This window comes from Streptomyces sp. NPDC006643 (assembly GCF_042870175.1).
Classification (GTDB): domain Bacteria; phylum Actinomycetota; class Actinomycetes; order Streptomycetales; family Streptomycetaceae; genus Streptomyces.
In genome coordinates this window covers 56,073-113,743 of sequence record NZ_JBIAHA010000021.1, presented here as the reverse complement: position 1 = coordinate 113,743, position 57,671 = coordinate 56,073, and the positions used below count along the sequence as shown (strand labels likewise).

The window sequence follows — 57,671 nt, the reverse complement described above, 5'->3', positions numbered from 1 at the left end:
CCATGTCCAGCCATGAACTTCCGCTCGGTGTGCTTACGTTGGCTTTCGCGGTGATCGCCGCGCTGTCGTGGCTCGCGGGCGGGCGGCGCCGGGGCATCGGGTTCATCGGGCCCGCCGTGCTCACCGCGCAGGCCGCGCTGCATGTGACGTTCACGGCCGCCGGGACGCACGGCGCGATGTCGCCGGCGGGCCACGGTCATACGCCGGCGGGCATGGGGCAGGGCGGGACAACGGGCGCGAGCACCGGCGCGGGTACGGGTGCGGTTCCGGGGCCGGGTGCGGAAGGCACCGTCGGCGCCGTGCTGACGGCCGTCGGCGACACCTCGCCCGGCATGCTCGCCGCCCATCTGCTCGCCGGCGCCGTCTGCGCGCTCTGGCTGGCCCGGGGCGAGGCGGCCTTCTTCCGGCTCGCCGAGACCGTCGCCGCCTTCGCCTTCACCCCGCTCGGGCTGCTGCTCGCCGTGCCCCGGCCCCTCGCCGTACCGCAGCCCGTACGGCCCCGGCACCGCACCCGCGCGCCGCACCGGCCGCGCGGCACCCTGCTGGCCCACGCCGTGTCCCGGCGCGGCCCGCCCGTACACCGCGCGCTCCCGATCCGTACGACGGCCTCCGGGGCCGCCGCCGCCATGGTCTGACCTGGGCGGGGCCCGGGGGTCCACTTCCCCGTGCCACGCCAACTCCTAGGACAGTCATGGCCATTGACGACCCCGTACAGGGCGCCGACTCCCCACGTACCGAGGCAGCACCGAAGAAAGCGGGCGAGAAGAAGCAGGGCGAGAAGAAGAAGGGCGACAAGAAGCCGCCCGTCGCCGCCGACCCCACCAGCACCTGGGGCGCGGTGCGACCGCTCGTCCTGCGGCTGCACTTCTACGCCGGTCTGCTCATCGCCCCGCTCCTGCTGATCGCCGCCACCACGGGGCTGCTCTACTCGCTCTCGTACCAGGCGGAGAAGATCGTCTACCGCCAGGAGCTGCGCTCCCCGGACAGCGACCGTACGGCCATGCTCACCGACCAGGTCGAGGCGGCACGCGCCGAGCACCCCGACGGCAAGGTCACCGCCGTCTGGCCCTCGTCCGACGACGAGGAGTCCACCCGGGTCCTGATGACGATGCCGGACAGCGAGGAGAGCAAGTCGCTGGCCGTGTTCGTCGATCCGCACACCGCCCAGATACGCGGCGAACTCGACAGCTACGGCACCTCCGGCGCCCTCCCGCTGCGCACCTGGCTCTCCGAACTCCACCGCCACCTCCACCTCGGCGAACCCGGCCGTATCTACAGCGAGCTGGCCGCCAGCTGGCTGTGGGTCGTCGCGCTCGGCGGGCTGCTGCTGTGGATCGGCCGCAGAAGGACCTCCAAGCGGGCCCTGCTGCGGCCCGAGTCCGGCGCCACCGGACGCCGCAGAACGCTCTCCCGGCACGGCTCGCTCGGCCTCTGGGCGGCTACCGGGTTCGTGCTGCTGTCCGCGACCGGACTGACCTGGTCGACGTACGCGGGCGCCAACATCGGCGCCGTACAGGACCAGTTGGGCGGCGCCACGCCCGTCGTCTCGGCCACCCTGAAGGGCGGCGACGGCGCCGCGGCCGGTGCCGGGGGCCACGAAGGGCACGAGGGCCACGGCGGCGACAGCGGGCCGGGCGGTGACCACGAGGGCATGGACATCGGCATCGACAACGCCCTGACCGCCGCGCGCCAGGCCGGACTCGACGGACCGGTGGTCGTGAAGCCGCCCGCCGACGGTACGGCGTACGTCGTCGCGCAGCGGGACAACACCTTCCCGGTCCGGCTGGACTCGGTCGCCGTCGACCCCGGCACCGGACTCATCCTCGACGAACTGCGCTTCGGCGACTACCCGTTGCTGGCCCAGCTCACCCGGATCGGCATCGACGCCCACATGGGTCTCACGTTCGGCCTCGTCAACCAGCTGCTGCTCGCCGCCCTCGCCCTCTCGCTGATCCTGATCATCGTGTGGGGCTACCGCATGTGGTGGCAGCGCAGGCCCACCCAGGACCGGAAGCTGGGCGTGGGCAGACCGATGGCACGCGGTACGTGGCGCAAGGTGCCGCTGCCCGTGCTGCTGCCGCTGATCGCGGCGGCGGCGCTGGTCGGCTGGTTCGTCCCGCTGCTCGGTGTCACGCTGGTGGCGTTCCTGGTCCTGGACGTGGTGCTGGGCGCCGTGGCGCGCGCCCGCGCGACGACGTAGCGGCCACCCCGGCAGACGTACGAGGCCCCCGCCGGTCCGCCCGGCGGGGGCCTCACCCGTGTCATGGTCCGGAGGCCGGACCTACGGGACGTACTTGTAACCGACCCGCCGGATCGTCCGGATCGTCTGCCGGTGCTCGGCGCCCAGCTTCCGGCGCAGCCTGGCCACATGCACATCCACGGTCCGGCCGTCGCCCACATGCCCGTAACCCCAGACGGTGGTGACCAACTGGTCGCGGGTGTGCACCCGGTGGGGGTGCGCCACGAGATGCGCGAGCAGCTCGAATTCGAGATACGTCAGATCCAGCGGGCGGCCGTCCACCTCGACGGTCCGCTTGACGGAGTCGATCCGCACCGGTCCCTCGTCGGTACGGGAGTCGGCGTCGGGGGCCGGGTGCTGGTCGGCCGGTACGAGGACGAGGTAGCCGACCATCGGCGGCCGGCCCGGCAGTGTCGGCAGGGTGTGCGCCGGGGCCGGCAGCCAGGTGGAGCCGGGCGGCAGGAAGTCCACCAGCCGGCCGGCCGCGTCGGGCGCCACGAGGGGCACGACCTCGTCACGGTCGACGGCTCGCAGTCGGTGCCGGCCGGAGGCGGTCGCGGTGGCCGTGGTCGATGTCGCGGCGGCGGTGGCCGCGGTGACGGAGGAGAAAGGACGGGAGTTCGCCATGAGGGGTCAGCTCTTTCGCGCGAAGGATGTCGTCGAGTCGACAGGACGGGACGTACGTCATTCGCGACGGCCGAAGGCCTGGGGAGAGGCTTTAGAGGGCCGGCGCGTTCCTCGCGCGGCAACACACCCGGTCGAAGTCGTGGTGCTGCCGGGACGGCCAGAACGGCTCAAGGTCGATGCGACCCGACGCGTCGTGCTGAAGGCTGGCCATGGCCTCATTGAAGCAGATACGGGGCCGTAGCAGCAGTGCCTTTCAAAGGGCGATACGTGAAAAGGATCCCTTGGTGATTTCATGGGCCGTTCATGGGATCGACAACCCGTTCACGAAAGCCCGGCGCCGCCGGTCCGGCCCCGGTACCGCCCCGCCTCGCGGCTCAGCCCAGCCGCTTGCGCCAGTCCAGCTCCGTGACCTCGATCGCCGACCCCGGCGAACCGTCCCACTTCACCGGCAGCCCCGCCGACGACAGGGCCGCCGTGACCTCCCTGCCCACCGCCGCCGTGGTCCCCTCCGAGCCGTCGAACCCTCCGTAGTAGAGCGACAGCCCGGCCCCGGCCGCCGCCGCCTCCGTGCACTGCCGGTGGAAGAAGACGAAGCCCCGCACCTCCCGGGTGTCGCTCTCCGCACGCTCCGCGCCTATCTCGGCCAGCCCGCAGCTCCGGCAGCAGGTGAAATTCTCCCGGGCCACGATGCCCCGCTCGTCCAGCCCGGCGAACACCGCCGTGATCCGCTCCGGGTCGGTCTCGCCCTCCCACCCGGTCTGCTCCTCGACGCGCTCCAGCCACAGCCGGTCCACGATTCCCCGCGCCTGCGCGGCCGAGACCGGTCGCTCGTCCCCGTCCACCAGCCACTCCTCGGCGTCCTCGGCGAGCTGCGCCCGTCCGTCGTAGCCGCGCCTGATCAGCCCCCGGACATACTCCTCGATCTCCTCCCGCGTCTTCTCGTCCAGCTCGGGCACCGGCTCGACCGGCGGCAGCTCCACCCGCTCCCAGTCCACGCCCGCGTCCCAGCCGTCCTCCTGGCGGGCCCACGCCACCATGATCCGGGTCACCGACGCCGCGTCCGGCAGCTCCGTGCCGAACATGGCGCCGGCCGAGCCGTCCCGGTGCTCCAGCGTGTAACTCTCGGCGCTGTCCCGCGCGACCTGGATGAACACGTTCGGCCGGTCGGGGATCCGGTCCACCGTCACGAACTGATCGTCGACACCCCCTATCCGCGCGATCAGCTCACCGAGGCGGTCCGCCGAGATCCGCTCGTATTCCTGCCAGTTCTCCGTCTTCACCCTGATGGCCAGCATGGGCAGCACTCTGGCACAGGCCACCGACAACGCCGACAACGCCGGCAACGCCGGCAACGCCGCCGAAGCCGTGCCCCGTCAGCGCAGCAGCGAGCCGAAGCCCGCCGCGCGCACCCGGCGCACGATCTCCTCGGGCGTGGTGCCCAACCGCTCCGCCGTACGCGGCAGATGCCAGTCGTTGTCGGCGAGACTGTTCAGCAGATGCCCCCGTCTGATCTGCGCCGGGGCCAGCCGGAACGTCTTCAGATACGCGGTGCGCCCCTTGTGGTCGGTGATCAGCTCACCGATGTGCTGCCCGTCGGAATCGACGCGGAACGGCGGCAGGAAGCGGTACATGTCGAACGACGCCATACGGCGCACCCGCTCGAACGAGTACGACGTGCCGAGCAGTTCACGCGCCATGACCGTGTCGTGCGACTCGCTCCACGCCCGCTCCTGCTCCCGCGCGGCGGCCCGCAGCTCCGCGAGGGTCGCGATGTGCCGCCCGTCCCCGAGGCGCGCCTCGAAGTCCGGTACGGGGCCGCCGAAGTAGCCGTACTGGTGGATCAGCTCCCCGTACATGTCCTGGAGCAGCGTCGGGTGCAGAGAGCGGTAGTCGTCGGGGTGCGGCACCACGAACGCCGCGGCGAGCGCGTCCGCGACGTACACCATCACCCCGCACTGGTCGGGATGGATCTCGAAGACCCGCAGCGCGTCGGCCAGTCCGGGCACGTCCAGCCCCAGATAGGCGGCCTCCGAACGCGGCGAGAGCCCCTGCCGCACCGCCTCCCGCGACCACTCCTGCCAGGCGATCGTCGGCCCGCCGAAGTGCAGCGCCAGATAGCCCTCCATGGCCAGGTGCAGCGGCAGGAACCGGCAGCGCGCCACGGCGCCGGCCGGCTGCCCCTTCTTCCCCTTCGACGGGCGGCGCTTGACCATGCGGTGGTGCCGTTCGACGGTCATGGCCGTGGGCCGCGCGGTGTCCAACTGCGTGCCGTACGCCGCCGACTGGGTGGCCGGCCGGTCGGCCGGCCGCTCGCCGGACCAGTCGGCGACGAGCCCGTGCGGGATGTACGACACATAGCTGACGCCCGGCGACACCAGGACCTCGCCGAAGCGGTCGTACACCTCCCGGTGCAGCCGCAGCCCCGGCACCGGCTCCGCACGCACCAGCGGCACGAGCCGGACACCGCCCCACACCTGCGCCGGGCGGGCGGTCAGCCCGGTGAAGTCCAGCCCCGTCATGTCGCCCCGCCCCTGTCGTAGGTACGCAGAAAGCTCTCGATCCGCCGGTCCAGATACGCCTGTAGCTCGGCCAGGCCCGTCCGGCCCTCGGCGAACTGCGCGATCTCCACCAGCGCCGGCAGATCCTCCGCGTCCCGGATCCCCGCCGTCGGCACACCCGCCGCCAGCCGGCGCACGTCGAAGCCGTCCGCGTCGTAGACCGGATTCAGATGCGTGACCGTCGTACGACGCTCCCGGTCCAGCCGCGTACGCCACACCCGCAGCACCTCGCCCGCCAGCCCCGGAGGCGCGTTGTCCCAGCCGTCCGAGACGACGACCAGACGCTCGGGGGCGTACTCCAGCGCGTCGATGACGCGCATGCCCAGCGGCGTGGGTCCGTACGGCCGTACCAGCAGCGGATCCGTACGGCCCGACGTCCACCACGCGCCGTACGCCCCCGGCGCCGCCAGCGCCTCCAGCAGGAAGTGACCGCCGAGCGCGACGGCGAGCGGACGGCGGCGCTTCACGCCGGAGCCCGACGCGGAGTAGCTGTCGTCCAGTACGGCGGCGACGCGCCCCCATGTCCCGGCGTACGGCCCCGCCGCCCGGCGCGCCGCCGAGCGCAGCGCGCCCGTCAGCTCCGCACGCCGGCGCACCCGCTCGTCGACCGTCAGCGCCAGGGTGTACAGCGCGAGCCTGGTCAGCGGCATGACCGAGAGATCCGTCCGCACGGCGGCGCCCGCCACGTCCGCGCCCGCCGCACGCTGCGTACGCAGTCGCTCCAGCCGTGTCATCCGGGGTGCGATCCGCTCCACGAACGCCTCGCGCCGCACGCCGTGCTTGGCCGCGAACCCCTCGGCGACGGTGAAGGGCAGCTCGTAGATCGCGCCCTGCTCGTAGTGCGCGCGACGGTACGCGTCGAGCAACGGATGCTCGTAGCGCGGGCGCACGCCAGGCTCGAAGAGAAAGTCGCCCAACTCGCCCTCGACGGCGGGGTTCTCGTCCGTCGTCCGCAGCGGCAGATGGAGGTGGCGCGCCGCGGTCTTCAGCCCCGCGCGGTACTTCACCGCGTCGTGCCCCAGATCCGGCCGCGCCGCCAGCCAGTCGCGCAGGATCGCGCGGGTACGGCGGTTGCCGACCCTCGCGGCGCGCAGCGCGCGGAACAGCCGGTAGACGCGCTGCGGCGGCAGCAGCGCCAGCCGGGCGGCGATCAGCCGGCCCTCGGTCCGCTTCTGCTCCCCGCCCGCCTCGCCCGCCGTACGCAGCAACTGCTCCACGACCCGGGCCGCGTTGTGGTCGTTGATGTCGAGCGCGAGCGAAGCGGCGTACACGGTGCGGTAGTTGACCCGTACGTACTCATGGAGGAAGTCGAGCGACAGCCGCTGCGAGGACGCCCGGGAGCGGAACTCGCGCTGTCCCGTGGATGTGACGGCGGCGTTGACGAACAGCAGCACGTCCTCGGCCGCGATCAGATCGGCGGCGGTGTGCGTCATGCTTCCCCCTGTCCCCGGACATGCTGAAGCCGGCCGGGGCATGGGGGCGCGAACAGCGAAATTGTCGCTTCAGAGGCAAGTCCCGGAAGTCGCACCGGAGGCCCGCGGCCGGCCCCTGAAACGTAGCACCGGGGGTCCCGTACGGCGCCACCCAATTCCCGGGCCTCCCTGGGCCGGGGCGGGGTGCTGACGGCACACTGATCCATATGAGCCAGCTACGCATCGCACTCCTCGGCACCGGCCCCTGGGCCGAACGCACCCACGCCCCCGCCATCGCGGCCCACCCGGACGTCTCGTTCAGCGGTGTCTGGGGGCGGCGCCCCGAGGCCGCCGCCGCGCTCGCCGCCGCCCACGACACCACGGCGTACGCGGGCGGGGGTGAGGGCGGCGCCGGTGCGGGCGGGCTGGACGGGCTCGACGCGCTGCTCGCCGTGAGCGACGCCGTCGCCTTCGCCCTGCCGCCCGACATCCAGGCGCCGCTCGCCGCCCGCGCGGCGGCGGCCGGCTGCCATCTCCTGATGGACAAACCGGTCGCGACGACCGTGCCGGGCGCGCGCGCCGTGGCGGACGCCGCCGAGCGGGCCGGTGTCGCCTCGCTGGTCTTCTGCACGCTGCGGTTCGCCGCCGGGACGGCGGAGTGGGTCGAGGAACAGGCGGCGCTCGGCGGCTGGTTCACCGCGCGCGCCCACTGGCTCGGCGCGCTGTACGGGGTGGGCAGCGAGAACAGCCCCTACGCGGACTCGCCCTGGCGCCGCGAGAAGGGCGGCCTGTGGGACGTGGGCCCGCACGCGCTCTCCGCGCTGCTGCCCGTACTGGGCGATGTGACAGCCGTGACGGCCGTACGGACCGAGCCCGACCTCACGCATCTGGTGCTCACCCACACGTCGGGCGTGACGAGTTCGGCGGTGCTGAGCCTGAGCGCGCCCGTGAACGGCGCGGGCGCCGGCTTCGAACTGCGGGGCGAGCACGGGACGGTGGTGCTTCCCGAGCAGTGGGGCGACCCGGCGGACACCTTCGGCCTGGCGATCGACGCGCTGCTCACGGCGGCGCGGACGGGCCGGCCGCACGCGTGCGACGTGCGGTTCGGCCTGCGGCTGACGGAGATCCTCGCGGAGGCGGAGGGGCAGCTCGGCCGCCCCTGACCGGGGCGGCCGGGCGGCCCGGGTCAGCCCACGCGCTCGATCCGGGCGTTGCGGATGAGGAACTTGCCCGGCTCACGGACCTGTTCGAACGCCGCGTCGTTGAGCAGCGCGCAGCTGCCCGACGGCGCGGTGACCCGCACGGTGGTCGACTTGTCGTTGTCGAGGTTCGTCACCTTGAGTGTGGTGCCGACGGGGAACTCGTTGCTCGACGCGGCCGGGGCGCCGGCCTCACCGGACAGGGTGACGGTCGATCCGGCGCAGACGACCTCGCCGACCTGGCCTGTGCCGTTGCCCTCACCCGCGCCCGCGCCCGAGCCCTGACCCGAGCCCGCGTCCCCGGCCTCGTTTCCAGCACCGGCGGCAGGCGGCGCCGCCTGGGCCGGGGGCGCGGCGCCGGTGTCACTCGCGCCCACCTCGCACCCGGACGCCGCCTGCTTCCGCCTGATCTCCTCGATCACGTCCTGCCGGTTCTTGATCCGCGCCTCGGACAGGGCGTCCGGAGCGGCCCGCTGGTCGTCGATGAAGCGCTGATTGCCGGCGAGAGCGGTGGTCAGCCCGTCGCACTCCACCGAGGCCTGACTGGTGCCGGTCATCGCCACGGCGGTGCCGCCCACCAACGCGACCGCGCCGACGAGCAGGGCGATCTTCTTCTTCCGGCTGACGGACTTCTTCCGCGACACGTGGGGGCTCCTGTTCCCGGCCGCGGGGGGCGGCCGACTGGGTTCCGTGTGCCGTTACGTACGAGCGCGGAGCCCGTACCGCTCAAGAGCCCCGGCGGCGACTTCCGCACCACGGACCGACCGCCCCCCCGTTTCCCGCTACATCAGCCCGTGGTCCTCAACGGCCCGAAGAACGCCCGCAGTTCGTCCACCACCTGCTCCGGCTCCTCGTGCGCCATGAAGTGCCCGCCGCGCCCCGGCGTGCTCCAGTGCCGCAGATCGGCGCAGAGCCGTTCGGCGAGGCTGCGGGGCAGTCCCGCCAGCGCCGGTTCGCGGCTCAGGGTCACGGCCGCCGGCACATGGATCGTCGGCACCGGCTTGTTGAGCGGGTAGTCGTAGTACTGCCGGAAGGACGAGCCGATGCTGCCCGTCGCCCAGTACAGCGTCGCGATCGTCAGCAGCGTGTCCTTGTCCCAGCGGCTCTCCAGATCGCCGCCGCAGTCGCTCCAGTCCCGGTATTTGTCGATGATCCAGGCGAGAAGCCCGGCGGGGGAGTCCATGAGCGCCGCGGCGATCGTGTCGGGCCTGGTCCACATGATCTCGCTGTAGCCCTGGTCACCGATGTCGTAGGCGCTGAGGGCTTCGAGGTACGCCTGCTCCTCGGGCGTCGCCGGCCGGTCCCCGAAGTCGGACGGGATCACGGCGGAGGTGACGTGGATCCCGGCGACATGGCCGGGGTACAGGGCGCCGAGCCACTGCGTGACCCCGCCCCCGATGTCCCCGCCGAAGGCGCCGTACCTCTCGTATCCGAGGGTGCCGGTCATCAGCTCGTGCCAGATCTCGGCGACGCGTCGGCGGGTGAACGGCCCGTCGGGCAGCGCCGAGTAGAGGAAACCGGGCAGTGACGGGACGACCACGTCGAAGGCGTCGGCCGGATCACCGCCGTACGCGGCCGGATCGGCCAGCCGCTCGGCGGCCTTCAGCATCTCGACGAAGCTGCTCGGCCAGCCGTGCGTCATGATCAGGGGCAGGGGCGCGGGCGCGCCCTCGGCCCGTGTGCCCCGGATGTGCACGAAGTGCACCGGCCGGCCCGCCACTTCGGCGATACGGTGCGGATACGCGTTGAGGGCGGCCTCAGCCCGCCGCCAGTCGAACCCGTCCGCCCAGTGGGCGACCAGCTCACGCAGACGGCCGGGGTCGACCCCCGCCGCCCAGAAGGTGCTGTCGGATGCCGTGGTGAAGAGGGTGCGGTTCAGTCGCTCACGCAGGTCGTGGAGTACGTCGTCGGATACGGAGATCCGGAACTGCTCGGCTGTCATGTCTTCCTTCGCTCAGGAGAATCTGTCCGTGTCCGGACTGCTCCTGGGCGCGCGGCTCAGACGGCCGCGAGGGCCAGGAGGGCCCGGAGAGTTCGGGTGTCGCGCATCGGGCTCACCTCCCTGTGTGACGTGGTCCGCCGGACGATACAGGAGCGGCTCCGGGTGCGCCGCCGAATATCGCGGCGAAGGCCGCGAAGTCGCCCTCAAACACCGTCTGGCCAGGGGCGATTGTCAGTGGGGGGCGGTAGAATTGTAAGTGTTCGTGAGGGTTCCACCACCGTGCCGGGAGGTCGCCGATGGCCGTTGCCACAATCACGACGAAGCTCTTCGACATCACACCGCCAGCCACCCGATCCGTGCAGCGCAAGCCACTTCCCGCGGGACAGCCCCGCGAGTGGTACGAGACCCACAACCGCCGTCTGAAGGCCATGCGCCTCGCCATCGCCCTGCTCGACTCGGGCGTCTACCACCCGGCGAACGCGAACAACCGGCGGATACGTTCGACGGCCGCGTCGATCGGCATCCGTCCGCCGTCGGACACGACGTGCCGCATGGTGCGTGCCCTGATCCGCTACGGCCGCTGACGGGCGCGGCCGAAACAGCACGGAACCTCCGCACGGGGCCGGTGGACGACGCACCGGCCCCGTACGGGGGTTTCCGGCTTCGGCGCTCGGCGGACCCGCGATCCGGCGGATGACCGGCCGGCGGGGGCGGGTGCCCGGCCGCGCCTCGCGTCCGGCATGCTGAGGCCGGTGACCTCTTCTGAAGCCGGGCACATACACATACGGCGGCCGTCGGCGGCCGGATCCGGGCGGCGGAGAGGATGAACGCCGTCCTCTTCGGCTTCCTGCCCATCTGGGTGATCACCGGCCTCGGCTGGGTGGCCGCACGTCAGGACGTCCTCGGCGGGCAGGCCCAGCACGTCCTCGGGCGCTTCGCCTTCACCTTCGCCATGCCGGCCCTGCTGTTCCTGGCGATGGCGGGCGCGGATGTGACCGCCCTGCTGAACGTCGGCGTCCTCGTCTTCGCCCTCAGCCTGATCGCCGTCTTCGCCGCGGGACTGCTGATCAGCCGCTGGGTGTACCGGCGCGGCCAGGCAGAACAGGCCATCGGCGCGATGGCGGCGGGCTACGTCAACTCCGCCAACCTCGGGATCCCCGTCGCCGTACACGTCCTGGGCGACACCTCCTTCGTCATCACCGTCGCCCTCTTCCAGATGCTGTTCATCGCGCCGGTGGTGCTCGTCCTCATCGATCTGGACGTACGGCGCGACAGGCGCGGGCGCGCCGCGCGGATGCTCCAACTGCCCTTCCGCAACCCGATCATCGCGGCCTCGCTCGCCGGAGTGGCCGTGTCGGCGCTCGGCTGGCGCCTCCCCGCCGAGGCGACCGCCCCTCTCCAACTCCTCGGCGACGCCGCCGTCCCCGCCGCCCTCTTCGCGCTGGGCATGTCCCTCAACACCCGCGTCCGGCCGGACTCCTCCGGACGCGCCGAACGCGGTCTGCTCGTCGCCCTGAAGATCGTGGCCCAGCCGCTGCTCGCCTACGCGATCGGCCACTGGCTGTTCGGGCTGACCGGCCACACCCTGTTCGCCGTCGTGGTCTGCGCGGGACTGCCGACGGCGCAGAACGCGTTCATCTTCGCCTCCGAGTACCGACTCGACACCGACCTCGCCAGGGACACCGTCATTCTCTCCACGCTCTGCTCGATGGTGTCGCTGACGCTGATCAGCTGGCTTCTGGTGTGAGCGGTCCTGCCGCGGGTCAGAGCCACCGTGCCGGATCCGTGCCCCACATCGACGGCGGACCGGCCCAATCGCCCGGCCCGCCCTCGTAGTCGACCGGCGACCGGACATACCGCAGCCGGCCGTAAGGCGAGGACGTCTCGGCCGTCCACACCTCGGGATCGGTCTCCCCGCCACCTTCCGTCCCGGGCTCCGGCCGGATGTCACGCGTCAGCCACGACGCGGTCCCCGCGAGCGAGAGCCGCAGATGCCGGCCCGCCCCGTCGCCCCGGCGCTCGGTGAGCGCGCGCAGGATCGCGGCGGCGAGGAGATAACCGGTGCTGTGGTCCAGCGCCTGCGCGGGCAGTACACCGGGCCGGCCGTCCGCTCCCCGCTCGACGAGGGCGATCCCCTTCGCCGCCTGCACCAGGGAGTCGAACCCGCGCCGCTCCCGCCACGGCCCCGTCCAGCCCCAGGCGTCGAGCCGGGCCACGATCAGTCCGGGACGCCGCGCCGACAGGGTGTCCGGATCGAGGCCGTACCGGTCCAGCGAGTCGGCGCGGTAGCCCAGAACGACGACGTCGGCCGAGTCGAGAAGGTCCTCGAACACCGCCAGACCGGCCGGGTCGCCGAGGTCCAGCCGGGTGGAGCGCTTGCCGAAGCCGGTGTCGGCGTGCGCCTTCGGGTCCTCGGGCAGCAGGGGCGGGTCGACGCGCAGCACGTCGGCGCCCAGCAGCCCGAGCGTGCGGGTGGCCACCGGGCCCGCGATGACGCGCGTCAGATCGAGGACCCGCATCCCCTGCGCCGGCGACGACGGGTCGCCCTCCGGCAGGCGACGCCCGGCCGGAGCGCCCGCACCGCCCGCCACCCGCCGGCTCTCGACCAGCGGCCACCTTTCCGGACCGGGTCCGGCCACGGCCACCGCCAGGCCGCCCGCCGCGTACACCGTCTCCTGCACCCACCGGGCGGGCCGTTCCCGCAGCTCCCTTGCCAGCCGTTCACGAAGCGCGTCGTCGTCCCCGTCGTCCGGGACGCCCAGCGCGGACAGCAACCGGGCCCGGTGGTGCGGGTAGTTGGCGTGTGTCCGCACCCAGCCGTCGGCCGTGGGCCAGAACGAGGACAGCGGGGCGAACGGCGACCAGGCCCGTCCGTCGATCCGCAGCTGCCGCTCGCTGACGAACGCCGCCCCGACGGCCGCCTCGTGCACCCGCACCGCCGGTGTCCGGGACCCGGAGCGCCGTGCCGCCAGCTCGGCGGCGGCCAGGGAACACACCCCCACGCTCGCCCGCGCCAACTGCCGTACGGGCAGCCGCGACGGCAGTACGCCGGGAGCGGGTACGTACGTCACCAGCTCCGCCGCTCTCGGGTCGCCCCCGAGGGCGCTCCAGGCGTGCGCGGTCGCCGTGTCGATGTCCTGAGTCACGGACGGCGCTCCCTCCGGTGTGGTCGGTGGCCGATGGCGGAATGTCCATCATGTCTCTCGCGGGGCCGATGTTCGACCACCGGTCCGCGACCTCGGCCGAACGGGCGCAGCCCCCGGTCCGGCCGGAGATCCGATCTATCGAGGTGGCCGATTCGCGCTCCCCGCATCCCTGTTGAGTGCTCTCGGTACCGGGGGGAGAGGTCAAGGGGGACATTTTGTCATGGAGGAAAACTAATCTTTGGATAGTTCAGCGCCGACTCTTGACCCCCCTATACCTCCGATGTTCACTACGCCTGACGACGCCGCCGCCTCGTCGTAGCTCAGTCGTGGCCCACCCGTCACCGCTTCGCTCAGCCAGCGCCCCCGGGCGCCCCGAGAGAGGACCGGCTAGTGCGCACTGTGTTGTCCCGTGCCCTGATCGCGCTCGTCCTGGCGGCCATGTCGCTCGTCGCCGTACCGCAGGCACCACCCGCGCAGGCCCAGACTCAGGCCCCTGCCCCTGCCCAGGCCCCCGCCGCCGCGCCGCTGACCAAGGTCCTGGTCTTCTCCAAGACCGCCGGATTCCGGCACTCGGCGATCCCGGCCGGCATCGCCGCCGTCCAACGGCTCGGCGCCGCGAACGGATTCACCGTCACCGCCACGGAGGACGCCGGGGCGTTCACGGCCGGCAATCTCGCGCAGTACCAGGCGGTGATCTGGCTCTCCACCACCGGAGACGTCCTCAACGCCGCGCAGCAGAGCGCCTTCGAGTCGTACGTCGCGAACGGCGGCGGGTACGTCGGCGTGCACGCCGCCGCCGACACCGAGTACGACTGGCCCTGGTACGGCGGCCTCGTCGGGGCGTACTTCGCCTCCCACCCCGCCACCCAGCAGGGCACCGTCCAGGTCGAGGACCGCGCGTCCCCCTCCACCTCGCATCTGCCGCAGCGCTGGACCCGCACCGACGAGTGGTACGACTACCGCGCCAACCCGCGCTCGGCGGTCAAGGTCCTCGCGAGCCTGGACGAGTCGTCGTACAGCGGCGGCGCCATGGGCGATCATCCGATCACCTGGTGCCAGGACTACCGGGGCGGCCGGTCCTGGTACACCGGCCTCGGTCACACCGAGGAGTCGTACGCCGACCCGGCCTTCACCACCATGCTGCTCGGCGGCATCCAGACGGCGGCGCGCGCCAAGGTCGCCGACTGCCGCCCGGAGACCGGCTACACACCGCTGTTCGACGGCAGCCGGGCCAGCCTCGACAAGTGGCGGCAGGCCGGCGCCGGAAGTTTCAGCCTCGCCGACGGCACGCTCTCCTCGGTCGGCGGCATGGGCCTGCTCTGGTACCCGGTGACACCGTTCGCCGACTACTCGCTCAAGGCCGACTGGATGATGCCCGGCGACGACAACGGCGGCGTCTTCATCGGCTTCCCCGACCCCCAGGGCGACCCGTGGAAGCCGGTCGACCTCGGCCACGAGATCCAGATCGACGCCTCCGACGGCGACCCGACCCGTACCACCGGGAGCGTCTACAGCTTCCGGGCCCCGGACACGGCGGCCCGCGCCGCCGCGCTCAACCCGCCCGGGACCTGGAACAGTTACGAGATCGCCGTGCACGGCAAGCGTGTCGAGATCTGGCTCAACGGCGTGAAGATCAACGACTACACCAGCACCCGTGACATCGCGCTCGGCCACATCGGTCTCCAGAACGACGGCGCCGGTCTGGACATCAACTACCGCAACGTCCGCATCAAGCAGGACGGCGCGGGGACCACCGATCTCGCCCGCGGCAGGCCCGTCACGGTCACCAGCGTCGAGCCCGGCAGCACCCATGTGGGCGCCAACGCGGTGGACGGCGACTCCGCGACCCGCTGGGGCAGCGCGTACGCCGACCCGCAGGCGATCACCGTCGACCTGGGCGCCGTCCGCACGCTCCAGCGGGTCCGGCTCAACTGGGAGACCGCGCACGCCAGGGCGTACACGGTCCAGGTGTCGGCGGACAACGCCACCTGGCGCACCGTCAGCACCGTCACGGCGGGCGACGGAGGTCTCGACGAGATCGCCGTGAGCGGCACCGGACGGTACGTACGGGTGCAGGGCACCACGCGCGCCACGCAGTACGGCTACTCCCTCTGGGACCTGAACGTGTTCGGCACCACCGGCCAGTAGCACCCGGTCAGCAGCACCCGGTCAGTAGCACCACCGGTCAGCATCAACACCGGTCAGTGGCACCACCAGTCAGCAGCACGACCGTCCGGACGACCTGGTACGCGGCCCTTCGCCGCGCGCCGGGCCGTCGGGGCGCCCCCACACCCGCGATCGGCCCCCTGGAGGTTCCGTGTTGTCGCGCGCCGTCGCCTGTCTCACCGCACTGTTAACCCTGTCCGCCCTCCTGCTCGCGCCCGGCGCCGTCGCCGCCGGTCCGCCCGACCGGCAGACCGCGGCCCCGAAGGCCGCCGCCCCGCCACCCACCAGCGGCTTCGAGAAGGTCAAGCTCGACGGCGGTCTGAGCATGGGCGAGCCGATCGAGCTGGCCGTACTGCCCGACGGCAAGGTCCTCTACATCAACCGCGGCACCAGCGCCGCCGGTGGTCAGGTCCGTCTCTACAACCCGGCCACCAAGTCCACGACGGTCGCGCTGACCATCCCGCTGGACGCCCGCTTTGAGGACGGGCTGATCGGCATCACCCTGCATCCCAAGTTCGCCACCACCGGCTGGGTGATGCTCTTCTACTCGCCCAAGAGCACCCCGCTGGTGAACCGGATCTCCCGGTTCACCTTCAGCCAGAGCACCAACACCATCGCCCCGTCCAGCGAGGACATGATCATCGAGTGGCCGACCGAGCGTGAGATGTGCTGCCACTCGGCCGGTTCCATGTCCTGGGACACGGCGGGCAACCTCTACTTCGCGGTCGGCGACAACACCAACTCCGGCGGCGACGCGCAGGGCATGGCCCCGATCGACGAACGCCCGTCCCGGCACGCGCAGTTCGACGCCCAGCGCACCTCGGGCAACGCGAACGATCTGCGCGGCAAGATCAACCGTATCCACCCGGAGGACAACGGCACGTACACCGTCCCGGACGGCAATCTCTTCGCCAAGGGCACCGCGGGCACCCGCCCCGAGGTCTATGTGATGGGCGTGCGCAACCCGTACCGCGTCTGGGTCGACAAGAAGGCCAACAACACCCTGTACTGGGGCGAGGTCGGCCCGGACGCCGGCGCCACCATCCCGGCGCGGGGACCCGCCGCGTACGACGAGTTCAACCGCGCCAGCGGCCCGGGCAACTACGGCTGGCCGTACTGCGGCGGCCCCAACACCGCTTACAACGACTGGGACTTCGCCGCCAACCAGCCGCGCGGCTGGTTCCCCTGCGGCGGGAGCACCGGCCCCGTCAACAACTCCCCGCGCAACACGGGCATCCAGCAACTGCCGCCCACCAAGCCGTCGTTGGTGTGGGAGCAGCACGGCGGCAGCAAGGAGTGGCCGCAGCTGGACACCCCCGGCGGCTGCGGTTCGCCCAACCACACCGAGGTCTACCACTACGACGCCAATCTCAACTCCGACGTCAAGTGGCCCCAGTACTACGACAACAAGCTGCTGATCTCCGAGTACTGCCGCAACTGGATCAAGGAAGTGCAGTTCAACAACGGCAACGCCGCCACCGGTACGCCGACGGAGATCGAACCCGTCCTGGACGGCATGAAGTTCGTCCACCCGATCGACCTGGAGTTCGGTCCCGACGGCTCGCTCTATCTCCTCGAATACGGCAGCGGCTACTTCTCCGGCGCCGAGGACGCGGGACTCTACAAGATCAACTATGTGCAGGGCGGCCGGTCGCCCGTCGCCAAGGCGTCGGTGAACAAGGACAACGGACTCGCGCCGCTGGCCGTCACCTTCTCCAGCGCCGGCAGCAGCGACCCGGACAACAACCCGCTCAGCTACGCCTGGGACTTCACCGACAACGGCAGCACCGACTCCACCGCCGCCAACCCGTCCTTCACCTATCCCGCCAACGGCAGCTTCCAGGCCAGACTCACGGTCAGCGACGGCACCGGACGCACCGGCACCGCCACGATCCCGGTCGTCGTCGGCAACAACCGCCCCACGCTGACGATCTCGCAGCCACCGGCGGGCGGCGCCTTCGAGTGGAACGAGAACGTCACCGTCACCGCGTCGGCGACCGACCCCCAGGACGGCCCGATCGACTGCTCGAAGGTGATCGTGCGGATCGCCCTGGGCCACCAGGAACACGCGCACGAGGTCGCCGAAGGCACCGGCTGTTCCACGACCTTCAACACCGGACCGATCCACTCCGGTCTCGACGCCACCCAGTTCTACGTGGTGCGGGCCAGCTACACCGACAAGGGCGCGCCCGGCACCGTACCGCTGACGGGCGAGAGGGAACTCAGCCTCTGGCCCAAGAAGTGGCAGGCCGAGCACTACGCGCAGCTGTCCGGCCCCCAGATCATCACCGCCGCCGGGGCGGAGGGCGGCAAACGCCTGGGCGACGTGCAGAACAACGAATGGGTCAAGTACCACCCGGTGAGCCTCAAGGGCGTCACCGGCATCAAGGCGCGCGTCTCCTCCGACAAGGCGGGGAACGTGGCGACCTTCCGCTACGACTCCGTCACCGGCCCGGTGGTCGCACGGGTGACCGTGCCCAACACCGGTGGCTGGGAGACGTACACCGAGGTCAGCGTGCCCGTCACGAACGCCGTGGAGCAGCCGCGCGATCTCTTCGTGGTCTTCACCGGCGGCTCCGGCGCCATTCTCGACCTCGACAGCTACACCTTCACCGGGCCCGGCATCAGCCGCCCCGCCACCGTGACCGGCCGTGGGAGTGATGCGCAGTGACCACCGCGAGATCGTCAGCAAGAAGGACCACCGGTACGAGGACACGTACCGCGCGCCTCCTCGGCGCGTTCCTCGTCCTCGTCTGCATGGTGACCGGCCTGTCGGGCGTCTCCGGCGTGTCACCGGCCGTGGCCTCGCCCACCGACCACGCCTTCAACTCCTCGACCGGCGCGCTGAACGTGGACTACGCGAAGTATCTGTCCAAGCACGACATCGTCTACAACCGCCCCACCACCGAGCCCAAGCACGGCCTCACGGTCGGCAACGGCCGCACCGGCGCCATGGCCTGGCAGAGCAACGGCCTCACCATGCAGGTGTCCGGCGTGGACACCTCGCAGCAGACCGCCTTCGGCGCCGGGCTGCTCAACCTCTCCACCACCCCGGCGATGGACAGCGGCTACTCCACCTTCCAGCAGCGGCTCAACCTCTACGACGGCACCCTCACCACCAAGTACGACAACAACCGCACCGTCACGGTGATGGGCAAGCCCAACTCCGAGGTCATGGGCATCCATGTGGAGGACACCCGCTCCGGGGTCTCCGCGGTCAATCTGGATCTGAGCCTGTGGGACGTCGCGGGGCTCGGCAACAGCGGTGACGTGCCGAACATCGAGACCTGGCGGACGGTGTCCACGTACGCCGACTCCACCGGCGCCGGACTCAGCCGGGGCCAGTCGGACCCGCAGAACTTCGGCTACACCCTCGGCGCGACCGTCGAGGGCGCCGCGTACACCACACGTGTCGTCGACGGGCGCAAGGTGCGGCTGTCGATCACCCCGGACTCCAGCTACACCATCTGGTTCACCGCGAGCACCCGGCTCAACGCGCCGAGCCACAACTCGGTCGCCGAGGCCAAGCGCGCGCTCGCCGAGGTCAAGTCCGCCGGATACCAGAGCACCAACACCGCGTACCTCAACTGGTGGCACGCGTTCTGGCAGAAGTCGTTCGTCCAGTACTCCAACGGGTCGCGCGAAGCGGACTACATGGAGAACGTCTACTACCTCTCCACCTACATGATCGCGGCGGCCGGATACGGCAACTATCCCGCCCACTTCATCAACGGGGTGTTCCGCGCCACCGGGGACGCCACGAAATGGAGCAACGCGTACTGGTACTGGAACCAGCGCGACATCTACAACTCGTTCCTGGCCTCCAACCACACCGATCTCATGGCCGGGTTCAACAGGCTCTACAGCCGTAACTTCGACGCCCTGAAGGCCTACACCAGGACCCGCTACAACGTGGACGGCATCTGGGTGCCGGAGACGATGGGCTGGGACGGCAACGCGCGCGGCACGGTCAACAGCGACTACACCAACCAGATCTGGTCGACCGGCACCGAGGCCGCGTACAACATGTATCTCCAGTACACGTACACGAACGACACCAACTACCTGCGGAACACGGCCTATCCGTTCATGCGCGAGGTCGCCAAGTTCTACCAGCAGAAACTGTCGTTCAACAGCTCGACCGGCAAGTACTACGTGGCCACCTCGCATGCCCACGAGACGTACTGGAACGTGCCGAACGCGATCACCGACCTGGCCGCCGTACGCACCCTGTTCCCGCTCGCCATCAAGGCGAGCAACCAACTGGGCCTGGACGCCTCGCTGCGCCCGCAGTGGCAGAACATCCTGGACAACCTGATCGCGTATCCGTCCGACACGAACGCGAACACCTATCTGCCGCACACCCCGCCGATCGCGCAGACCCGGAACAACGAGAATGTCGCGGCCGAACTCATCTGGCCGTACGACCTCACCGGCATCGGCTATCCGGACCAGCAGAAAGCGATCAACACCTGGAACGTCAGGCCTTTCCCGTACGGAAATGTCTGGGCCAACGACGCGATCCAGGCCGCCCGCCTCGGCCTCGGCAATCAGACGCTCCAGGGTCTGAAGACCATGCTTCAGAAATACCAGAACTATCCGAACGGCATGACCAGCAACACCAACGGCGTCTTCGAATACCTCGGCGTACATCTGGCCGCGACGAACGAGTCGCTGCTCCAGTCGTACAACGACAAGATCCGGGTCTTTCCCGCCGTCCCGAGCGATTCCACCTTTGTCGGCAAATTCAGCCTGCTGGCCAAGGGCGGATTCATGGTCAGCTCGGAGCGGGAGGCCGGTGAGGTCAAGTACGTCGGAATCAAGAGCCAGTTCGGCAACGCCGCCCGCGTCGTCAATCCCTGGGGCACCCAGGAGGTCAGGGTCCGCCGGACCTCCGACAACGCGATCGTGACCACGTCCGGCAGCGCCGAGATCACCTTCAACACCGGGGCGAACGAGGTGTACGTCGTCGAGCGGACCGCCAAGCCGCTCAGCTCCTACACCCAGACGCAGCTCACCGGCACGGCGAACCAGGGCATGAAGTCCCTGGCCGGCACCAGCTCCACCCTGGGGTCGAACGCGACGGCCGACCCGATGGTCAACAACACGGCGCTGACGTACGACAGCAACTGGCACCTCACCAACAGCCGCGGCTACGGCGACTTCAACGACGACACGCACCACAGCAACACGGTGGACGCGGTCGCGTCGTACACGTTCAACGGCACCGGGATCCAGTATCTGTCCGAACGCAACGGCGACATGGGGACCGTCGACGTCTATCTGGACAACGTCTTCCAGGCGACGGTGAATCTGAAGGCCGACGGCGCGAGACAGGTCCAGCAGGTCGTCTGGCAGAAACAGGGGCTCACGCGCGGTTCGCACACGATCAGGATCGTGAACCGCAGCACGTCGGTGGGGATGGTGGACGCGCTGCGCGTCACCCCCTGACCGACAGCCCGGCAGGCCGCCCATGACCGTGGCCCCGCGCGGAGGACGCCGCGCGGGGCCACACCCATGACGGGAGGAACGGGGCCACGCCCATGACGGACGATGTTCAACGTCGGGAAGATCTTCGGCGGATTCCCGGCACCCGGCATAGTGAGGGCCTCTCCCCCGCGTCAGCACGGGTAGACAGGGCCAGGCCGGCCCGCGCCGCGCCGCCCGCCGGGAGAAGAAGGTGCCGATGGATGCCACAAGCCAGGAGAGTTTCCTGGATTTCGTGACCAACAGATCGACCGCGCTGCTGAGAACCGCCGTCCTGCTCAGCGGGGGCGACCGCCACGCGGGCGAGGACCTGTTGCAGAACGCGCTCATGAAGGCCGCCGGCCGCTGGCACCGGATCGACGAACCCGAGGCGTACGTACGGCAGATCCTCTACCGGCAACAGGTCAGCCGCTGGCGCCTCAAGGGCCCGCGCAAGGAACTCACCGTCGCCGAACCGCCCGAGACCGGCGCCGACTCCCGGGCCACCTCGGCGGCCGACGGCACCGGCGCCGCGGAGCTGCGCCTGGTGATGCGCGACGCGCTGTCCCGGCTCACCGCGCGGCAGCGCGCCGTACTCGTCCTGCGCTACTTCGAGGATCTGCCCGAGGCCGACGTCGCCCGCCTCCTCGGCTGCTCCGTCGGCACGGTCCGCTCCACCACCCACCGCTCACTCGCCCGTCTGCGGGTCCTCGCGCCCGAACTCGACCTGCTCGACCCGCCGGACGACGAGCGGCAGGGGCAACAGCAGCCACCGTCCCGTGACTTCGCCCCCGTGGAGGTACGACCGTGAACGTCGAGGAACTCCTGCGCGCCACACTGCGCGAGCAGGCCGCCGACACCGAGTCCGCCTCCAGCGACCTCGCCGGGAAGGTCCTGACCGCGCGCCGCCGCCGCAGAACACGCCACCTCGCCGGGGCCGCCGTCACGACCGTCCTGGTGGTCGCCGCCGCGGTCGGCGTGCCCGCCGCACTCGACAGGGACGGCTCGGCGGTACGGCTGGCGAGCGAGGCCTCGCGCGGCCGGACCCTCACCCATGTCGACCAGTCGCCGCCGCGCGACCTGATCGCGGTCGGGGACCAGGCACTCGCCGCGTACTCCACCACCCGCAAGGCCGAGCAGCCCAACCGCGACGAGATCGCGACCCGCACCTACTCCGTGCTGGACCAGAGGACCGGCAGATACGAGGTGGACGCGCGCTGGGCGTATCTGACCGTCGCGCCCGGCATGCGCACGGCGGCCGTCCTGGAACGCCAACTGCCCGCCGCGCGGATCGGGATCCTGGACCTGCTCACCAAGAAGGTGACGCGCTGGATCCCGATGGAGGGACTGGGCGGGGGCGTGGGCGCCGTCGAGTTCTCGCCCGACGGGAAGAGGCTGATCGCCACGACGTACGACAAGAACCCGGACCGTACCTACTGGTCGGAGAGGGTCCAGGTCAACGACACCGAGGAGCCCCAGGCCGTCGCCTGCCGCACCGGCTTCGCGATCGTCGACGTCGGGACGGGGGAGTCGGACTGGCACGCGCTGCCCGCGTTCACGGATCCGGAGTACGGCAGGGGCTTCGGCTCCGGCGAGAAGCTGCGGTTCAACGACGACGGCACGCTGGTCTACGAGTTCATCAACATGGCGCCCGGCCGGATCTTCCGCGATCTGCGTGGCAAGGAGGTCACGGCGCCGCCGAAGGAGAAGCATGTCGACCTGATGATGGCCCCGGCGGGCCTCTCCCCGAACGGCGAACTCGTCGCGGGCCCCTTCGCGGGCGGAGCGCGTACGACGGCGACGCAGGTCCTCGACCCTCTGACCGGCGAGCGGGTGGCCAAACTCAAGGGCCAGGAACTGCTCGTCTGGGCGGACGACGAGCGGCTGATCGCGTGGGACATCGCGGCGGGCGGCAACGAGTTCGAGAACCGGCTGGTGCTGATCACGATCGGCAGCGACAAGGTGGTCTCGCTGAGCGGAGCCCGTACGCCCAAGGACTACTCACCGGGCCGCTGGGAACCGGTCTTCGCCGAGCGCTGACGCGGCGGGGGCCGCCGGGCCCGGCCCCTGTCCCTGTCCCCGCCCCTGTCCTCGTCGCCGGCGCCGGAGCAGCGCCGGCAGCCACGGCGCGGCACCGACGAGGAACAGCAGGGACAGGAGGGGCAGACGCCACCAGGCGGAGAGGTGTGCGGGCGGCGGGTCCCGAGGCTCGGCGACCCACGGCCGTGCCGTCTTCGACCACGCCACGAACGCGTCGCCGATCGGGACGAGACCGAAGGCGTACCGCTTGGTCCACGGGGTGCTGACCGGTACGCCGAGCAACTCCCCGTAGGCCGCGATCCCTTCGGCCAGCGAGGCGTCGCCCTGGACCTGCGCCGCGCCGAGTGTGACGACCGTCGCCGACAGACTGACGCCGAGGGGGAGCGGCCCGGAGTCGACGTCGGCGGGGCCGTCCATCCCCTCGGGGTACTCGCGGGTCGTGGGCCCGAGACCGAGCGGGGTGACGACGTAGCGGTCACGGAAGACCGTGTACTGCGCACGGGCGAAAACCGGGTCGATGTCGACCAGGAATCGCTGGATGATGCTCTGCGAGGTACCCCTGGCCACCTCGACCGGTTCGCCGGTGTCGGGGGTGACGCGGTGCGGCAGCAGTCCCGTACGGGGGTCGAGACGCTGCCGCACCCCGTCGAGCCACCGCTCCACGGTGCCGCCGAACCGGGCGGGCAGCAGCGTGTCGTGCAGCCGCAGCGAGGCCACGGCGACGGTCGAGTCGACGGGCCACGCCTGACCCGGATAGGCCGTCAGATACGGCGAGTCGGCGGCGTCGAACGCCGCGCCGAGGGCGGCGGAGTCCGCGGCGAACCGGCGCACCTGCGCGTCGTCGCGCTCGTCCGCCGGGCTCAGCATCAGGGTGCCGCCGCGCAGCCAGTTGGTCCAGCCGCGGTAGAAGACCCCGTACGACGGCGTCAGTTCGGCACTGAACGCGGCCCGCCCGGCATCGGTGTCCAGCCGCCCCAGCGCCCACCGCGCCTCCCGCAGCGCCTCGGCCCGCGCCGCGCCCTCGGGCTCCCGCATCCCCCACTCGACCCAGCTCAGCCCGTACAGGGCGTGCAGGAAGAAGTACCCCTCGGGGAACTGCTGTTGGGCCTCGTCCCCGGCGCCGTCGTCCAACGCCTCGCGTATGAAGGCCAGTTGACCACGCACCCCGACGGGCTCACCGCCGGTCCCGCCGGTGGCGGGCACCACCAGCCGTACGGCTCCGACGAGCGCACAGCAACTGACGAGCACGGCGACCACCATGCGGGCCCGTCGCAGCACGTGACGGGCGGTGGTCGACGCTTGCTTCGGCATCCGCCGATCCTAGGCCCGAGCCGCGGCGACGTGTGCTGTTCACCTGGCGGACCTGTGGCGTTCTCGGCGGTGAAGGGCCCGGCGGGTTGGGATGGGAGTGATGAGACGTCGTGTGGTGGGCTGGGCCGGGCGGTTGGCCGTCGTGGGGCTCGGCATGCTGATGGTGGGGTGTCAGATGGAGTCAGGAACGGGACCGGGACCGGCGTCCGGCGCGGGCGCGAAGGCGGGGGCGGCGGGGGAGTGCGGCGCCGTCGATGTGTTCGTGTCCGGGCAGGACGGCTACGACACCTTCCGGATCCCGGCCGTCGTGGCGGTGAAGGAGCCGGGCACCGGGCGGGCGGTACTGGTCGCGTTCGCCGAGGGGCGGCGGCTCGGGAAGGCGGATCACGGGGATGTGGACGTGGTACGGCGGCGGTCGTACGACGGCGGGTGCACCTGGTCCGAGCTACGGCCGGTCGCCGACGCCGGGCCGGACACCCTCGGCAACCCCGCGCCCGTGGCCGTCGGGGACGACGGCCGGCTGGTGCTGCTGACGTCGCGCAACGGCGGCGATGCCACGGAGTCCGCGATCATGACGGGGCGGGTCGCCGAGCGGGACGGGCGACGGGTGTTCGTCCAGTCCAGCACCGACGCGGGGACCACCTGGTCCGCGCCGCGTGAGATCACCGCGCAGGTCAAACGGACCGACTGGCGTTGGTACGCCACCGGCCCCGGCCACGGCGTCGAGCTGACCGCCGGCCCGCACACGGGGCGCCTCGTCGTCGGCGCGAACCACTCCGTGGCCCCGGCGGACGGCAGCACGGACACCGGGGCGGAGCCCCGCCACTACGCCGGACACTCCCTGCTCAGCGACGACGGCGGCGAGACCTGGCGGATCGGCTACGTCGATCCGGCGGGTGACGGCACGCACCATGTCAACGAGACAGCCGTCGCCCAACTCCCCGACGGGACCGTCTACTTCAACGCCCGCGACCAGAAGGGCAGCGCCCCGGGCAACCGGGTGCACGCCTGGAGCCGGGACGGCGGCGCGACGCTCGCCGCCCCCTTCGACGCGGTCGCCTCGATCACCGCGCCGGCCGTGCAGGGCAGCCTCCTCCAGACCGTCGGCGCCGGGGCCGGCGCCCCGTTGCTGATGGCCGCGCCCGCCGACCCCGGCGACCGGGCGTCGATGACCGTCCGCGCGAGTGCGGACGGCGGCGCTACATGGTCGGCCGGCCACCGGCTCTCCGACGCCAAGGCCGCCTACTCCGACCTCGTACAACTGGACGGCGAGCACGTCGGGATCCTCTACGAGACGGGGCGGGCCACCGCATACGAGACCATCCGCTTCACCCCGCTCCCGCTCACCTCGCTGACGACCCGCTGAGAGCCCCGGCGGCCCGCTGAGACCCCGGGCCCGCAGCGGCCCGCCGCTGGGGGTCCCTCAGGGGGCCCTTAGGGTGACGGAATGCGACGTCACAGCCCCTCCGCCGGCTTCCGCGCGGACCCGCCGCGCACGGACCGGCCGCGCACGGACCGGCCGCGCACGGACCGGCCGCGCACGGACCGGCCGCGCACGGACCGGCCGCGCACGGACCGGCCCCGCGCATGACCAGGGAGACCAGGTCGCTGCCGGCGCTCGCGCCCGGCGGGGTGGACACGCCGTTCGTCATCGCGGGCTACGACGAGGTCGTCACCCACGACACCGTCTGGGACGAGCACTCCCACCCCTTCCACGAACTGCTCTGGAACGAACGCGGCGCGTCCTCGGCGGTGGTCGGCGCACGGGTGTGGACCGTCACCCCGGCGCTGGGCCTGTGGATGCCGGCGGGGACACTGCACTCCGGTTCGGCGGTCGCCGGCACCTGGTTCCGGGCGAGCTTCTTCGGCTTCCGCACCACCTCCTCGATCTCCCCGACGCCGGTCGCCGTCGAGATCACCCCGCTGCTGCGGCTGTTGCTGGAACGGCTCGGTGACCCCGGCCTCGCCGCCGCCTCCCGCGCCGCGACCGAGGTGCTGGTGCTCGACGTACTGGCGCCGTCGCCGCGCGAGTTGCTCGTGCACGTACCCACCTCCGACCTGCTGCGTCCGATAGCCGACGCGGTACGCGACGATCCGGGCGATCCCCGCACGCTGACGGACTGGGCCGCGGCGCTCCGCGTCAGCCCCCGCACGATCACCCGCGCGTTCAACAGCGAGACGGGGACGAGTTTCGCGCGCTGGGTGGCGGCCGTACGGGCGCAGCACGCGGTCGCGCTGCTCACCCGGGGATGGGACGTCGAGGACGTGGCGGAGCGGGTCGGCTACCGGTCGGCGAGCGCGTTCGGGGTGGCCTTCCGGCGTACGACCGGGCTGACGCCGGGCACCTTCCGTACGCGTTGAGCCCCGCGTCTCCTGTCCCGATCGCTACAACCCCTGTCTGAAAGGGTCGATTGCGACACAGTGGTCCCTTCTCATAAGGTGCGAAGGTAAGCCTTACCTAACCGGGGATCCGGCTCGTTCGCGCGGTCCTGCGACGACCGCACCCCCCGACCTTCCGAAAGCTGAGTACGGACCCATGCCTGCACACCGTCTTCGTCTGCTCATAGCGGCAACCGCCGCAGCCGCCCTGACCGGTCTCGCCGCCTGCGGCGGTCCGGCCGAGTCCGCGAGCGAGAGCGAGGGCACGGGCAACGGCAAGGGCGGAAAGGGGGATTCGAGCGCGTTCCCCCTGACGGTCGAGCACGCCCTCGGCAAGACCACCATCCCCGCCAAGCCCAAGCGCGTCGCCACGGTCAACTGGGCCAACGACGAAGTGCCGTTGGCGCTCGGAGTCGTACCGGTCGGCATGGCGAAGCCCAACTTCGGCGACGACAACGGCGACGGCGTCCTGCCCTGGACCGCCGAACGGCTCGACGAACTGAAGGCGGACACACCGGTCCTGTTCGACGAGACCGACGGCATCGACTTCGAAGCCGTGGCCGACACCGAGCCGGACGTCATCCTGGCCGCGTACTCGGGACTGACCCGCCAGGACTACGAAACGCTCAGCGAGATCGCGCCCGTGGTGGCGTACCCGGACGCCCCGTGGGCGACCCCGTGGCGCGAGATCATCCGGACGAACAGCGAGGCGATCGGACTCGCCGACGAGGGCGAGAAGCTGATCACCGACCTTGAGGGGGACATCTCGCGGACCGTCGCCAAGTACCCGTCGCTCAAGGGCAAGTCGGCGATGTTCATGACCCACGTCGACCCCAACGACGTCAGCGAGATCGGCTTCTACACGGCGCACGACACCCGCACCCTGTTCTTCGAGGACCTCGGGCTGAAGATCCCGGGCAGCGTCGCGAAGGCGTCCGAGGGCACGAAGAAGTTCGCTCTGACGAAGAGCGCGGAACAGATCGACGTGTTCGACGACGTCGACATCATCACCGGTTACGGGGACGAGTCGGGCGAACTCCTCACGTCGCTCGGCAAGGACCCGCTGCTTTCGAAGATCCCCGCCATCGACCGCGGCTCGGCGTATCTGCTGCCCGGAGACAAGCCCCTGGCGACCGCCGCCAACCCGACGCCCCTGTCGATCTCCTGGGTGCTGGACGACTACGTCGCGGCGCTCGCCAAGGCCGCGGACAAGGTCAAGTGACAACGGTCGGCCCCGGGGGCCGGTCGGCCCCGGCCGACGGCGGTGGTTCTCCGGGCGACGGCGGTATCTCCCCGGCTGCCGCCGGTGCTTCTCCGGCCGGCACCGGCATTTCCCTCGGCGCCGCCGGTACTTCTCCGGGCGACGCCGGCAATTCCTCGGCCTGCACCGGCGTTTCCCCGGGCGGCACCGGCACTTCCCCCGGCGCCAAGGCCGCCGCTTCCCCCGGCGCCGTCGTGGTGTCGCCGCGACGCGCGGGGGTCCGGACGCTGTGGCTGCTCCTCGCCCTCCTGGCGCTGGCCGCGCTCATGGCCGCGTCCCTCGCCTTCGGCTCCCGCGCCGTCACCTGGTCCGACGTCCTCGCGGCGCTCGGGGGAGCGGACGGCACCCTGGAGCAGGCGGCGGCCACCAAACGGATCCCCCGTACCGTCCTCGCGGTCGTGGTCGGCGGCGCGCTCGGCCTGGCCGGGGCCGTCATGCAAGGGGTGACCCGTAACCCGCTCGGCGATCCCGGCATCCTCGGCGTCAACATGGGCGCCTCGCTCGCTGTCGTCTGCGCCGTCGCCTTCTTCGGGCTCACCTCACCGACCGGATACATCTGGGTCGCGACGGCGGGCGCCGCGGTCTCGGCCCTGTTCGTGTACGTCGTCGGGGCGCTCGGCCGGGGCGGCGCCACGCCCCTCAAACTCGCCCTCGCCGGCGCCGCCACGTCGGCGGCGTTCGCCTCACTCGTCACCGCGGTCGTCCTGCCGCGCAACGACATCGCCGGAAGCTTCCGGCTCTGGCAGATCGGCGGCGTCGGCGGCGCGTCCTTCGACCGTATCGGCCAGATCCTGCCCTTCCTCGTGGTGGGCTTCACTCTCTGCCTGCTGTCGGCGCGCGGGCTGAACTCGCTCGCACTCGGCGACGAGCTCGCGGCCGGGCTCGGCGAACGCGTCGCCGTCGTACGGTCCGTGGCCGCACTCGGCGCCGTCGTCCTGTGCGGCGCGTCCACCGCGGTCGCCGGGCCGATCGCGTTCGTCGGCCTCGTCGTACCGCACGCCTGCCGCCTGCTGACCGGCGTCGACCACCGCTGGCTGCTGCCGTTCTCGGTCGTGCTCGGCGCGTCGCTGCTCACGGCCGCCGATGTGGTCGGACGGGTCGTGGCGCGCCCCGCGGAGATCGACGTGGGCATCATCACGGCGCTCATCGGCGCCCCGTTCTTCATCTACATCGTCCGCCGCCAGAAAGTGCGTGCCTTGTGAGCACCAGCACCAGCACCAGCACCAGCACCAGCACCCAGACGGAAACCGGGGCCGAACCCGGAGCCGAAGCCGCGCCCGAGAGCGCCCCCGCGGCCACGGGCGCCGAGGTGGCCGCCGGCCGCGTCCGGCGCGCCTCCCGTCGCCGCCGGGTCGTCCTCGTACTCGCCGTACTGATCGTCGCGGCGTTCGCCGTCACCCTGATGGCGGGCAAGACGTTCTACCCGCCCCGCGACGTGATCCGGGTCGTCCTCGGCGAACAGGTGCCGGGCGCCTCCTTCACCGTCGGACGCCTCCGGCTGCCGCGCGCCGTTCTCGCCGTGGTGACCGGATTCAGCTTCGGTCTGGCCGGCGTCACCTTCCAGACGATGCTCCGCAACCCGCTCGCCAGCCCCGACATCATCGGCATCAGCTCCGGCGCGAGCGCCGCCGCCGCCATCGCGATCGTGACGCTGTCCCTCGGCGAGACGCAGGTGTCGGTCCTCGCCATCGCCGCCGGTCTCGGCGTGGCGATCCTCGTCTACAGCCTGGCGTTCCGGGGCGGCGTGGCCGGCTCACGGCTCATCCTGATCGGCATCGGGATCTCCGCGATGCTCGACAGCACCACGTCGTACGTCCTGTCCCAGGCCGCCGAGTGGGATCTCCAGGAGGCGACGCGCTGGCTGACGGGCAGTCTCAACGGGGCGACGTGGGACCAGACCGTACCGGCGCTCGTCGCCGTGGCCGTACTGACGCCGGTGCTGCTGGGGCGCTCCCGCGACCTCGCCGCGATGCAGCTCGGCGACGACACGGCCGCCGCTCTCGGCGTACGGGTCGAACGCACCCGTATCACGGTGATCGTGGCCGCGGTCGGGCTGATCGCCTTCGCCACGGCGGCGGCCGGGCCGATCGCGTTCGTGGCGTTCCTCTCCGGCCCCATCGCGGCGAGGATCGTCGGAGCCGGTACGTCCCTGCTGGTGCCCGCCGGACTGGTCGGCGCCCTGCTGGTCCTCGTCGCGGACTTCACCGGCCAGTTCGCCTTCGGCGCCCGCTACCCGGTCGGCGTCGTCACCGGCGTACTCGGCGCCCCCTACCTCGTCCACCTCATCATCCGCACCAATCGGGCGGGAGGCTCGTCATGACCACGACCCATTCACTCGCCGCCGAACACCTCACCCTCGGCTACGGCGACCGCACGGTCATCGACTCCCTCGATCTGGCCGTGCCGCCCGGCAGGATCACGGTGATCGTCGGCGCGAACGCCTGCGGCAAGTCGACGCTGCTGCGCTCGATGTCCCGGCTTCTCGCACCCCGCGCCGGACGCGTCGTCCTGGACGGCAAGGAGGTGCACCGTCTGCCCGCGAAGGAACTGGCCCGTACGCTCGGCCTGTTGCCGCAGTCTCCGGTGGCTCCCGAGGGCATCACGGTCGCGGATCTCGTCGGCCGGGGCCGCCATCCGCACCAGACCGCCTTCTCCCGCTGGAAGAAGACCGACGACGACGCCGTGGCCGCCGCCCTGGAGGCGACACGTACGACGTCCCTCGCCGACCGGTCCGTCGACGAACTCTCCGGCGGGCAGCGCCAGCGCGTATGGATCGCCATGGCGCTCGCCCAGCAGACCGATCTGCTCCTGCTCGACGAGCCCACCACCTTCCTCGACGCGAGCCACCAGATCGAGGTGCTCGACCTGCTGACCGATCTGAACGAGACCCGGGGCACCACCATCGTCATGGTCCTCCACGACCTCAACCTCGCGGCCCGCTACGCCGATCACCTCATCGCCCTCGCGTCGGGCCGCCTCCACGCGACCGGTGCCCCGTCCGACGTACTGACCCGGGAGACCGTCCGCACGGTGTTCGGCCTCGACAGCCGCGTCATCGAGGACCCGGTCTCCGGCCGCCCCTTGATGCTCCCGATCGGCCGCCACCACGTACGCGTATGAGCGCGCCCGGGAAGCCGTCGGCCCGGACGGTCACTCCTCCGGCCAGGACTGTTCGGCCCAGATGGTCTTGCCCGTCGAGGACTGGCGGGTGCCCCACTTCTCGGTGAGCCGCGAGACGATGAACAGCCCCCGGCCGCCTTCGTCGGTGACGCGGGCGTGCCGGAGGTTGGGGGTGGTGGCGCCGGAATCGCTGACCTCGATGGTGAGGGACCGGTCGAGGATGAGGCGCAGTGTGACGGGAGGGGTGCCGTAGCGGACGGCGTTGGTCACCAGTTCACTGACGAGGAGTTCGGCGGAGTCGAGAGCGTCGGCGGACGGGGGCCCGGGGCGATCGCTGAGCCACTGCCGGGTGAGCCGGCGGGCGTCGGACGCCGCCCGGTCCTCGGAGGGCAGGTCCCAGACCGAGGTGCGGTCGGTCGGCAGGGCGCGGGTGCGGGCGATCAGCGCGGTGCCCCGGTGGCGAGGATCGGCCGCCAGTCTGGTGAACATCCCGTCGGCCAGTTCCTGCGCGGTGCTGTAGACCGCCAGCAGCCGTTCGACGACCTCCGTGCTGAGCGCCGGGTCGAGTTCCTCGCCGGCCAGGATGAGCGTCGCGCCGTCGCCGACGCTCGACGTGGCCATGGCGAACGGCTCGCTGTCGGGGGCTCCCAGCCGGGGGCCGACCGGTGCGTCGATCCGTTCGACGCGCCCGTCCGGGCCGATCAGGCGCGGCGCGGGCTGTCCGGCGCAGGCGACGGTACAGGTGCGGGCGATCGGGTCGTACAGGGCGTAGACGCATCCGGCGGTCAGCAGCAGATCGCGGGAGCCGGCCACGCCCGTCCACTCCTGGGCCAACTGGGTGAGTGTGTCGCTGAGCCGGGCCAGCAGCTCGTCGGGCTGGAGTTCCAGCCCGGCCAGCGCGCGCAGTGCGGTGCGTACGTGTCCCATGGCGGCGAGGCCCGGCAAGCCCGCGCCGCTGACCTCGCCGACCACCAGTCCGCACCGTGCGCCGGACAGCGGGATGACATCGAACCAGGTGCCGGTGTCGGCGGTGGGGGACAGGGCGACGTAGGCGGTGTCGATTCCCAGCCGGGCGCCGGGCGGACTGGGCAGCAGCCTGCGGTGGACGGTGGAGGCGAGGGCCCGGTCGTGGGTGGCGCGGCGCGCGTTGTCCAGGCACAGCGCCGCGTGGGCGACGGCGGACTCCACGGCCCTCAGGTCGGGCAGGGTGTAGCGCTCGGACCCGGCACACCGGTACATCCTCACAAGCCCCAGCACCCGCCCCCGGACGGCGAGCGAGGCCACGATCATGCTGTGCGCGCCGGCCGCGCGCAGGCTCTTCTCCCGCGCCGGTACGTCCGACAGCCGGCCCTCCCGGCCGGACCTCAGCAGCACGGGCCGCGGTTCGAGCAGGGCTCTGACGAACGACGACTCACTGCGTACGGCCTCCAGTCCGCCCACTCCCAGATCGGGATCCGGCGCCCCCGTGCTGCGGAGCGCCGCGCGGCGCAGCAACAGCCGTTCGGTGTCGACGGGATGGAGCGGCGGGTAGTCGCCGCCGGCCACCTGGTCGATCAGGGAGACCACGACGAGATCCGCGAAACCCGGGCTCAGCGCGTCGGCGAGATCCTGACAGGTGTCCATCATCTGGAGCGAGCGCCCGACATGCTCGCGGACCCGGGAGACGGTCGCCGTCCGTTCGGCGTCGCGCTCCCGGCGGGTGACGTCGAGCAGCGTCATGGCCAGCCCGATCACCTCCCCGTCCGCCCGGCGCAGCCGGAACGCGGAGACGGAGTAGTACTGCCGGTACCCGCCGACGCTCAGCACCGTCACCAGCCGCGAGAAGACCGACGTCCCGGTCTCCAGGACGCTCCGGGCGGCGGCGAGGTCCCCCAAGGGGTCCTGTAGCCGGTAGACCTCGTCCAGAGGGCGCCCGAGAAGCTCCTCCGGCGTACTGCCGTGCATGCTCCCCGCCGCCGCGCTCACCCGGATCAACCGCAGCTCCCGGTCCAGGACGAGCAGCCCCAACTGCGACACCGAGAACAGGGCCCGTACGAGCGGCCCCTCCACATCCCCACACGTCCCGTCGGCGGGAAAGACCTCCCAGCCGCCACCCTCGGCATCGGACCGCAGCACCACCCGCAGGGCGGCATCGGCCCCGCGCACCGCCGCCGCGACATGGTTTCCCAGTACCGCATCCGCCGGACGATCGAACAGTTGTGCGGCAGTTTCGGTCCATGAGGTGACACGACCCGCGTCATCCGCGGTGAAGAGCGGTTCCAGCGCCTGTCCCATCGCGTCTACCGATCGTCTGCCGAGGAGCCCCCGCGACGGGGAGCCGACCCTCCCCATTGTGGCGTCCACCCGCCAAACCTTCTCGTCGACGACGCGGGCCGGCCGTACTTCAAGGCTCTCGAAGCCTTCGTCCCCCTCGCCACCGCGGACCCGGAACACGTGCGCGGTGCGACTCGACCCACCGGATGCGGTGCCGTTCGCGACGACACCAGGCGACGCCAAGGTGAGGGCGAACCGAGCACGACAGAGGCCGCTACCCCCGACGACGGGATAGCGGCCCTCGTGCGCATTCAGGCGAAGTGGCCCGATTCGCGGTTTAGATGTCGAAGTACAGCTCGAACTCGTGCGGGTGCGGGCGGAGTTGGATCGGGGCGATTTCGTTGGTGCGCTTGTAGTCGATCCACGTCTCGATCAGGTCCGACGTGAACACGCCGCCCGCCTGGAGGTACTCGTTGTCGGCCTCCAGGGCCTCGAGGACCGCCGGGAGGGAGGTCGGGACCTGGGCCACGCCCGCGTGCTCCTCCGGGGCCAACTCGTAGAGGTCCTTGTCGATCGGCTCCGCCGGCTCGATCTTGTTCTTGATGCCGTCGAGGCCCGCGAGGAGCAGGGCCGAGAAGGCCAGGTACGGGTTGGATGACGGGTCCGGGGCGCGGAATTCGACGCGCTTGGCCTTCGGGTTGGAACCCGTGATCGGGATGCGCATCGCGGCCGAGCGGTTGCGCTGCGAGTAGACCAGGTTGACCGGGGCCTCGAAGCCGGGGACCAGGCGGTGGTACGAGTTCACCGTCGGGTTCGTGAACGCCAGCAGCGACGGCGCGTGGCGCAGGATGCCGCCGATGTAGTAGCGGGCGGTGTCCGACAGGCCCGCGTAGCCCTGCTCGTCGTAGAACAGCGGGTCGCCGCCGGCCCACAGGGACTGGTGGACGTGCATGCCGGAGCCGTTGTCGCCGAAGATCGGCTTGGGCATGAAGGTCGCGGTCTTGTTGTTGCGCCAGGCGACGTTCTTCACGATGTACTTGAAGAGCATCAGGTCGTCGGCCGCGGCGAGCAGCGTGTTGAACTTGTAGTTGATCTCCGCCTGGCCGGCGGTGCCGACCTCGTGGTGCTGGCGCTCGACCTGGAGGCCGGCGGCGTCCAGCTCCAGGGAGATCTCGGCGCGCAGGTCGGCGAAGTGGTCGACCGGCGGGGCCGGGAAGTAGCCGCCCTTGTAGCGGACCTTGTAGCCGCGGTTGTCCTCGGTGGAGCCCGTGTTCCAGGCGCCGGCCTCGGAGTCGATGTGGTAGAAGCTCTCGTTCGACGTCGTGTTGAAGCGCACGCTGTCGAAGACGTAGAACTCGGCCTCGGGGCCGAAGTACGCGGTGTCCGCGATGCCGGTGGAGGCGAGGTACGCCTCGGCCTTCTTGGCGATGTTGCGCGGGTCGCGGCTGTACTGCTCACCCGTGATCGGGTCGTGGATGAAGAAGTTGATGTTCACCGTCTTGTCGCGACGGAACGGGTCCACCCGAGCGGTCGACAGGTCGGCGCGCAGCGCCATGTCCGACTCGTGGATCGCCTGGAAGCCGCGGATCGAGGAGCCGTCGAAAGCCAGCTCGTCATCCGGGTTGAACGCCTTCGCCGGGATCGTGAAGTGCTGCATCACGCCAGGCAGGTCGCAGAATCGGACGTCTACGAACTTCACGTCCTCGTCCGCGATGAACTTCTTGGCGTCGTCGGCGTTCTGGAACATCCAGCTCCTCCTCCTCCCGTCCCCAGGGAGGGGCGGGGGTTTATCGCTACTGGTCGTGCGGCCAGTGCGGTGGCACACGCAGGACCCGACCATAGGTATGCGGGATTTCTCAAGCATGACCCATTTGTTTCGCCGAAGTTAACCGAGCTGGGTGTGGGCCGTTCCACAGACCGGCCAGCACGGCTTGAAACGGCCCCCGGAGAGGGGACCCCCAGCGGCTCGGGTACGGATACGCGCGCAGTACCGTGGTCGGGTGGACAACAGGGAAGCAATCGGATCGTGGCTCTCCGGACCGCGCGCGGCGGCCGAGGAGATGGGCACGGACTTCGGGTACCGGGGCGAGCGCCTCGGGCTGCCGAAGGAAGGGCCCGGTTCCGCCGCCCCCGTCGGGCGGCGCTTCGGTGCGCTCTTCCTCGACTGGGCGCTGTGCATGCTCATCGCGTACGGGCTCTTCGCCCGCGACGCGCAGAGTGCCGCCAACTACGCGCTCGGCGTTCTCCTCGTACTGAACATCGTCACCGTCGGGACCGTCGGCTTCACCCCCGGCAAGCGCGTCTTCGGGCTGCGGGTCGTCTCCGAGAGCCGCGACCGGCTCGGTTTCGGGTGGGCCGTGGTCCGCAGCGCGCTGCTGTGCCTCGCCGTACCCGCCCTCGTCTGGGACCGCGACGGGCGCGGGCTGCACGACCGGCTCGCCCGTGCCGTACAGGTGAGGATCTAGCCCGGGGTCTGGCCCGGGGCCCCGGCAGTCACGGCGGACAGTGAGAGAGGGCGGTGGGAGGAACTCGCGTTCCTCCCACCGCCCTCTACGTGTGTCCCGGCGTGTTCCCGCCGGTCAGCGCATCTTTCCGCCCCGCGGCATCCGCATGCCCTTCGGCATCGGGCCCTTCGGCAGCGGCATGTTGCTCATCAGGTCGCCCATCGCCCGCAACCGGTCGTTCGCCGCGGTCACCTGCGGGCCGGAGAGCACCCGAGGCAGCTTCAGCATCGTCGTACGGACCTTCTTCAGCGGCACCTGACCCTCGCCGTCGCCGACGATGATGTCGTGCACCGGCACATCGAGGACGATGCGCGCCATCTTCTTCTTCTCGGCCGCCAGCAGGCTCTTCAGCCGGTTCGGGTTGCCCTCGGCCACCAGCACGATGCCGGCCTTGCCGACCGCCCGGTGGATCACGTCCTGGCTGCGGTTCATCGCGACCGCGGGGGTCGTGGACCAGCCCCGGCCCACGTTCTCCAGCACGGCCGCCGCCGCCCCCGGCTGGCCCTCCATCTGCCCGAAGGCAGCGCGCTCGGCGCGGCGTCCGAAGACGATCGCCATCGCGAGGAAGGCCAGAATGAAGCCCAGGATGCCCAGATAAATGGGGTGACCGACCAGGAAGCCGATCGCGAGGAAGACGCCGAAGGTGACGATTCCCACGCCCGCGACGACGAGACCGACCCTCTTGTCGACCCGTCGGGTCATCTTGTAGGTGAGGGCGATCTGCTTCAGTCGCCCAGTTTCCGCCGCAGTGTCTGCGTTTTCCTTCCTCGCCATGAACGGAAGTTTACGTGGCTCAGGAAGGACGGCCCGACACGGCCTCCAGTACGTGCTGCGCCTCGACCCGGTCCTGTGCCCTGCGGCGGTCTTCCAGGACGGCTGTCCAGGCGTTCCTGCGGGCCCTGCGCTGGCCGCTGCTGAGGAGAAGCGACTCCATGGCGCGCAGCGCGTGGGAGACGGAGGGCAGGGTGGCGGGGCGGGTGGCTGCCGCCATCACCTCGGTGATGGGTCGTACCGGCGCGGCCTGCATGGTGGCTGTTCCCCCTAGGGACGAGTTTCGGTTGGGGAGGGTGCGGAGGGTGCGGAGGGTGCGGAGGGTGGTGAAGGCGGGGCGGAGCGGGGGCTGTGCGTACTTACGAGGGTCACTCTCCGGTGTTACCAGTGCGTGACCAAACGGTCAAACGGTCGTGAATGCCCGAAGCCGTACCCCCGAACGGCGCCGCGGCCCGTACGCGACCCCTGCCAGCGGGAGCGTACGGGCCGCGGCGGTGCGGCCGTTACTGTTAAGTAGTCTCTTGTGCTCGGATTCACACGGTGGGCGCGCGCAACGAGCGGGCACAAGCCGGCGGATTCACACCGCCTGGCGGACAGACTCCGCGCTCCGGCGCTCCATCGCCTGCTGGAACAGCCGCCCCGCGCGGTACGAGGACCGGACCAGCGGTCCCGACATCACGCCGGAGTAGCCGATCGCCTCGGCCTCGTCCTTCAGCTCAACGAACTCGTGCGGCTTCACCCAGCGTTCGACGGGGTGATGGCGCGCGGACGGCCGCAGATACTGCGTGATCGTGATCAGTTCGCAGCCCGCGTCGTGCAGGTCGCGCAGCGCCTCGCTGACCTCTTCACGGGTCTCGCCCATGCCCAGGATCAGGTTGGACTTGGTGATCAGGCCGGCCTCGCGGGCCCGCGTGATGACGTCGAGGGAGCGCTCGTACCGGAAGCCGGGGCGGATCCTCTTGAAGATGCGCGGCACCGTCTCGACGTTGTGCGCGAGCACCTGCGGGCGCGAGGAGAAGACCTCGGCCAGCTGCTCGGGCTCGGCGTTGAAGTCGGGGATGAGGAGTTCGACCTTCGTACGGCCCGCCTCGCGGGCCGCGGTCTGCGCGTGGATCTGGCGCACCGTCTCCGCGTACAGCCACGCGCCGCCGTCCTCCAGGTCGTCGCGGGCGACGCCGGTGATCGTGGCGTAGTTCAGGTCCATCGTGACGACGGACTCGCCGACCCGGCGCGGCTCGTCACGGTCCAGCGCCTGCGGCTTGCCCGTGTCGATCTGGCAGAAGTCGCAACGCCGCGTGCACTGGTCGCCGCCGATGAGGAAGGTCGCCTCGCGGTCCTCCCAGCACTCGTAGATGTTGGGACAACCGGCCTCCTGGCACACGGTGTGCAGACCCTCGCTCTTCACGAGCTTCTGCATCGCGGTGTACTCGGGCCCCATCTTCGCCCGGGTCTTGATCCACTCGGGCTTGCGCTCGATGGGGGTCTGGCTGTTCCGGACCTCCAGGCGCAGCATCTTGCGTCCGTCGGGTGCGACAGCGGACACGTCCGGCACCTCTCTCTGCTGGCGCGGCATTCGAATCTTCGGCGAAGACCAGAGTACGCCCGTTGATTGCTTGGTAGTGAGTGGCCATGGCGTCGCATGGCGTAGGGACAACCGGCGGGCGGCCAGGGGCATTCCCCTCGCCGCCGGGGGTCAGGCGCTCGCCGGCGCGACGGCCTCCGTGCCCGCCTCGGCCTTGACGGCGCGGGGTTTCGGCTCCGCCTGCTCCAGTACGTTCCGCAGATGGTGCTCCACCACCGGAAGCACCTCGGCGACGGTGAGGTCGTGGCCCAGTTCGTACGAGAGCGACGTCACGCCCGCGTCCCGGATCCCGCACGGCACGATCTTGTCGAACCAGGTGTTGTCCGGGTTCACGTTCATCGAGAAGCCGTGCATCGTCACGCCCTTGGCGACGCGGATGCCGATCTGGGCGAGCTTGCGGTCCTCGCGGCGCTGGCCCGCGTTGGACGGCGCGTACTCGGGGCCGTTCAGCCGGGGATCGAACTCCGTGTCGTTCACCCGGGGGTCGAAGTCCAGCGACAGACCGCCCAGGGCCGGCCGTTCCTCCACCGGATCGCCGAGCACCCATACGCCGCTGCGGCCCTCCACCCGCGTCGTCCGTACCCCGAAGTCGGTCGCCGTACGGATCAGCGCCTCCTCAAGACGGCGTACGTGGGCCACCACGTCCACGGGGCGCGGCAGCTTCAGGATCGGATAGCCGACGAGCTGACCAGGGCCGTGCCAGGTGATCTTGCCGCCGCGGTCGACGTCGACGACAGGAGTCCCGTCCAGGGGGCGCTCACTGTCCTCCGTACGCCGCCCCGCCGTGTAGACGGGCAGATGTTCGAGCAGCAGGCAGGTGTCGGGGATCTCGTCCGCGAAGCGGGCCGCGTGGACCTCGCGCTGCTTCTGCCATGCCTCCCGGTACTCCACGGCGTCGCCGCCGAAGCCCAGATGGACGAACCGCAGCTCACTCACGGGCATTGCCTCCCTCGCTCTGCGCCCGGGATCCGGGGGATGTCCCCGCGACAACCGGGCACGTGCACATATCGCGCCCCAGCCACTGTACGGCCGTGTCCCACGGAGCGGTCCGGCAGGCCCGGAGGGCGCTCACGGCGGTACGGGGCCGGTGGAAGCGGCACGTCAGCCAAGGCCGCAATCCTCACACGATCGGATGAATGTGAGACGAACGTGACGGTGTGGGCAGCTTCGACCGCTAAATTCGCGCCGTTCCATGAGGGCTGCTCCCGGGGCCCGGAAGGCAGGAGACCGTACAGCTGATGTCGGAACGACCTCCGCAGCGCATCCCCAACCGCCAGCTCGCCGCGCTCATCGCAGAAGCCGGTTTCTCCAACGCAGGTCTCGCCCGTCGGGTGGACCAGCTCGGGCTCGAACACGGCCTCGATCTGCGGTACGACAAGACGTCCGTCACGCGCTGGTTACGCGGCCAGCAGCCACGCGGCACCACACCCGCACTGATCGCCGAGGTCTTCACACGCCGGCTCGGCCGCCGGCTCTCCGCACAGGATCTGGGGCTGGACGCCTGCGCGCCCGTGTATGCCGGGCTGGAGTTCGCGTCGACCCCCGAGGAAGCCGTCGACATCGTCGGCGGACTCTGGCGCAAGGACTCGGGGAGCCACGCGGAGCTGCGCAAGATCGCGTTCACCCCGGCGGGGCTGGTGGTGCCGAGCCGGGACTGGCTCATCGGCCGTGCCGACGAGCGGGTCGGGCACGACGGGTCGTCGGCGGCGTCCGCGCCGGCCCCGCCGGGCGCGTCCCGTGCGGCGGGTGCCTCAGGCGCTTCCGGCGCCTCGGGTACGTCCTCCTACGGAGGCGGTGGCGGCTCCGTAGGGCCGGTCGGCGTCCGCGTGCCCGCCCAGGGCCGCGGGACCGTGCCCCGGCAGGCCCTGCCCGCCGGTGTTCCCCCGGCCCGCCAGACGGACCGGGTCGCCGGTCAGCGGGTCGGTGGCGGCGACGTCGCGGCCCTGCGCTCCGTCAGCGAGCTGTTCCGCACCCTCGACCAGGCCTACGGCGGCGGGCACGCGCGCCAGGCACTCGTCAGGTACCTGGAGCACGAGTGCGAGCCGATGCTGCGCGGCGTGTACGGCGAGACCACCGGACGGCGGCTGTTCGCCGCCGCGGCCGACCTGACCAGACTGGCCGGCTGGACCTCGTACGACATCGCCGCGCATGGGCTCGCCCAGCGCTACTTCGTCCAGGCGCTGCGGCTCTCCCAGGCGGCCGGCGACCGGGCGTACGGCTCCTTCGTCCTGATCACCATGAGCCGCCAGGCCGTCTACCTCGGCCACGGCCGGGAGGCGGTCCAGCTCGCCCGCGTCGCCCAGCAGGGCGTCGGGTCCGCCGCGCCGCCCGTGGTGCAGGCGCTGCTGCACTCCGTCGAGGCGCGCGGACACGGCGTGCTCGGCGAGGCGCGGGCCTGCACCACCTCGCTCGCGCGGGCCGAGCGCGCCCTGGAGTCGGCGCGGCCCGGCGACGAGGTGCCGCACTGGGCGCGCACCTTCGACGAAGGGCAGCTCGCCGACGAGTTCGGGCACAGCTACCGGGACCTCCAGCAGTACCGCGCCGCCGTCCAGCACGCCGAGCGCTCGCTCCAGTTGCGGTCACCGGCGTTCGCGCGCAGCCGGCTCTTCTGCCGCGTGGTGCTCGCCTCCGCCCGCCTCGGGCTCGGCGAACTGGACCAGGCGTGCGCGCTGGGAGCGGAGGCCGCGCAGCAGGCGACGGAGATCCGGTCGGCGCGCGCCGTGGACTACGTACGGGACTTCGAACGGCGGCTGGAGCCGTACCGGGAGGCCGCGGCGGTGCGCAACTACCGGGACCGGATCGCGGCGTTCGGCTGAGTGCCGCCGTCCGGGCCGCTGTGCGGGCTCCTACGCCGCTGTCGGGAGCTGGAGGGTCCCGTGGTCCGGTCGTACGCCCAAGTCGTCCAGGATCGCGTACGCGGCCCTGCGGCCCGACGAGAGCGCGCCCTGGACGGTGCTGGTGTCACGGTGGTCCCCGCACACGTACAGGCCCGACAACAGCCGCACCTGACGGCGCAGATCGTGCGGCGCCGGCATGGCGGGGACCGCCTCGGGGTCGTGCTGGACGGCCAGCAGCTCCCAGTCGGCGGTCGACGTGCCGTACAGCGTGTCGAGATGCGCGCGGACCGCGCCGTCGAGTTCCGCCTCGGGGGGCGGCGTACGGAGCCCGAGCACCGTCGAGGAGATCAGCGGCCGGCCGGCCGGGGCGCGCGACGGGTCCACCGCGCTCATCACCGTCGTGTGGGCGACGGGGCCGCCGCGCCGGTCGCCGTCCAGGAGCAGCGCCGGTTCGGTCAACGGGGCCGTGGGGGCGGTGTGGTGAAGGACCGTCACGGGGTGGAAGTCCGGCACCCGCAGACCCGGCAGCAGCTCGGCCGCGGCGCGGGCGCCGGTCGCCACGAGCAGGGAGCGGCAGGTGATCTCGCCGTGCTCCTTCGTACCGACGGAGCTGATCGACGCGTCCGTCACACACACGCCCGTCCGCACCGTGCCGGGCGGCAGCGTGGCCGCCAGCAGCTCCGGCAGGGCGGTGGCGCCGCCCTCGGGGACACACAGCCGGCCCCGGGCGAAGCTGCGCAGGGCCAGATCGGCGCACCGGCTGGACGTGGTGAGGTCCGGGTCGCAGAGCAGGGCGGACAGGAGGGGGCGTACGAAGCCGTCGACCGTCCGCGCGGGCAGTCCGCGCGCGGACAGCGCGGCGAGGGCGGGGCGCTCGGGGCGGGCCAGCAGCCGGTTCACCGGCGTGGTCGCGAGGCGGCCGAACGCCGCGTGCAGCCGGGCCTGGTCGAGCGCGTTGCCCAGCGGGGGGCGGGAGCCCAGCCGGGCGGCCCTGGGGCCGGTCCTGGCGTGCGGGGACCGGGTACGCGGGGTCCGGGCGCGCGGGGCGCTTGCCAGGGCGCGTGCGGCGGTGAGTGCGCCCCGCGCGCTCCCTGCGACGACGGTGACGCCCGCGCGGTGGTGGCGTCCCTCGCTGTGGACGAGAACCCCCGGCGAGAACATCCGGAGCGCGGCGTCCGACAGGGCGGGGTTGCGCAGCAGTTCCGGGTACGAGGTGTTGAGCATCTGGCCGATGCGGTCGAGCCGGAAGCCGTCGAGGTGTTCGGTGGCCATCCGGCCGCCGATGTAAGGGGCGGCTTCCAGGACGGTGACTGTTACGCCGGCACGGGTCAGCTGGTGAGCGGCCGACAGGCCGGCGATTCCGGCGCCAATGATGACGACGTCCGCATGGTGTTCAGTACTGAGCACGTGCCCCTCCCCGAGGTCGGCGCGGCTGTGGGGTCCGGGCTGGTGCCTCGGCCCATCGGTCGAGACTAGGAAGGGAGCGGGCTGTTCGCAGTCGCGCAGTCACGGGTCATGGGAGCGGCGGGGGCGCACGGGGTGCGGGGTCGCCTCCGGCGCGGTTGCGGGTTCGTTGCGGGGGTGGCCTCCGGCGGGGGTTGCGGGTTCGTTGCGGGGTTCGCCTGCGGCGCGCTGGGTGGGTTGCGGGTTCGTTGTCGGGGGCGGGGTGCGGGGTCTTCGGAGGGGGGTGTCCGGACGGCGTGACTTACGCCGCGTGCAACCTCGTTGGACCCGACGACCCGGGTCGTTCACGCGACACAAGTCAGCCTGAGTGTCCGGACACCCCCTCCTGCGACCCCGCCCCCCTCACACCGCCACGACGTCCCCACAAACCCCGGGTGGGTGGGGTGGGGCCGGACCGTGCGGCCATGACACCCCGTCTTGCCGGGTGGCCCGGCCTGTCCGGTGGTGGACTACCGGGTTCCCTGACACCCTCCGCGGGTTGGGAGGGGGACGCGCAGGGGGCGTGGTCGGACACTCAGGCTGACTTGTGCCGCGTGGACAAGTTGGGTCGTCGGGTCCAACGAGCGGTTCACGCGGCGTAAGTCACGCCGTCCGGCCATGACCCCGGAGCGGCACCCGGACACCGGCCGCAACCCACCCAGCCCGTCCGGCGCTTGAGGACGAAACCGACCACCGGGCGGCACCGGTCAACGAACCCGCAACCCACCCGGCCCGCAGGCGCGGACCCCGGCAACCGAGCACCGCCCGCTCAACCCCCAGGCGCCACCAGCCCCGACTCGTACGCGAAGATCACCGCCTGCGCCCTGTCCCGCAGCCCCAGCTTCGCCAGCACCCGGCCCAGATGCGTCTTCACCGTCTGTTCCGCCAGGACCAGGTGGTCCGCGATCTCCTGGTTCGACAGGCCCCGCGCGATCAGTTCCAGGACCTCCGTCTCGCGCGGCGTCAGCCCCTTCAGCCGCAGCGAGCGGTCCTTGCGCGGGGCCGGCCGCTGCTGGGCGAAGTCCGCGATCAGGCGGCGGGTCACGGACGGCGCCAGCAGCGCCTCGCCCGCCGCGACCACGCGGACCGCCGAGATCAGGTCCGCCGGCGGCGCGTCCTTGAGGAGGAACCCGGAGGCGCCCGCGCGCAGCGCCTCGTACACGTAGTCGTCCACGTCGAACGTCGTCAGCATCAGTACCTTCGGCCGGTGCACCACCCCCACCGGCGGGTCCAGCAGTGCCCGCGCCGCCGCCAGGCCGTCCATCTCCGGCATCCGGACGTCCATCAGGACCACGTCGGGGTGGGTGCTACGGCTGACCTCGACGCCCTGGCGGCCGTCCGGCGCCTCGCCGACCACGTCGATGTCGGGCTGCGCCGACAGCAGCGCGGCGAACCCCGCCCGCACCATGGCCTGGTCGTCGACGATGATCACGCGGATGGTCAAGACGGGTCCTTCGCGTTCGGGTCGGGGAGGGGAGCCGCCAGTGGCAGTCGCGCGGCGACCCGGAAGCCGCCGTCCGGCAGCGGCCCGGTGTCCAGCGTGCCACCGGTCAGCCGTACGCGTTCGCGCATACCGACCAGCCCGTGGCCGGTGCCGGAGGACTCCAGCGGTGAAGTGCGGGCCGCGGCGGGCCCGTTGACGATCAGGACGGTCAGCCAGTGGGCGTCGCCGGTCACCGAGACGCGGGTCGGTGCCTCGGGCGCGTGCCGTACGACGTTGGACAGGGCCTCCTGGACGATGCGGTACGCGGAGAGGTCGACGGACGGCGGGACGGGGCCGAGATCCGCGGCGAGGGTCAGCTCCGCCGGGACCCCGGCCCGTACGGTCGCCTCGACGAGTTGCTGGACCCGGCTCAGCCCCGGCTGCGGTGTCCGCTCGCTCGCCGAGCCGTCGCTGCGCAGCACCGCCAGCAGCCGCCGCATCTCGGTCAGCGACTCCCGCGCGGCGGCGGCGATCGTGGAGAACTCCTCGTGCGCCGCCTCGGGCAGCCCCTCGATCCGGTACGGCGCCGAGTCGGCCTGCACCGTGATCACGGACATGTGGTGGGCGACCACGTCGTGCAACTCGCGGGCGATACGGGCCCGTTCCTCCAGCAGGGTGCGCTGCGCGCGTTCGACCTCGCTGATGGTCTCCTGCTCCACCAGCCGGCGCTGGGCGTCACCGCGCTCGCGCAGGGCGGCCGTGACGAGCAGGACGACGCCGGTGAGGACGAACAGCAGGAGGTTGACGCCGTCGCTGCGCTCCTGGGAGATCAGTTCGAAGACCAGCCCCGCCGTGCCCGTCGCGAGCCAGACGGCGAGGAGCGTACGGCGCGATTCGCGCAGCCCCAGGCACACCGTCAGCAGGAGGTAGCCGACGACGATCATCGGTGTCCACGGCCAGGACCGGCCGTCCAGGCCGTCGGCGGAGGTCAGCAGCAGTACCGCGCCGACGATGTCGCCGGTGAAGATGATCCACCACGCCTGGAGCGGCCGGGTCACGGCGAGCAGCAGCGGCGCGGCCTGCGCGGTGGCGAGCGCTCCCGCCCAGCCGCCGGCCAGCCCGTAGTCCTGGACGAGGACGGTCGTGGTGGTGGGCAGCAGCGCGGCGGCGAAGCCGAGGGCGATGACGTACGGGATCAGGCGCTGCCAGCGTTTCGCGGCGTGCGCCAGCAGCGGTTCGGTGGACACCGCCGGGGTGCTCAGGGCGCCGACGAGCGAGCGCAGCGAGTCGCGGGCACGGGTGGCGCGGGGAGGTGGTTCTTCGGTACTCATGGCTGGTTCAGCGTATGCAGCGTGGGTGCGGGACGGCGTCATACCCAGGAGCCAGACCCGGGCTCATACCCCGGTAGGGGGTCGGCCTGTTCACAGCTCGGCGAGCAGCTGTGCCTTCTTGGCGCTGAACTCCTCGTCCGTGACCAGCCCCATGTCGTGCAGCTCGCCGAGGTGCCGGATCCGCTCGGCGATGTCGGCGGGGTCGGGCCGGGCCGCGGCCAGGACCGGCACCGGGACGTCCCCCGGCGTCACGGCGGGGGCGGCGCCCGAGGTGCGCAGGGCCGCCAGGACCGCCGCCGCGAACGGCAGCGACTCGTGGACCGGCCCGTAGCCGAGGCCGAACACCACGGCCGCCGGGTCGTGGTCGGCCTGGGTGGGCTGCTGGCCCTCGCCCCGGCGCAGCAGCCGCAGGTAGCCGTCGAAGACGTCGGGGGAGCGCCACTCGACGCCGCTCAGTTCCTGGACGGTGAAGGTCTGGTCGCCCGCTTTCCACTTCGCCGACGACGCGCCCGTCCAGAACCAGCGGAAGGCCACCTTCGACCCGTCGAAGGTGGCCTTGCCGTCGTACGCCTTGAAGTGCAGGGGCGCCGGGGGAGCGGTCACCAGGAAGCGGTCGGCCGGCTCCTTCTCGTCCGGCGGCGCGGCCTGGGCGACGGCGGTGCGCAGCTCGTCGGCGTAGTACTCGGCGAGGATCTCGCGCTCCGCGGGCAGCACCAGCCGGTACGGATCACCGGACTCCTTGAGCTGACCGGCCGCCGCGTCCATCAGCGGGTCGGCGCCCGGCCGGGGTACGGCGTGCAGGACCACCGTCCCGCGCTTGCCCGGGGAGAGCGTCACCGCCGCCAGCGCCTCGTACGGTATGCGCCTCTCGCGCAGTGCCTGGAAGAGCTTTGGCGTGCGTATCCCCCGTTCGAAGCGGATGAGCACGGAGTCGCTTTCGAACTCCCAGGTGGCATGAATTCCGGCCAGCACATCACCCATGTGCCTCATCGTAGGCGGCGAATGCCCGCACGTCGCCACCTCCGTCCGCCAAGTTCTACGCGCGTCAGATCACTTCGTCGCCGGAGATTCCGCTCCGGCAGGCGGCCGAGGCGTCCGCACAACTGGTGTTCCGGTACGAACCGACCCCGATGTCCGCGAAGTTCTCCAGGCTCTCCGTGCCCGGCTCGAAATAGCCGCCGTGACCGACCGCGCCCCGTGCGGACAGCACCCGCGCGCCGAAGTCCTTCGTCACCGGGTCGGCGCCGTGGCCCAGTCCGCCGAGCTCCAGATAGGGCACGGCCCGGATCCAGTCGTCCTGGTCGCGCATCGCCCAGACCCGGGCGTGGGTGCCCAGCGCCCCGGCCGAGCCGACCCGCATGCCGGGGCTGCCCGCGACCGCCACGTCCGTGACCCGGGCAGGCAGCCGGCGGGCGGCGACACCGCACACCACGGAGCCGTAGCTGTGGCAGATCAGCGAGACCCGTGAGCCGCCGGGCAGCGCCGAGGTGAGCGCGTTGAGCCGTACGGCGCCCTCCGACGCCCGTCTGCCGATCGCCGCGTCCACGCCGATACCCGAGGGCGCGGTGTAGTCGGCCCACGCGATGACGGCGGTACGGGTACGGGGCGAGGCGGCGCGCTCCGCGTCGTACAGCGACCTGGCCATGCCGACGGGCGCGGTGAAGGGACGCGCGGTCCGCTCGAACGTCAGCAGGTTGGTGTCCACGCCCGGGACGACCACCGACACCCGCCGGGCGCTGCCGAGGTCGCCGAAGACCTCGGCGGCGCGGCCGTCGCCGGTCGGGTCGAAGGCGAGGATGTCGCGTCCGGCGCCCGCCATCGACTGGAGGCGGTGCATCCGCCCGGCCGCCTGCTGACGGCCCTCGGCGGAGAGTCTGCCGTCGCGCGCGCGGGCGCGCTCGGCGTCCCGCGCCTGGAGCACCGCCAGCCGGTTGGCGCGGTAACGGAGCGTCAGGGGCGCGCCGTTCAGATTGCCCACCACCAGGGGGTGGCGGTCGGCGAGCCGGATCCGCTGCGCGGCGGTGAGCGAGGCGAAGAACGCGGCCAGCCGGCGGGGCGACGCTCCGGGGTCCGGCAGGCGCAGGCCGCCGATACGACCCTTCTCCCAGGCCGTGAGCGCCCGTTCGCGCACCGTGCCCTGTTCGCCGTGGCGCTGGAGCGCGGTCCAGCCGCCGCTCGCCAGCATCACGAAGACCACGGCGAGAGCCAGCAGGGTGCGCCACGCGGTGAGGGACGGGGAGGAGTCGAAGGAAGTCACTGCCGGACACCCTAAGAGACCCACGACGCTGCCCGGCAACCGCGTGAGTCGGATCACCCGCCGGCGTCCGTCCTCCTTATTACGGGTCGAATCGCGCGCCGGGGACCGGGTGCCGGCGGCTCGTCGCGGGCGCTCCAGTCACCCGCGAGCGTGGGCACGAGCTGGTCCAGATACGACTCCGTCAACTCCAGCAGCCCGTCCAGACCGGTCTCCCGCCCCTGCCCCCACAGCCGTCCCGTCACCCGCATCACCCCGGAGAACGCCGCGACGGCCACCCGCGGACGCGGATCCGTCGCCACGTCCAGCCCCTCGCGCTCGGCGATCACCAGCGCGGCCTGCTCCTCCAGTTCGGTGGCCCGCCGCAGATGCGCGGCCAGCAGCGCGGGGGTGGACTCGATCATCCGGTAGCTGCGCAGATGCAGTTCGACCGGGATCAGCGCCTCGATCGCCTCGTTGATACGGCTCCAGGAGGCCAGCACCGCGTGACGCATGGCCTCGAACGGGGTCTCCCGGGACGGGCGTTGACGCAGCTCCGCCAGGAAGTGCGTCTCCACCATGTCCTGGATGGTGAACGCCGCCGCCTCCTTGCTGGCGAAGTAGCGGAAGAACGTGCGCTGGGAGACGTCGACCGCCTCGGCGATCTCGTCGACGGTCGTCTCCTCGTACCCCCGCGTCGTGAACAGATCGAGAGCCACCCGCAACAAGGCGTCGTGCGTACGCTGCTTCTTCAGCTCCCGCAGTCCGGCCGGATGCCGTACCGGCCGCTGCCCGTCCACCACTCGCCGGTCCTCCTTCTCGTCATGTCCGGTCCACTTCGGCCGCTCATGTCCACCCGAAATGAGATGTGAGCCACATGACAGTTACAGACAGGTGAAATGGTTTGTCAACTGGCAGACGCTGTCATTAGCCTCGGGACATGACTAGTCAGACCACCGTCAAATCGGCGCCGAGAGACCCGCGGGACGCGGATCCGGGAGCCGCCAAGGGCCTGCGCGGCCACCCCTGGCTGACCCTCTTCTCCGTCGCCATCGGCGTGATGATGGTCGCCCTCGACGGCACGATCGTCGCGATCGCCAACCCGGTGATCAAGGAAGACCTCGGTGCGACCTTCGCCCAGGTCCAGTGGATAACCAACGGCTACCTCCTGGCGCTCGCCGTGGCGCTCATCACCGCCGGCAAGCTCGGTGACCGCTTCGGCCACCGCCAGACCTTCCTGATCGGCATCGCGGGCTTCGCCGCCGCCTCCGCCATCATCGGCTTCTCCGACAGCGTCGCGTTCGTCGTCGCCTTCCGCGTGCTCCAGGGCGTCTTCGGCGCCCTCCTCATGCCCGCGGCCCTCGGCCTGCTGCGCGCCACCTTCCCCGCCGAGAAGCTGAACATGGCCATCGGCATCTGGGGCATGGTCATCGGCGCCTCCACCGCGGGCGGCCCCATCGTCGGCGGTCTGCTCGTCGAACACGTCAGCTGGCAGTCGGTGTTCTTCATCAACGTGCCCGTCGGCGTCGTCGCCCTGATCCTCGGCCTGGTGATCCTCAAGGACCACCGCGCCGCCAAGGCACCCAAGTCGTTCGACGTCGTCGGGATCCTGCTGCTCTCCGCCGCGATGTTCTCCCTGATCTGGGCGATCATCAAGGCGGGCGAATCGTGGGGCTGGAGCTCCGCCGGCACCTGGGGCTTCCTCGGCGCCGCCGTCCTGTGCTTCGCCCTGTTCGCCGTCTGGGAGACGAAGGTCAAGGAACCCCTCGTACCGCTGAGCATGTTCCGCTCCGTCCCGCTCAGCGCCGGCGCCATCCTCATGGTGCTGATGGCGTTCGCCTTCATGGGCGGCCTGTTCTTCGTGACGTTCTACCTCCAGGGCGTCCACGGCATGAGCCCCGTCGACAGCGGCCTGCACCTGCTGCCGCTGACCGCCATGATGATCGTCGCCTCACCCGTCGCGGGCATGCTGATCACCAAGTTCGGGCCGCGCGTCCCGCTGGTCGGCGGCATGGTCTGCACGGCCGCCGCCATGTTCGGCATGTCGACCCTGTCGGCCGGCTCGGGCACGTTCGTGATGTCGGTCTGGTTCCTGCTGCTCGGCATGGGCCTGGCGCCCGTCATGGTCGGCGCCACCGAAGTCATCGTCGGCAACGCGCCGCTGGAACTCTCCGGCGTCGCCGGGGGACTCCAGCAGGCCGCGATGCAGGTCGGCGGCGCGCTCGGTACGGCGGTGCTCGGCGCCGTCATGTCCGCCAAGGTCAGCTCCGACCTCGCGGGCAACTGGACGGACGCCGGCATCCAGCTGCCGCTGGACCCGAAGCTGGAGCAGGCGGCCGAGATCGGTGTCGCCCCGGCCGAGCTGGCCGAGGCGCCCGGGATGACACCCGACGTCTTCGACAAGATCACCGGGGTCATGCAGGACACCTTCGTGTCCGGCATGGGCCTGGCCTTCGTGGTCGCCGGCGTGGTCGCGGTGGTCGCGGCGTTCGTCGCCACCAAGACCAAGCGCGGTGACAACGCGGACGCGGCCGGGGGCGGCGTCCACATCTGACCCCCGGCGTCCGGCGCTTGAGGTCGGACCCCTGAGGTCCGGTCCCTGACTCCGACTTTGGCGCGGCTCGCGTCAACACGGCGCGATTCCGCGCGACGGCCCCGCCCTGACATCCCGGCGGGGCCGTCGCCTGTTCGGGTGGAGTCGGGCAAGATCCTCTTCCCGTGGGGCGGGTCGCCGGGCGAGAGTGCGGACAACTGATCAGCACCACACGGGGGTTCCACCATCATGCGTACCAGCACGCGTACCGCCATGCGTACGACCATCTCCGTCACCCTGCTCACGGCCGCCACTCTTGCCACCGGGCCCGCCGCCCCCGCCGCGGCTGTTCCGCGCGACGCGTGCGGACCGGGCGAGCTGTGTCTGTGGGGGAAACCGGATTTCCGGGGCGCCCGGCAGACACATGAACTGTTCCGCACCGAGATCCAGAACTGCGTCCCCCTGCCGCCCGGCACCGACGCGCAGTCGCTGGTCAACCGCCTCGGACGGCCCGTCACCACCTACCAGTCCGACGAGTGCGAGGAGACCGGCGAGTTCCAGACGTACCCCGGCGACGGCACCTGGGTACCCCATTCCCCGTACCGCGTACGGGCCTTCAAGGTCTGGGAACGCTGAGCGGGGGTACCCGACGTTTCAGACAGCCCACATCCACCGACACAGGGAGTGATGATGACGGGCTTCGGGAACACCCGGACACGCAAGCACCCCCGTTCACGCGGCCGGACGAGGTCGCGGAACGGGACGGACCGCGTGACCATCGGAATAGTCGGTCTGGTCTTCGCCGTCGCGGGACTCTTCGTCCTGTCGATCGTGCTCGGCCCGCTGGCCATCGTGCTCGGCTGGCTCGGCATGGGACGACGGTGGAGCACCGCGTACGTCCCGGCGGTGATCGCTTTCACGCTCGGTATCGTCGACACCGTACTGGCGCTCATGTGGCTGCTCTGACCGGCCACTTCGGCACCCACCGCGGATACGGACCGCGCGATCAGACCGGTGTGCGGCCGGCTGTCGTACCGTCGCTCTCCCGCGCCTGACCGGGCAGGGCGGCACCCGACAGCCGGCCCACTTCCGCGCGCAACTCCCTGACCTCCTCCGCCAGCAGCTCGATCGCCGCCGTCTGGCGCTTCTCACCCTCGCTCTCCTGCTCGAAGCGGGAGATGAACCACGTCGCGATGTTCGCCGTGATCAACCCCAGCAGCGCGATCCCGCTCAGCATCAGACCGATCGCGAGCAGCCGGCCGAGCCCCGTCGTCGGCGACAGATCCCCGTACCCGACCGTGGTCATCGTCGTGAACGACCACCACACCGCGTCGCCCAGCGTCTTGATGTTCCCGTCAGGCGCGTCGCGTTCGACCTCCAGGACGGCCAGCGAACCGAACATCATCAGCCCGGCGACCGACCCCACCACATACGTCGTGAGCCTGATCTGGCTGGCGATCCTCGCCCGCTGCCCCACCAGCAGCAGCGTCGCCACGACCCGCAGCAGCCGCAGCGGCGCCACCATCGGCAGCAGCACCGCCAGCAGATCCAGCGGATGACGGCGTATGAACTGCCAGCGGGCACGCGCCAGTACGAGCCGCACCGCGTAGTCCACGGCGAACAGGCCCCACACCACCCACTCGACCAGCGTGCAGGCACGGACGAGACCGCCGTGCGCGTCGGTCACCACGATGGGCAGGGCGTACGCGGCACCGAACAGCAACGCGCCCGCCAACAACGGCCGCTGCGTGCGCCGCTCCCAGCGGACACGCGCGGGTATCTCCTTCATGGCCGGAAAGAGTACGCACCACCGGCCCGGAACAGCGGTGGCCGGCCCCGTGAAGACGGGACCGGCCACCGGCCGTGTACTGCTCGCGGGCCGCCGCTTCGTGCTACGCGTCGCCGCCCTCGGGGCCCGGGTCCGCCGCCGCCACGTCCAGCAGCTGATACCGGTCCACCGCCTGCTTCAGCACCGAACGGTCCACCTTGCCCTCCCTGGCCAGCTCCGTGAGCACGCCCAGGGCGATCGACTCCGCGTCGATGTGGAAGAACCGGCGGGCCGCGCCACGCGTGTCCGCGAAGCCGAAACCGTCCGCGCCCAGCGACTGGTACGTCCCCGGCACCCAGCGCGAGATCTGGTCCGGCACCGCGCGCATCCAGTCCGACACCGCCACGAACGGGCCCTCGGCACCGGACAGTTTGCGCGTCACGTACGGAACGCGCTGCTCCTCCTCCGGGTGCAGCAGGTTGTACCGCTCCACCTCCACGGCCTCCCGGCGCAGCTCGTTCCACGACGTCGCCGACCAGACGTCCGCCCGCACGTCCCACTGCTCGGCGAGGATCCGCTGCGCCTCGACCGCCCACGGCACGGCCACACCCGACGCCAGGATCTGCGCCGGGACCGAGCCCCGCTCGCCCTGCTTGAAGCGGTAGACGCCCTTGAGGATGCCCTCGACGTCGACGTTCTCCGGCTCGGCCGGGTGCTGGATCGGCTCGTTGTAGACCGTCAGGTAGTAGAAGACGTTCGGGTCCTCGTCCGGGTGCGGCTGCCCGTACATCCGGCGCAGCCCGTCCTCCATGATGTGCGCGATCTCGTAGCCGAACGCCGGGTCGTAGGAGACACAGCCCGGGTTCGTCGAGGCGAGCAGCTGCGAGTGCCCGTCCGCGTGCTGAAGACCCTCACCGGTCAGCGTCGTACGGCCGGCGGTCGCACCCAGAACGAAACCACGCGCCAACTGGTCGGCCATCTGCCAGAACTGGTCACCGGTGCGCTGGAAACCGAACATCGAGTAGAAGACGTACACCGGGATCAACGGCTCGCCGTGCGTCGCGTACGCCGAACCCGCCGCGATCAGCGACGCCGTACAGCCCGCCTCCGAGATGCCGTCGTGCAGCATCTGCCCGGTCGGCGACTCCTTGTAGGCGAGCAGCAGTTCACGGTCGACCGACTCGTACTGCTGACCCAGCGGATTGTAGATCTTCGCACTCGGGAAGAACGCGTCCATACCGAACGTGCGGTACTCGTCCGGCGCGATCAGCACGAAACGCTTGCCGATCTCCTTGTCCCGCATGAGGTCCTTGAGCACCCGCACGAACGCCATCGTCGTGGCGATCGACTGATGACCCGAGCCCTTCTTCGCCGCCGCGTACGCCTTGTCACCCGGCAGCTCCAGCGCCTTCGACCGCACCACACGGGTCGGCACATAGCCGTCCAGGCTCTTGCGGCGGTCGTGCATGTACTGGATCTCTTCCGAGTCCTTGCCCGGGTGGTAGTACGGCGGCTGGCCGTCCTCCAGCTGCTTGTCCGTGATCGGCAGATGCAGCCGGTCGCGGAAGCCCTTCAGATCCGCGACCGTCAGCTTCTTCATCTGATGCGTCGCGTTACGGCCCTCGAAGTTCGGACCCAGCGTCCAGCCCTTCACCGTCTGCGCGAGGATCACCGTCGGCTGGCCCTTGTGCGCCTTGGCCGCCGCGTACGCCGCGTACACCTTCTTGTGGTCGTGCCCGCCACGCCCCAGATGCAGGATCTGCTCGTCGGTCATCCCCTCGACCATGGCGCGCAGCCGCTGGTCGTCACCGAAGAAGTGCTCACGGATGTACGCGCCCGTCTCCGTCGCGTACGTCTGGAACTGCCCGTCCGGCGTCGTGTTCAGCCGGTTCACCAGCACACCGTCACGGTCCTGCGCCAGCAGCGGGTCCCAGGAACGGTCCCAGACCAGCTTGATCACATTCCAGCCGGCGCCCCGGAACTGCGACTCCAGCTCCTGGATGATCTTGCCGTTGCCGCGCACCGGGCCGTCCAGCCGCTGAAGGTTGCAGTTGACGACAAAGGTCAGATTGTCCAGACCCTCACGCGCCGCGATCGACAGCTGACCCAGCGACTCCGGCTCGTCCATCTCGCCGTCGCCCAGATACGCCCACACATGCGACCGCGACGTGTCGGCGATACCGCGCGCCTCCATGTAACGGTTCATCCGCGCCTGATAGATCGCACCCAGCGGACCGAGCCCCATCGAGACCGTCGGGAACTCCCAGAAGTCCGGCATCAGCCGCGGATGCGGATAGCTGGACAGCCCGTTGGGGGCCTTCGACTTCTCCTGGCGGAACGCGTCGAGCTGCGCCTCGCTCAGCCGGTCCAGCAGGAACGCGCGCGCGTAGATGCCCGGCGACGCGTGCCCCTGGAAGAAGATCTGGTCACCGCCGTCACCGCCGTCCTTGCCCCGGAAGAAGTGGTTGAAGCCCACGTCGTACAGCGAGGCCGAGGACGCGAACGTCGCGATATGACCACCCACACCGATGCCGGGACGCTGCGCGCGGGAAACCATCACCGCGGCGTTCCAGCGGGTCGCGTTGAGGACCTTCCGCTCGATCTCCTCGTTGCCGGGGAAGAACGGCTCGTCCTTGGTGGCGATCGTGTTGACGTAATCCGTGCTGCGCATCTCGGGCACGGCCACGCGCTTCTCGCGCGCCCGCTCGATCAGGCGGAGCATCAGATAGCGGGCGCGCTCACGCCCCCGTTCGTCGACGGCGGCGTCGAGCGAGTCGAGCCACTCCTGGGTCTCCTCGGGATCAAAGTCCGGGACCTGGCTGGGAAGGCCGCCAATGATGATCGGGTTGCGATCGGATCCGGAAGCCACACTGTTCCTTCGCTGTTCGGGTCGTGTCGCGCCTCGCGTCCTGGCCGGCCGTCCGACCGGTCACCTCATCACGCTGGGCACGCCTGGGGGTCCTGCGGGTGCATCTGCTGTTCCGCGTACATCTGCTGTTCGGTGGATCTTGCCTCTTCTGCCGCCAGGGAACAGGCACGGGAGCGGGCCGTACGGCGTATCCATCGTGTACCGCGGCGACGGAAACGTCACCTCTACCGAGTGGTAACCCTCACACCGCCACGAATTCCGCGCGATCACATCGCCCACCCGGCCGGTAGCCGTGTTCCGGGACGGGCCAAATCGCAACCTTACGCCCAAGGCGACTATGCGTTTCGTTCGGCCGTTCGGACCCGATTGGCGTACCGAAGCCGCGTAGAATGACAAACGGGACGGAAACTCTCCACAGGCATCACGGCCGGTGTTATCGGGGTGTCAGGAGATGCGACGAAGCGGCCCGGAACGTACCCGTTTCGGCGGTCTCGGCCGTCGGGTACTTGCGCGATCCGCCCGGCCCGTGTGGACTACGGCCAGCGCCCCGCGTACGCGCGTGGCTGAAGCATTTTCCAAAACATGATCAGGAGGCAATCCGTGAGCGCGACCGCGGACCACGCGGAGGAACGAACCAACGTTGCCGCGAGGCTTGGGTTCGAACCCGGACAGGTGGTCCAGGAGATCGGCTACGACGACGACGTCGAGCAGGAGCTCCGTGAGTCCATCGAGGCCGTCATCGGCCAGGAGCTCGTCGACGAGGACTACGAGGACGTGGCCGACGCCGTCGTGCTCTGGTTCCGCGACGACGACGGCGACCTGACGGACGCGCTGGTGGACGCCATCGGCCTCATCGAGGAGGGCGGAGCGGTCTGGCTGCTGACGCCCAAGACAGGCCGTGACAACTACGTCGAGCCCAGCGACATCAACGAGGCCGCCCAGACCGCCGGCCTGGCGCAGACCAAGAGCATCAACGCCGGCAAGGACTGGACAGGCAGCCGGCTGGTCACGCCCAAGGCGGCGAAGTCCAAGCGCTGAGAACAGGCGCCGCATCCGAGCGCGCAAGCCGAAGCGGCAGCCTGGCGGACACGCCTCGCAAGCCTCGCACGTAACGACGGCCCCCGTCGGCACCCGCCGCCGGGGGCCCTTGCGTCGTGCGTAGGGTGGTGCTGCGGGCGGCCGGAGCGGACGAGGGGGAGCGGGGCACATGACGGGAACGGGACGGGCGGGCATCGCGGTCGGGAGCGAGGCGCCGGACTTCACCCTCAAGGACAACCACGGGCGGACGGTACGGCTCGCGGACTTCCGGAGCGGGCCGGCCGGTCACGACGATGGCGGCGGGGCCGAGGCCCGGGGTGAGGGCGGGGGCGAGGCCTGGGGCGACGGCGGCAAGAACGTGGTGCTGGTCTTCTACCCCTTCGCCTTCACCGGCGTCTGCACCGGCGAGCTGGGCGCGCTCCGTGACGCGCTGCCCGCCTTCGTCAACGACGACACCCAGCTGCTCGCCGTCTCCACCGACTCCATCCACACCCTGCGGATCTTCGCCGAGCAGGAGGGCCTGGAGTACCCGCTGCTCTCCGACTTCTGGCCGCACGGGCAGACCTCACGGGCGTACGGGATCTTCGACGAGGACAAGGGCTGCGCGCTGCGCGGCACCTTCGTCATCGACAGGACGGGCATCGTGCGCTGGTCGGTCGTCAACGCCCTGCCGGACGCACGTGATCTTGACGAGTACGTCAAGGCCCTCGCCGCTCTGTGACGACAACTCGCCATCCCTGAACGGCGTCTCGCGCAAAAACCCTTGTGGGAGCGGGGTTGTCCCTTGTAAACCCGCACAAGGGGCGGGAACCGGTCACTAGGATCCAGTCGTTCATCCGATGCCAATTGCACCAGGGGGCGTGCGACGCACGGCGACGGCCGCCGAAGTGGCCGGCGCCGAGGCCGCCCGCCCCTGAGGAACTCATCAAGGGAGGACTCGTGGGAGTCAGCCTCAGCAAGGGCGGCAACGTCTCGCTGACCAAGGCCGCGCCCAACCTGACCGCGGTCACCGTGGGTCTGGGCTGGGACGTCCGCACGACCACCGGCAACGACTTCGACCTCGACGCCAGCGCCCTGCTGACGAACGCCGAGGGCAAGGTCACCGGCGACGGAAACTTCGTCTTCTTCAACAACCTCAAGAGCCCCGACGGTTCCGTCGAGCACACCGGCGACAACACCACCGGTGAGGGCGAGGGCGACGACGAGGCGATCAAGGTCAACCTCGCAGGCGTGCCCGCGGACGTCGACAAGATCGTGTTCCCGGTCTCGATCTACGAGGCGGAGAGCCGCCAGCAGTCCTTCGGCCAGGTGCGCAACGCGTTCATCCGCGTCGTCAACCAGGCGGACAACAACGAGCTGGCGCGGTACGACCTGACGGAGGACGCGTCCACCGAGACCGCGATGGTCTTCGGAGAGCTTTACCGAAATGGCGCCGAGTGGAAGTTCCGCGCCATCGGACAGGGGTATGCCTCTGGCCTGCGTGGCATCGCGCAGGACTTCGGCGTCAACGTCTGAGCCGCTGGTCCGTCCGTCCGGCGCCGCACATCCGAGTGCGGCGCCGGACGCGCCTCACCGTGCGGGTCAAAACCCGCACCCGCACCAGCACCACCCGTATCACCCGTATCACCCGCATCACCCGCATCACGAGTACGGCGTCAGGCGCGCCGTGCCCGGCTTCACGTCACACCTCTGGGGAGGACTCACCATCATGGGCGTCACACTCGCCAAGGGGGGCAATGTCTCCCTCTCCAAAGCCGCACCGAACCTCACCCAGGTGTTGATCGGTCTCGGCTGGGACGCGCGCTCCACCACCGGAGCGCCGTTCGACCTCGACGCCAGCGCACTGCTCTGCCAGTCGGGGCGCGTGCTCGGCGACGAGTGGTTCATCTTCTACAACAACCTCACCAGCCCCGACGGCTCCGTCGAGCACACCGGCGACAACCTGACCGGTGAGGGCGACGGCGACGACGAGTCCCTGCTGGTCAACCTCCCCGCCGTGCCCGCGAATGTCGACAAGATCATCTTCCCGGTGTCGATCCATGACGCCGACGCCCGCGGCCAGACCTTCGGACAGGTCAGCAACGCGTTCATCCGCGTCGTCAACCAGGCGGACGGCCAGGAGCTGGCCCGGTACGACCTCACGGAGGACGCCTCCACCGAGACCGCGATGATCTTCGGCGAGCTCTACCGCTACAGCGGCGAATGGAAGTTCAGGGCGGT

General features: G+C 71.0%; 47 protein-coding genes (2 of these 47 cut by a window edge). 25 read left to right on the top strand and 22 right to left on the bottom strand.

Features of this window, described 5'->3' with window-relative positions; genetic code table 11:
- Both ACFYNU_RS27185 and ACFYNU_RS27180 read left to right on the top strand, forming a co-directional pair.
- A protein-coding gene (locus ACFYNU_RS27185) for a hypothetical protein (RefSeq protein WP_356594080.1) crosses the window boundary here: on the top strand, positions 1-635 show its 3' portion. Its footprint begins 88 nt before the window's first position; the window shows 635 of its 723 coding nt (coding positions 89-723); the start codon falls outside the window, past its left edge; its stop codon occupies positions 633-635.
- A gap of 56 nt (positions 636-691) precedes the next feature.
- Positions 692-2,200, top strand: coding sequence for a PepSY domain-containing protein (locus ACFYNU_RS27180; RefSeq protein WP_356594078.1), 1,509 nt, complete (start codon positions 692-694; stop codon positions 2,198-2,200).
- Between the two features lie 81 nt (positions 2,201-2,281).
- Here the strand turns inward: ACFYNU_RS27180 and ACFYNU_RS27175 are convergent, their stop codons facing one another.
- From ACFYNU_RS27175 to ACFYNU_RS27160, 4 genes are all read right to left on the bottom strand, one after another.
- Positions 2,282-2,866: a winged helix-turn-helix domain-containing protein gene (locus tag ACFYNU_RS27175; protein WP_356594076.1), complete on the bottom strand. Its 585-nt coding sequence runs from the start codon at positions 2,864-2,866 to the stop codon at positions 2,282-2,284.
- 374 nt (positions 2,867-3,240) lie between these two features.
- The gene (locus ACFYNU_RS27170) at positions 3,241-4,161 is read right to left on the bottom strand and encodes a DUF6891 domain-containing protein (RefSeq protein WP_356594074.1); all 921 of its coding nucleotides are present in this window, start codon (positions 4,159-4,161) and stop codon (positions 3,241-3,243) included.
- Between the two features lie 78 nt (positions 4,162-4,239).
- The gene (locus ACFYNU_RS27165) at positions 4,240-5,385 is read right to left on the bottom strand and encodes a hypothetical protein (protein WP_356594072.1); all 1,146 of its coding nucleotides are present in this window, start codon (positions 5,383-5,385) and stop codon (positions 4,240-4,242) included.
- Positions 5,382-6,857, bottom strand: a complete 1,476-nt coding sequence (locus ACFYNU_RS27160) for a hypothetical protein (RefSeq protein ID WP_356594070.1) — start codon at positions 6,855-6,857, stop codon at positions 5,382-5,384. Before ACFYNU_RS27160 ends, ACFYNU_RS27165 begins: the two co-directional genes overlap by 4 nt.
- Before the next feature lie 206 nt (positions 6,858-7,063).
- Here ACFYNU_RS27160 and ACFYNU_RS27155 point away from each other — a divergent pair, with 206 nt between their 5' ends.
- A complete protein-coding gene (locus ACFYNU_RS27155) occupies positions 7,064-7,999 on the top strand; it encodes a Gfo/Idh/MocA family oxidoreductase (protein WP_356594068.1) in 936 nt (311 codons plus the stop codon).
- Between the two features lie 23 nt (positions 8,000-8,022).
- Here ACFYNU_RS27155 and ACFYNU_RS27150 read toward each other — a convergent pair whose 3' ends face one another.
- Positions 8,023-8,679 carry a hypothetical protein gene (locus ACFYNU_RS27150; protein WP_356594066.1) on the bottom strand — a complete coding sequence of 219 codons (657 nt, stop codon included), beginning with the start codon at positions 8,677-8,679 and terminating at the stop codon, positions 8,023-8,025.
- A 143-nt stretch (positions 8,680-8,822) separates the two neighbouring features.
- Positions 8,823-9,977 carry an epoxide hydrolase family protein gene (locus tag ACFYNU_RS27145; RefSeq protein WP_356594064.1) on the bottom strand — a complete coding sequence of 385 codons (1,155 nt, stop codon included), beginning with the start codon at positions 9,975-9,977 and terminating at the stop codon, positions 8,823-8,825.
- Between the two features lie 296 nt (positions 9,978-10,273).
- Between ACFYNU_RS27145 and ACFYNU_RS27140 the strand changes: the two genes are divergently transcribed.
- A complete protein-coding gene (locus tag ACFYNU_RS27140; protein ID WP_356594062.1) occupies positions 10,274-10,561 on the top strand; it encodes a hypothetical protein in 288 nt (95 codons plus the stop codon).
- Between the two features lie 239 nt (positions 10,562-10,800).
- Positions 10,801-11,724, top strand: coding sequence for an AEC family transporter (locus tag ACFYNU_RS27135; protein ID WP_356594061.1), 924 nt, complete (start codon positions 10,801-10,803; stop codon positions 11,722-11,724).
- Between the two features lie 16 nt (positions 11,725-11,740).
- Here ACFYNU_RS27135 and ACFYNU_RS27130 read toward each other — a convergent pair whose 3' ends face one another.
- A complete protein-coding gene (locus ACFYNU_RS27130) occupies positions 11,741-13,123 on the bottom strand; it encodes a CoA transferase (protein ID WP_356594059.1) in 1,383 nt (460 codons plus the stop codon).
- Between the two features lie 438 nt (positions 13,124-13,561).
- On the opposite strand from ACFYNU_RS27130, the gene ACFYNU_RS27125 reads away from it, so the two are divergent.
- The 5 genes from ACFYNU_RS27125 (at position 13,562) to ACFYNU_RS27105 (ending at position 22,795) form a co-directional block, all read left to right on the top strand.
- Positions 13,562-15,271 (top strand): ThuA domain-containing protein, encoded by a 1,710-nt coding sequence (locus tag ACFYNU_RS27125; RefSeq protein ID WP_356594227.1) that lies wholly within the window; start codon positions 13,562-13,564, stop codon positions 15,269-15,271.
- Positions 15,272-15,440: 169 nt separating this feature from the next.
- Entirely contained in the window at positions 15,441-17,960 is a 2,520-nt protein-coding gene (locus ACFYNU_RS27120) for a PQQ-dependent sugar dehydrogenase (protein WP_356594057.1), read from the top strand.
- Entirely contained in the window at positions 17,957-20,740 is a 2,784-nt protein-coding gene (locus ACFYNU_RS27115) for a glycoside hydrolase family 95-like protein (protein WP_356594055.1), read from the top strand. Before ACFYNU_RS27120 ends, ACFYNU_RS27115 begins: the two co-directional genes overlap by 4 nt.
- Positions 20,741-20,975: 235 nt before the next feature.
- Entirely contained in the window at positions 20,976-21,566 is a 591-nt protein-coding gene (locus tag ACFYNU_RS27110) for a SigE family RNA polymerase sigma factor (RefSeq protein ID WP_356594053.1), read from the top strand.
- Entirely contained in the window at positions 21,563-22,795 is a 1,233-nt protein-coding gene (locus tag ACFYNU_RS27105) for a hypothetical protein (RefSeq protein WP_356594051.1), read from the top strand. The genes ACFYNU_RS27110 and ACFYNU_RS27105 overlap by 4 nt, the downstream gene beginning before the upstream one ends.
- Here the strand turns inward: ACFYNU_RS27105 and ACFYNU_RS27100 are convergent.
- Positions 22,757-24,106: a hypothetical protein gene (locus tag ACFYNU_RS27100; RefSeq protein ID WP_356594049.1), complete on the bottom strand. Its 1,350-nt coding sequence runs from the start codon at positions 24,104-24,106 to the stop codon at positions 22,757-22,759. The two genes, ACFYNU_RS27105 and ACFYNU_RS27100, sit on opposite strands and share 39 nt — an antisense overlap.
- Before the next feature lie 100 nt (positions 24,107-24,206).
- Here ACFYNU_RS27100 and ACFYNU_RS27095 point away from each other — a divergent pair, with 100 nt between their 5' ends.
- The 6 genes from ACFYNU_RS27095 to ACFYNU_RS27070 all read left to right on the top strand — a co-directional run bounded on the left by ACFYNU_RS27095 (position 24,207) and on the right by ACFYNU_RS27070 (position 30,866).
- Positions 24,207-25,472, top strand: a complete 1,266-nt coding sequence (locus ACFYNU_RS27095; protein WP_356594047.1) for a sialidase family protein — start codon at positions 24,207-24,209, stop codon at positions 25,470-25,472.
- A 221-nt stretch (positions 25,473-25,693) separates the two neighbouring features.
- A complete protein-coding gene (locus tag ACFYNU_RS27090) occupies positions 25,694-26,467 on the top strand; it encodes an AraC family transcriptional regulator (RefSeq protein WP_356597268.1) in 774 nt (257 codons plus the stop codon).
- 175 nt (positions 26,468-26,642) lie between these two features.
- The gene (locus tag ACFYNU_RS27085) at positions 26,643-27,707 is read left to right on the top strand and encodes an iron-siderophore ABC transporter substrate-binding protein (protein ID WP_356597270.1); all 1,065 of its coding nucleotides are present in this window, start codon (positions 26,643-26,645) and stop codon (positions 27,705-27,707) included.
- Positions 27,708-27,940: 233 nt separating this feature from the next.
- On the top strand, positions 27,941-28,948 hold the full coding sequence (locus ACFYNU_RS27080) for an iron ABC transporter permease (protein ID WP_356597278.1): 1,008 nt from the start codon (positions 27,941-27,943) through the stop codon (positions 28,946-28,948).
- A 107-nt stretch (positions 28,949-29,055) separates the two neighbouring features.
- A complete protein-coding gene (locus tag ACFYNU_RS27075) occupies positions 29,056-30,066 on the top strand; it encodes an iron chelate uptake ABC transporter family permease subunit (protein ID WP_356597280.1) in 1,011 nt (336 codons plus the stop codon).
- Positions 30,063-30,866, top strand: coding sequence for an ABC transporter ATP-binding protein (locus ACFYNU_RS27070; RefSeq protein ID WP_356597272.1), 804 nt, complete (start codon positions 30,063-30,065; stop codon positions 30,864-30,866). The genes ACFYNU_RS27075 and ACFYNU_RS27070 overlap by 4 nt, the downstream gene beginning before the upstream one ends.
- 30 nt (positions 30,867-30,896) lie before the next feature.
- On the opposite strand, the gene ACFYNU_RS27065 is transcribed toward ACFYNU_RS27070, so the two are convergent.
- Positions 30,897-33,140: a SpoIIE family protein phosphatase gene (locus ACFYNU_RS27065; protein WP_388767455.1), complete on the bottom strand. Its 2,244-nt coding sequence runs from the start codon at positions 33,138-33,140 to the stop codon at positions 30,897-30,899.
- A gap of 316 nt (positions 33,141-33,456) precedes the next feature.
- Entirely contained in the window at positions 33,457-34,866 is a 1,410-nt protein-coding gene (gene glnA / locus ACFYNU_RS27060; RefSeq protein ID WP_023542261.1) for a type I glutamate--ammonia ligase, read from the bottom strand.
- A gap of 253 nt (positions 34,867-35,119) precedes the next feature.
- On the opposite strand from glnA, the gene ACFYNU_RS27055 reads away from it, so the two are divergent.
- Complete coding sequence (locus ACFYNU_RS27055) at positions 35,120-35,584, top strand: RDD family protein (protein ID WP_356597276.1); 465 nt, start codon at positions 35,120-35,122, stop codon at positions 35,582-35,584.
- 114 nt (positions 35,585-35,698) lie between these two features.
- Here the strand turns inward: ACFYNU_RS27055 and ACFYNU_RS27050 are convergent, their stop codons facing one another.
- The 4 genes from ACFYNU_RS27050 to lipB form a co-directional block, all read right to left on the bottom strand.
- The gene (locus ACFYNU_RS27050; protein WP_356597246.1) at positions 35,699-36,397 is read right to left on the bottom strand and encodes a DUF4191 domain-containing protein; all 699 of its coding nucleotides are present in this window, start codon (positions 36,395-36,397) and stop codon (positions 35,699-35,701) included.
- A gap of 19 nt (positions 36,398-36,416) precedes the next feature.
- A complete protein-coding gene (locus tag ACFYNU_RS27045; RefSeq protein WP_388767452.1) occupies positions 36,417-36,650 on the bottom strand; it encodes a hypothetical protein in 234 nt (77 codons plus the stop codon).
- Between the two features lie 321 nt (positions 36,651-36,971).
- Positions 36,972-37,937, bottom strand: a complete 966-nt coding sequence (lipA, locus tag ACFYNU_RS27040; protein WP_356597244.1) for a lipoyl synthase — start codon at positions 37,935-37,937, stop codon at positions 36,972-36,974.
- A 150-nt stretch (positions 37,938-38,087) separates the two neighbouring features.
- A complete protein-coding gene (gene lipB, locus ACFYNU_RS27035) occupies positions 38,088-38,912 on the bottom strand; it encodes a lipoyl(octanoyl) transferase LipB (RefSeq protein ID WP_356597242.1) in 825 nt (274 codons plus the stop codon).
- Between the two features lie 302 nt (positions 38,913-39,214).
- On the opposite strand from lipB, the gene ACFYNU_RS27030 reads away from it, so the two are divergent.
- Entirely contained in the window at positions 39,215-40,792 is a 1,578-nt protein-coding gene (locus ACFYNU_RS27030; protein ID WP_356597240.1) for a regulator, read from the top strand.
- A 30-nt stretch (positions 40,793-40,822) separates the two neighbouring features.
- On the opposite strand, the gene ACFYNU_RS27025 is transcribed toward ACFYNU_RS27030, so the two are convergent.
- The 6 genes from ACFYNU_RS27025 to ACFYNU_RS27000 form a co-directional block, all read right to left on the bottom strand.
- Positions 40,823-42,319: an NAD(P)/FAD-dependent oxidoreductase gene (locus ACFYNU_RS27025; RefSeq protein WP_356597248.1), complete on the bottom strand. Its 1,497-nt coding sequence runs from the start codon at positions 42,317-42,319 to the stop codon at positions 40,823-40,825.
- A 706-nt stretch (positions 42,320-43,025) separates the two neighbouring features.
- Positions 43,026-43,700, bottom strand: a complete 675-nt coding sequence (locus ACFYNU_RS27020; RefSeq protein WP_356595557.1) for a response regulator transcription factor — start codon at positions 43,698-43,700, stop codon at positions 43,026-43,028.
- A complete protein-coding gene (locus tag ACFYNU_RS27015; RefSeq protein WP_356595555.1) occupies positions 43,697-45,010 on the bottom strand; it encodes a sensor histidine kinase in 1,314 nt (437 codons plus the stop codon). Before ACFYNU_RS27015 ends, ACFYNU_RS27020 begins: the two co-directional genes overlap by 4 nt.
- Positions 45,011-45,100: 90 nt before the next feature.
- Positions 45,101-45,991, bottom strand: coding sequence for a DUF4429 domain-containing protein (locus tag ACFYNU_RS27010; protein WP_356595553.1), 891 nt, complete (start codon positions 45,989-45,991; stop codon positions 45,101-45,103).
- 64 nt (positions 45,992-46,055) lie between these two features.
- Entirely contained in the window at positions 46,056-47,267 is a 1,212-nt protein-coding gene (locus tag ACFYNU_RS27005; RefSeq protein ID WP_356595551.1) for an alpha/beta hydrolase, read from the bottom strand.
- A gap of 53 nt (positions 47,268-47,320) precedes the next feature.
- A complete protein-coding gene (locus ACFYNU_RS27000; RefSeq protein ID WP_356595549.1) occupies positions 47,321-48,046 on the bottom strand; it encodes a TetR family transcriptional regulator in 726 nt (241 codons plus the stop codon).
- Between the two features lie 257 nt (positions 48,047-48,303).
- On the opposite strand from ACFYNU_RS27000, the gene ACFYNU_RS26995 reads away from it, so the two are divergent.
- The 3 genes from ACFYNU_RS26995 (at position 48,304) to ACFYNU_RS26985 (ending at position 50,742) form a co-directional block, all read left to right on the top strand.
- A complete protein-coding gene (locus ACFYNU_RS26995; RefSeq protein WP_388767493.1) occupies positions 48,304-49,797 on the top strand; it encodes an MFS transporter in 1,494 nt (497 codons plus the stop codon).
- A gap of 228 nt (positions 49,798-50,025) precedes the next feature.
- Entirely contained in the window at positions 50,026-50,412 is a 387-nt protein-coding gene (locus ACFYNU_RS26990; RefSeq protein WP_356595545.1) for a peptidase inhibitor family I36 protein, read from the top strand.
- A gap of 135 nt (positions 50,413-50,547) precedes the next feature.
- Positions 50,548-50,742, top strand: coding sequence for a hypothetical protein (locus ACFYNU_RS26985; protein WP_356595543.1), 195 nt, complete (start codon positions 50,548-50,550; stop codon positions 50,740-50,742).
- A 40-nt stretch (positions 50,743-50,782) separates the two neighbouring features.
- Here the strand turns inward: ACFYNU_RS26985 and ACFYNU_RS26980 are convergent, their stop codons facing one another.
- Together ACFYNU_RS26980 and aceE are read right to left on the bottom strand one after the other, a co-directional pair.
- Positions 50,783-51,565, bottom strand: a complete 783-nt coding sequence (locus ACFYNU_RS26980; protein WP_356595541.1) for a potassium channel family protein — start codon at positions 51,563-51,565, stop codon at positions 50,783-50,785.
- A 103-nt stretch (positions 51,566-51,668) separates the two neighbouring features.
- Positions 51,669-54,413, bottom strand: a complete 2,745-nt coding sequence (aceE, locus tag ACFYNU_RS26975) for a pyruvate dehydrogenase (acetyl-transferring), homodimeric type (protein ID WP_356595539.1) — start codon at positions 54,411-54,413, stop codon at positions 51,669-51,671.
- 600 nt (positions 54,414-55,013) lie between these two features.
- Here aceE and ACFYNU_RS26970 point away from each other — a divergent pair.
- The 4 genes from ACFYNU_RS26970 to ACFYNU_RS26955 form a co-directional block, all read left to right on the top strand.
- Positions 55,014-55,451 (top strand): DUF3052 domain-containing protein, encoded by a 438-nt coding sequence (locus ACFYNU_RS26970; protein WP_023542051.1) that lies wholly within the window; start codon positions 55,014-55,016, stop codon positions 55,449-55,451.
- A 169-nt stretch (positions 55,452-55,620) separates the two neighbouring features.
- Positions 55,621-56,172, top strand: a complete 552-nt coding sequence (locus ACFYNU_RS26965; RefSeq protein WP_356595536.1) for a peroxiredoxin — start codon at positions 55,621-55,623, stop codon at positions 56,170-56,172.
- A 218-nt stretch (positions 56,173-56,390) separates the two neighbouring features.
- Positions 56,391-56,966: a TerD family protein gene (locus ACFYNU_RS26960; protein WP_023542053.1), complete on the top strand. Its 576-nt coding sequence runs from the start codon at positions 56,391-56,393 to the stop codon at positions 56,964-56,966.
- Between the two features lie 193 nt (positions 56,967-57,159).
- Positions 57,160-57,671: the 5' portion of a TerD family protein gene (locus tag ACFYNU_RS26955; protein WP_356595534.1), read on the top strand. It continues 64 nt past the right edge of the window; the window shows 512 of its 576 coding nt (coding positions 1-512); the start codon lies at positions 57,160-57,162; its stop codon lies off the right edge, out of view.

What these genes read in the sequence shown, in the direction of transcription:
- ACFYNU_RS27010 (WP_356595553.1), bottom strand. Translation starts at nt 45,991, where the DNA reads ATGGGTGATGTGCTGGCCGGAATTCATGCCACCTGGGAGTTCGAAAGC.
- ACFYNU_RS27140 (WP_356594062.1), top strand. Translation starts at nt 10,274, where the DNA reads ATGGCCGTTGCCACAATCACGACGAAGCTCTTCGACATCACACCGCCA.
- ACFYNU_RS27050 (WP_356597246.1), bottom strand. Translation starts at nt 36,397, where the DNA reads ATGGCGAGGAAGGAAAACGCAGACACTGCGGCGGAAACTGGGCGACTG.
- ACFYNU_RS27015 (WP_356595555.1), bottom strand. Translation starts at nt 45,010, where the DNA reads ATGAGTACCGAAGAACCACCTCCCCGCGCCACCCGTGCCCGCGACTCG.
- ACFYNU_RS27175 (WP_356594076.1), bottom strand. Translation starts at nt 2,866, where the DNA reads ATGGCGAACTCCCGTCCTTTCTCCTCCGTCACCGCGGCCACCGCCGCC.
- ACFYNU_RS27045 (WP_388767452.1), bottom strand. Translation starts at nt 36,650, where the DNA reads ATGCAGGCCGCGCCGGTACGACCCATCACCGAGGTGATGGCGGCAGCC.
- ACFYNU_RS27090 (WP_356597268.1), top strand. Translation starts at nt 25,694, where the DNA reads ATGACCAGGGAGACCAGGTCGCTGCCGGCGCTCGCGCCCGGCGGGGTG.
- ACFYNU_RS27170 (WP_356594074.1), bottom strand. Translation starts at nt 4,161, where the DNA reads ATGCTGGCCATCAGGGTGAAGACGGAGAACTGGCAGGAATACGAGCGG.
- ACFYNU_RS27095 (WP_356594047.1), top strand. Translation starts at nt 24,207, where the DNA reads ATGAGACGTCGTGTGGTGGGCTGGGCCGGGCGGTTGGCCGTCGTGGGG.
- ACFYNU_RS27085 (WP_356597270.1), top strand. Translation starts at nt 26,643, where the DNA reads ATGCCTGCACACCGTCTTCGTCTGCTCATAGCGGCAACCGCCGCAGCC.
- ACFYNU_RS26995 (WP_388767493.1), top strand. Translation starts at nt 48,304, where the DNA reads ATGATGGTCGCCCTCGACGGCACGATCGTCGCGATCGCCAACCCGGTG.
- ACFYNU_RS27110 (WP_356594053.1), top strand. Translation starts at nt 20,976, where the DNA reads ATGGATGCCACAAGCCAGGAGAGTTTCCTGGATTTCGTGACCAACAGA.
- ACFYNU_RS27165 (WP_356594072.1), bottom strand. Translation starts at nt 5,385, where the DNA reads ATGACGGGGCTGGACTTCACCGGGCTGACCGCCCGCCCGGCGCAGGTG.
- ACFYNU_RS27145 (WP_356594064.1), bottom strand. Translation starts at nt 9,977, where the DNA reads ATGACAGCCGAGCAGTTCCGGATCTCCGTATCCGACGACGTACTCCAC.
- ACFYNU_RS27180 (WP_356594078.1), top strand. Translation starts at nt 692, where the DNA reads ATGGCCATTGACGACCCCGTACAGGGCGCCGACTCCCCACGTACCGAG.
- ACFYNU_RS27125 (WP_356594227.1), top strand. Translation starts at nt 13,562, where the DNA reads ATGTCGCTCGTCGCCGTACCGCAGGCACCACCCGCGCAGGCCCAGACT.
- ACFYNU_RS27155 (WP_356594068.1), top strand. Translation starts at nt 7,064, where the DNA reads ATGAGCCAGCTACGCATCGCACTCCTCGGCACCGGCCCCTGGGCCGAA.
- ACFYNU_RS27070 (WP_356597272.1), top strand. Translation starts at nt 30,063, where the DNA reads ATGACCACGACCCATTCACTCGCCGCCGAACACCTCACCCTCGGCTAC.
- ACFYNU_RS27160 (WP_356594070.1), bottom strand. Translation starts at nt 6,857, where the DNA reads ATGACGCACACCGCCGCCGATCTGATCGCGGCCGAGGACGTGCTGCTG.
- ACFYNU_RS27030 (WP_356597240.1), top strand. Translation starts at nt 39,215, where the DNA reads ATGTCGGAACGACCTCCGCAGCGCATCCCCAACCGCCAGCTCGCCGCG.
- ACFYNU_RS27065 (WP_388767455.1), bottom strand. Translation starts at nt 33,140, where the DNA reads ATGGGACAGGCGCTGGAACCGCTCTTCACCGCGGATGACGCGGGTCGT.
- glnA (WP_023542261.1), bottom strand. Translation starts at nt 34,866, where the DNA reads ATGTTCCAGAACGCCGACGACGCCAAGAAGTTCATCGCGGACGAGGAC.
- ACFYNU_RS27135 (WP_356594061.1), top strand. Translation starts at nt 10,801, where the DNA reads ATGAACGCCGTCCTCTTCGGCTTCCTGCCCATCTGGGTGATCACCGGC.
- ACFYNU_RS27100 (WP_356594049.1), bottom strand. Translation starts at nt 24,106, where the DNA reads ATGCCGAAGCAAGCGTCGACCACCGCCCGTCACGTGCTGCGACGGGCC.
- ACFYNU_RS26990 (WP_356595545.1), top strand. Translation starts at nt 50,026, where the DNA reads ATGCGTACCAGCACGCGTACCGCCATGCGTACGACCATCTCCGTCACC.
- ACFYNU_RS26965 (WP_356595536.1), top strand. Translation starts at nt 55,621, where the DNA reads ATGACGGGAACGGGACGGGCGGGCATCGCGGTCGGGAGCGAGGCGCCG.
- ACFYNU_RS26980 (WP_356595541.1), bottom strand. Translation starts at nt 51,565, where the DNA reads ATGAAGGAGATACCCGCGCGTGTCCGCTGGGAGCGGCGCACGCAGCGG.